Raw genomic sequence first — 57,671 nt, 5'->3', positions numbered from 1 at the left:
GGCTTACCGTACAGCGCCTTCCATTCCGAATTTTAACTTTAATCCGGCTATTGAAATCGTAAGTACAAACGGATACAGATCCGGATACAAATTTCCACTGGGCTTTCCGGATAATACCACCAATGCCATGACTTCCTATACCCATCTGACGAGAACCGTTTCAGGCAGCTACAGAACGGTATTTGTAATGAATGGAACTGCCAGAAGTTCTAATGCATCTTCAGTAGCAGGAATATGGCAGTCGCCGTTTTTCGGATCACAGGGCAACCGGCCTGAGTTTTATAATGAAAAAGAATCCGGAGATGTGTTTTTTGGAACAGATATCATCAATACCATCGGGACTGATGTTCCCAGCATACAGTCTTATTATAACCGACTTTCCGGTGCTAACATGAACTATCTTTTTGGAAATAACGGCAAGGAATACGGTCAGCCATCAAATAATGTATCTTCTAATTTTAATTATCCGGGAATGGTTCTTTTGATGGATAATGACGGAGCCTCCGGCAGTACTTCTCTGGCCGGCGACAGGATTGGAGAATTTATTCTGTATTCTGAAACGCAGACTGAAACGGAAAGACAGAGAGTTAATTCTTATTTAGCAGTCAAATACGGGGTCACACTGGTTCAGCCCCAAGATTATCTGGCTTCCGATGAAACCATCATGACATGGAATTCCGGACTGAATACTTCTTTCAACAACAACATCTTTGGACTGGCAAAGGACGATGCTTCAGCATTGAATCAGTTGGTTACCAACAGCATCAATACCGAGAACAATATTATGCTTACGGTGTCCACGGACAATGATTTCATATCAGCCAATAGCAGTCCCGGCCGGCCAAATTTTCTACAGGATAAAACCTTTCTCATCATAGGAGATAATAATGTTCAGAACATTGCCTTGGTCAATAACGGGAGTGCAACCGGACAGGTGATTCAGAGGATATGGTTGGCGCAGAGAACAAATAATACGGGTTCTACATGGCTGCAGGCGAATCTTTCAGCCTATACAGGGATTGCCGCTACCGATCAGGTATCTATGGTAGTAGCTGATGACAGCGGGCTTTCTCAAAATGTACAGATTATTCCGGCAACTGGTTTTACAGGAGGTAAGGCTGTTTTTAATTATCCGTTTCCGGCGAATAAATATTTCACATTTGGAATCAATATTCAAACCCACTGTACAAAAGACCCGGCCGTGGGAACTCCAAACGAGATGACCAAATTTGGAATTACAGCCCAAAGCAACAAACTGCCGAACTGGCCTACAAATATTCCTAATGGATTTATGTCATTGGAATCCAGGAATAAAGGTTTTGTCATTACCAGAACCACTTCCGCCAGTATTGCTATTCCAGTAGAGGGCATGTTAATATTTGATACAGCAGATCAATGCTTTAAACTCTATAATGGAACGGTATGGAACTGCATCACAAGATCCTGTAATGATTAATAATGAAACTCCAGAAATACTTCATCATGAAAAAAATAGTATTGATAATAGGGTTGCTTAGCCTTGAAATGATTCAGGCACAGGTAGCAATTGGTAAGGAAACAGTGGATGGAGATGGAATTCTCGATTTTAAATCCAATACGACCAATGGTATTCTGCTTCCAATCGTAGAAACGCTTCCCACCAACGCGGTAGAAGGAACTATTCTGATGGATAAAAATGATAAGGTTGTAAAGATGAAAACAGATTCTGAGTGGATTTCGCTCAGCGACCCCGGATCAATTGATAATGTTTCCTTCAATACAAGTACAGAAACACCCGCCCAAACTAATGTGATCATAGGATCTGCCACCACAACTGCCCCCGGCGTATTGGTATTGGAATCTGCAGATAAAGCCTTAATATTACCTAAAGTAGCCGCTCCCGATACCAGTGTTAAAAACCCATTTCCGGGAATGATCTGTTATGATACCGTCAGCAAAACATTAGCTGTATTTGATGGATTGAAATGGAGCTACTGGAAATAGGCTGCAATTAAGATTTCAGACACCAGATATCAGACATCAGACTTTCAACTGCAACTAAAATGGTGAATGGTGAATTTTGCTTCGCAAGTGAATGGTGAATGCTAGATTCAAGAATCAAGAATCAAGAGCCAAGATTTTAAATACAAAATATCAGACATCAGACGATAATTCGTTAGCTTAATTACTATAACTAGCAACCAGCAACTAGCAACCAACAACTCACCAACTAACAACCAAAATTCACCCTAAAACTAATAACTCTCCAAAATCGAAACCCACCTTAATGTAATGAAAGTCTTTTCCGGATTGTTTTATAATCAGTGCTGAGGGACAATAAAAACTATTGATTTCCCGGATGACCTTAATGTAAAAACTGAATAAAAACAATGACCAAGACTTTTGCCCTCTTACTGACTGTTTTCCTTACCATGAGTATTCCGGGACAGCAATTAAACACTTTCTTTTCTACACTTTCTAAAAATAATATGTTCAATGGAAGTGCAGTGGTTTCGCAACCCGGAAAACCAATTTTCTCTGATCAATATGGATTTTCCAATATCGAAAAAAAAGAAAAGTTCAGTGACCAGTCTCAGTTTCCGATCGCATCCGTCACCAAAACATTTACATCAACAGCGATACTTCAGCTTAAAGAAAAAGGAAAACTTAAAATGGATGATTCCGTTCAGAAATATCTTCCGGATTTTCCTTATCCTACGATCAGCATTAAAAACCTGCTTAATAATACCTCGGGGCTGGCAGACTATTACAATCTGTTTGACATACTTCTCAAGGAACAGCCGGAAAAAATAATTTCCAACCAGGATATTATTCCAACCTTTATCCGATTCAAAACACCGCTTACCTTCGAGCCCGGGAGCAAGTGGGAGTATAATAACGTCAATTTTTGCATCGCTGCCCTGATCATTGAAAAAGTATCAGGAATGAGCTATGCCACGTATCTGGAAAAAAATATTTTCAGTCCTGCAAAAATGAAAAATTCATTTGTTCCGAATGACCGGAAGATTAAAAAAATAAACCAGGTAGAATTATATACGTATCCTAATTTGTATTCGACAGGTCTTGTGAATATAAATACCGTAAAAGATCCGTTTCCCATCGCTGCAAAAAGTAATTTTTATGGAAATGGAGGTATTGTTAGCACAGCTTTAGATCTGGAAAAATACCAGAAGACATTATTTAGCCATCAGATTCTTGGAAAGAAGGAATTAGAGGAAGCGTTAACCGCTACGATCCTTAATGACGGAAAGAAAGTGACTTATCCTATTGATGGAAAAGAAGTGAGCTATGGCTTAGGCTGGTTTATGTATACTGATGAAAGTAAAGGGAAAATAGTTTTTCATGACGGATCTATCCACGGACTTACCAGTATTCTGGCGCATAATATCGATAAAAATCAGTCAGTGATTCTCTTATTCAATATGGGAAACAGTCCTGTTTTTTCTATATTGAATGCTGTTTTGCCATTAATTGATCATCGGCCTTATACAATTCCTGCACAGAATCTTTCCAGAATTTATGGGAGTTTACTGGAAAACGGAAATAAGGAGAAAGCCAATCTGCTGATTAAAGAACATCTGAAAAATCCAAATGGCTATGAAGCAACAGAGAGAGATTTTAACAGATTAGGCTATCAATTTCTTAGGAATGGAAAAGGTGAAAATTCTTTGCAGACATTCAGTTCAGCCACATTACTTTTTCCAAAAAGCTGGAATGTTTATGACAGCTATGGTGAAGCATTACTCCAATCCGGTAAAAAGGAAGAGGCCCTTAAAATGTATCAAAAATCTGTGGAACTGAATCCCGAAAATAAGAACGGCAAAGAGATGATCAGTAAAATAGAAGGATAGTCTAAATAGGTCTTTATCTATTCAAAACTTTCAAGTTAAATGATTAAAATTCAATCACCTGATCTCTTTCAGGTGATTTTTTTATTAGAATTGTCATATTCTCAACAAATCCATTAAATTTGGTCTGCCCGATCATTCTGTTCCCGGAATTTCAGAACCTAACCACAGGGTTCACAGGCATTGTAATTTAAATTGACAGACCATTCATGAAAAGAAGAGACTTTTTGAAACAGTGTTCCATTGCGGCGTCCGGCTTGGTTTTGGTAAATGTATTGCCTTCATATGCCCATGCCATGCTTGGAGAGGATCATTTCCCGAAATATAAGTCACTGTTTGAAATCTTCAGCGATCCTGAAAATCATTACCGTCCGTTTGTCCGCTGGTGGTGGAATGGAAACAAAATAGAAAAAGCAGAACTGGCGCGGGAACTCAGGGTTTTAAAAGCTGCCGGAATAGGCGGTGTGGAAATCAATCCGATATCTTTTCCCCTGCGCACGGAAGATACGGGAAAACCGAGTGTAGACTGGTTAAGTGATGAATGGATCGAATTGTTGAGGTTCACTCTTGAAGAGGCGAAATCATTAGGAATGACTTGTGACCTGCTTGTCGGGACCGGATTTCCTATGGGGGGAGATTTTCTGGAAAAAGAAGAATGTTCCCAAATCGTGGTTTTGGCGGTGAAAAAATTCAAGGGTCCTCTTAAAACAGAGTTTTCTCTTTTTGATCTTTACAAAGAGGCGGATCCTGCCATTACCAATCCATACAGCGGAAGAACCATGGAAATGCTGGAAGTGAAGCTTGTTCCCGATCCTTTGAACAGTCTGGATGAGGTCATCAATCTTTCAGACCAGATTAAAAATGGAATGATTAAAGTTTCCATACCCAAAGGAGATTATGCCATTTATGGACTGGTAAAAATAGATCGTTTTATGAGTGTCATCCAAGGTGCCCCGGGTGGAATGGGGCCTGTCCTGAATCATTATGATACAGCAGCTGTAAAGAAATACCTCAACAGAATGAGTGATACCATTCAGCAAAAAATAGGACCATTGGCTCCCAACATCCGGTCTTTCTTCATCGACAGTCTTGAAACGGAAGGAACGAACTGGAACCATGATATGATGAGCGAGTTCCAAAAGAGGAGAGGGTATGACCTGTATCCGTATCTGCCTTTTGTTCTGTTTAAAATCGGAAGTATGGGAAATACGACTGGGGTAAATATCCTTTATCCTGTAAAAATGGGTCCAGAGTTTAAAAAGATGACAGACCGTATGCGGTATGATTTCGAGCTGACGAAAGCTGAACTATTCAGAGAACGTTTTGTACAGACCTTCGCGCAGTGGTGTAAAGACAATAAAATAAAATCAAGGACACAGGCTTACGGACGCGGTTATTTTCCGCTGGAAGGAAGCTTTGAAATAGATATTCCCGAATGTGAAACCTGGCTGAAATATGGAATTGGGGAAGACATCAGTGAAGAGAAATTCACACAGTATCCATGGCATTTGGGTAGGGGAAATACCATGATCAATAAAATGGTGTCTTCAGCCGCTCATTTAAAGGATAAAAAACTCATCAGCTCAGAAGAACTGACCAATACTGATATGGTATTTAACGAAGCTCTGGAAATTCTGAAAATAGCAGGAGACCAGAGCACGATATCCGGAGTTACCCATCCTATTTTTCATGGATTTAACTATTCCCCTCCGGAAGCAGCTTTTCCCGGCTGGATCACCTATGGCGGGTATTTCAATGAGAAAAACACGATCTGGCCTTATTTTAAACATTATACAGATTATCGGGCAAGACTTTCCGCTTTATTGCAACAGGCCACGATGTTTGCGGATATTGCTCTTTTAGCCCCTTTCGCAGATCAATGGACACAGTTTGGAGCACAGAATGAACCTTTTCCAACGGTGGTATCACCTGCTTATCAGGCTTTGATCTGGGAATCTGTCCATCAGAATGGGAATGCCTGTGATTATGTATCGGAACAGGTGATCAGTGATTCAGAGGTGAAGAAAGGTTTTCTTACGTATGGAAAAAGAAAGTACCATACTTTATTTTTAATTGAGGTGCACAGTCTGGATACAGCCACAGCAGAAAAATTGTACGAATTTGTGAGTGATGGTGGAAGAATATTCTGCATTGAAGCTATTCCGGACCGTTCCACAGGCTGGAATCATTACGAAGAAAGAGACCGGAACATACAAAACTGGATCAGCAAAATGCAGACATTTCCGGAACGTTTTATTTTCCTGAATAAGCCTAAATCCGATTTTCTCAATTGGTATAAATCTGTTCAGGAAAAGTATAATATTACCCCTTATGTGAAAATAAAGACACCGAAAACTTTCATCACACAGATACGCTACCAAACCCGGGATGCCGAGATTTTCCTGTTTAATAATTCAAGCAGTAAGAACAGTACACCGCTGGATATCACCTTCGAAAAAAACGTGATCAGAAACAAGCAGGCCTGGATGTGGGATGCGGTAACAGGTAAGCGTTTCAAACTGAATCTTCCGGATGGGCGATTCAATATCGATTTAGGCCCTGCCGATTCAAAGTTAATTGTCTTTGATGGCCATAAAAGAGGCACAACCTGGAAAGAAAGTCCTCTGAGTGGAAAGAATGTGAAAGAAATTGACAACCCATGGAAAGTAGAGTTGATACATTATGATGGGACGGTTAAAAAAGAAGAATTCAACAAGCTAACAGATCTCAAAGAATTGCCGGCCTATAGTCATTTTGCAGGAACAGTCATTTACCGGAATACGTTTCAGATCAAGGACAAAAATGTGGACAGCTACATCAATCTGGGCAAGGTATACGGAATTTGCGAAGTACGCATTAATGGGAAAGAAGCGGGAGTACAGTGGTTCGGAAGGAGAATTTACCCTTTGAACGGTTTAGTCAAAGACGGGGTTAATGAAATTGAGATCAAAGTAGTCACAGTGATGGTCAATTATATGAAAACCCTTAAAGATAATGTGGTAGCACAGTATTGGACCAATCAGAAAAAGAAAGACCAGCCGCTGCAGTCTATGGGATTGGCAGGTCCGGTGACTGTTTATCAGGAGTCTTGAGTGTTTTTTTTTAAACCACAAAAGAGTTTTTATAGTTATTTGCTCTCGCAGATTTCTCTGATATCGCAGATCTAATTCATGCTTTTAAAACATTAAGATCAATGAAGGATGTAAGGTGAGTTAAGAAAAAATCAAATGATTTTTTAAGTTGTGTGTCTTAAAGCGAAGCTAAAACTTAATATTCTTAAAGGCTTAACAGAATCTTAATGGTTTGAAGTTTTTCTCTCGCAGATGATATGGATAAAGCAGATGAGCAAAAGTAAAAATTTGCATCATCTGATTAATCTGCGTGAAATTTTAAAATCACATGATCTGTTCCATTACCTTAATCAGAATCAATGAAATTGATTCCACCTTTGCTTCCCTTTATAAATAGAATAATCAATTTCTTTGCGTTAAAAAAAACTTTATTTGCTCCCAAATTTTGAAATTACCCCCTTATTTATTAGTTTTTTTACAATAAAAGCATAATGAAAAACCGCCTCATAACTAAAATGAGACGGTTTTATTTATTTTAATTTGAAATAATAAATGTGTTAATAAGCTAACGAAGTTCAAGACTGAAGGAAAAAGTCATTAAAAATCAGAAAAAGAAATCCCAATCCCAAAACTAACTTCCAGCCTCCCTCTTCCAGCTTCCAGCCCATTAGTCTACCATCCTAAGTAATAAGTAGGGCTCAGCCAGATTGGGCGATCCATTCCAAAATGTTCCTGCAGCATTTTTTCGGCTTCGCAGAAAGCACCTTCCACCCATCCCTGTTGATCGGAATAAGCTTCCCCGATAATGTGAATAGACTCATCAGCTACCGGTTTTCTCATGTATGGCATTACGTTTTCAACGGAGTATCCGGCTTTCCAGGCATGATATCCTGCTCCGAAAGGTTCATCGGTCCAGTCTTTAAAGTAGGTTACATAAGGATCCGGTATCGTTACATCAGGGCCGTGCAGCTCCCGAAGTTGATTCATCAGTTCATCCACCATCAGCTGGGTCGCCTGAACATCATCCAGTTCGTGCAGTTCCTTCAGTGATGCAGATTTGGCGGCTCTTACTTCGAACAGTAATTTGTCATCGGACAGTGCTTTCCAGAAGGTTTCGGTTTCCATATCTCCGTAGCTTCCCAGTAACATTGAATTATTGGTTTGAGGATCTGTCCCGAAATAATAACACTGTCTCATAGGAAGGTCGGTAATAGAATGCCCGGAATCAATGTCCAGTTGTTTCTCTTTCCACCACGGATATTCAAAGCCCATTAATATTTTAAAAGCAGGTTCCATAATCACCGAACGGATATTGGTATTAAGGACTGAATTTTCATTAGTGTTAAAGAAGAAATTGTTCTGATCCAGAAGCTCCAGAGATTTTCTCGGCATGGCAAGAACCAGTTTATTGGCATATACATTCCATGTCGTGTTGGTTTTCAGATTCAGAAAAGTCAGCTGATATTTATGGGTATGGATTAAAGGATGCGCTTTGGTGAAAGTAAGCAGTTTATTTTCAGACCAGATGCAGGCACCGTCATGTTCCATATAAGAATTGGCTACGGCGTAAGCGATGCTGTCATAGCCTTCCTCAATGGTTTTGTAAATGGTTCCGGCAGAGAAATCTCCCACCATATAAGGAAAAGCTTCCGCAGAATTCCAGTTGATCGTATTGGAGTAGTATCCGCCGGCATTTGCCACAAATTCATAGCCTTCCTGTGAAATCTGATCCTTGATCAGGTTCCAGAATCCCAGATCATTCACCTTACGTCGGTCATAAGGAGAATTAGGGAAATTATAAACCAGCTTAGGTTTGATATCATCCCAGTCTTCACTGGTCAGTTTAAAACTATAATCGTAGATGCTGTCACCTTTGATAATCTTATCACTGTATTTCTCAGCTACCCATGGATCTGCCATCAGCACATCGTAAATAATCTTATTGAATAACTGATCCGAGCTGAAACCGTAATCATCATCATTCAGATAATAACGGGTGGCAAGCTTTTTCCCCTCTTTCTGAGCCACGTCCCACGCATCCTGTTTGAAACGTTCTTTTCTCAGATACATCAATAGTTTGGTAGGATCACCCATCGGGAAAGGAACAGGTGTCATTTTATCTTTCAGGACAGGAGTTCGTTTTGCAGGATCTTCCTCCGAAAGCGGATATCCTTCAATTAAGGTCGTTACAATTTCCTGAGAAGTCAGGTAGCGCATACCACCCAGTTCTCCCCAGAAATTCATTCCCGGCATCACGACAGACTCCAGTCTTCCGCCCAGTTTATTGTTCATATCGAAGATCTGTACTTCACTGGCTTTGAATTTCTTATCAGTGACTAAACGGTAAGCGGTATACAAACCGGAAGTTCCGGCACCAATGATGGCGACTTCTATTTTTAAATCAGGATGTTTTCCTGTGTTTAATGGTGTATTTTTATTCATGGTTGATTGTTTTTAAATGGCTTTAAAGTATTTGCGTCCTAACTGGAAATGAGAAATATCAAAATCCGTATGCCCGTCCAGGGCAAGATCAGACATGATTTTCCCGAGGAATGGAGTGAATTTGGCAGCCCATCCGGTGGCATAGACCACAATGTTTTTATAATTCGGGACATATTTGGGCGCGAAATCAATCAGCAGTTCCTTATTCGGTATTTTGCTTAAAGCGATAAGGCAGGTTGAAGTGTATTCAGGCTCTGTAGCCAATCCTGTCATATGTTGTTGTACCCAATCGGAAGTATAGGCCAGTTCCTGAGGATTGGGAATTAATGTTCTGTCGTTTGGTTCTTCCAAAGGTGTAATGACAAAATCCGGTGCAACACGGATGTATTCCGGGTGATCCCAGTCTACAGAAGGAAAACCATAGAACTGATTGCCATTTTCCTCAATTGCATTCTGGAATACAAACCAGGTTGGATACTGTATGTTGGGATCTGTTTTCTTAAAATAAGCCGAAGACATATTCCAGTACGTAGCTTCTATTTTAAAATCCAGTAAATTGATGACACTGTTAATGTAAGGTCCCGGAATAATCGCCAGTTTTTTAGCAATATAAATTCCGTTAGGAGTCGTAAGTTCAAAGAGATCACCTATCTGTTTGATGTCAAGTACAGGCGAATTTTCTTCTAACTGAACGGTTTCTTCCTGTTTGCAAAGTCCTAAAAGCGTTTCAATTGTTAATTTAAAATTGATGCTTGCACCATCCGGCTGAAACAGTCCGGTGTAATTGTCCGGTAAGTTTTTAAAATGGTACTTTTCTTCGATTTCTTTTGCGGTTAGGGTAGTGTAGGGAACACCCAGTTCTTTCAGGGCCTGCTCAGCCAAAGCAATATTTCCTTCCGTGGAGTGCACTTCAGGGTCTCCAAACCAAAGCGTACCCACTTTATCCAGCAGCGAAGTATTGGTCTTCTTTTCCAGCTCGTCCCAGTAGGGTTGTGCTTCAAGAGCCATTTTCACCATATATTCATCCGGGTAAGGAATACGGAACTGGCGGGAAACTCCGGCAGAACTTCCAAGCTGATTCACAAAAGTGAACTGTTCCAGGACTAATGTTTTAGCCTTTCGTTGGCCAAGATGGTAGGCCGTAGCCAGGCCTATGGCTCCGCCACCAATAACAATGACGTCGTAGTTTTCTGTTTTCATAGGTATTAGTTTTATCTGTTAAATCCATGTATTCATCAAGAATTAAATGATGATCATACAAGCATTTTAAACACTTTTATTTTTATTCTCGCAGATTATGCAGACAGCGCAGATTCACGAACATGAAAATCTGCATCATCTGATTAATCTGCGTGAAATTTTAAAACATGCGATCTGTTCTCATTTGCTTTATCTGAGTCAATGAAGTTGATTCCAACTTTGCTTCCCTAAGTTTTGTACATGATGCACAATTACCGGCCGTGTTTTTCGAAAGGTTTAAACACACGAGTTTTAAATCATGTACAATAACTCGAAAAAAACGGCCGGCAATTGAAGGATATAGACTGGTTATGATTAAGACTTTTTTATGCTTTTATTGAGCTTTGCACATAGCATCCCATGTAGTCCAGAAATGGGCATTAACTGCACCTGGAGGAGGGGTAGTACTGTCTGCAACGATACCTACCATTGAGGCACAGTTGGAATTACAGCCTATTTCATTATAGCTTCCCTGCTGAGGAGGGATCTGGCGCCATGTACCGGTAGATCCGCTTAGTAATTCTACTTTAATATCAAAGATTCCCGAAAGATTAGGCGTCTGAATTTGTTTAGTTGGTGCCTCACTTGAAATAGAATCACTCCAGTTACCCTGTGAGAATGTGACACGCCACGTTGAAATCATTTTGGCTGTATTGTTCTGAGGAGACAGATAAACCCAGAATTGAGCTCCGTTCCCTAATTGAAGCTGACCGGATGAATTGGCGGTTCCGCTTACGTTTGATGTTTCCATGTTGGTTGTATTTTGGTTGGTTAGTTTTTACCACTGCTTTTTTTCAGCGTCTCAGTTGAGGAATTACCCTTTATTGATACCGCTTGATTGGTAGTTCAAAGTAACAAAGAAGGGCGCATTTTTTTTAGAGTAGAAATGACCAATTGCGGTTTTGAGTAGAAATACTTAATCCTTTCAGATCAGATTTAGCGCCTGTATATTTCAGGACATTTGCTAGTGAAGGATGAAATACTTTATCTTTGTTTTTCGGGGTTGATGATAAGATGTTAGCCGAAAATGCCTTTATGAACAACAATAGTTTCTTAGTTTCTGCAAAAGGAATCTGTATTGCAGCTTTTCTTTCCTTCAATACGGTGATATATGCTCAGAAAGCAGCAGATATTTCAACCATTTCAGAGAAAACATTAAGCAGTATTCTGGAAAAAAACAGAACCTATTATACAAAGGGTAAAGTAGCAGATTATATTCCCGAGCTGGGAAAAATGGATGCTAAAGCAATTGCTTTTTCAGTGGTGGAAAAAAACGGAAAGGTATTCAATGTGGGAGATGTACAGAAGAAATTCACCATGCAGAGTATCTCGAAAATCATTGCACTGATGATTGCTGTCAGTGAAAAAGGGGAAGCCAATGTCTTTGATAAAATGGGCTATTTTGGAACCGATCAGCCTTTCAATCATTTTTCCAACCTTGAAACTACGGGCAAGCCATTGAACCCGATGATGAATGCTGGTGCCATTCTCACTACTTCATTAATTTCCGGCGATGGCGAAAAACCATTTCTTAAAATTCTGGATATGGTGCGCTACATCACCAAAAATCAAACCCTTGATTACAGTACATCTGTCTACGAATCCGAAAAATCTACCGGACACCGAAACCGCGGCATGTTTTACCTGATGAAAAACAACGGACTCATTTTAGGAAATGAAGATCAGCTAGATAATTATTTCAGACAGTGTTCTATAGAGCTTACTGCCGAAGATTTGGCTAAAATAGGCTATTTCTTTGCCAATGAATGTGTTCGTTTTGACGGAGACAGCAAGTATAAAAATGCAGAAATGTCAAGACTGATTCAATCCCAGATGCTTATCGCCGGGATGTACGAATTCAGTGGAGAATATGCCAGAACCGTAGGTCTTCCGAGCAAATCCGGCGTTGGAGGCGGAATTACCGTAAGTGTTCCCGGAAAAATGGGAATTGGTGTTTTCAGTCCGGCATTGGATCAACATGGGAATTCTGCAGCGGGCTATCATATGATTTTAGACCTGGTGAAGCAGTATGATCTGAGTTTATTTTAAAGAACTGCATCTTCGTTGTTAAATTCAGGCATCAAACCATTTTATTTTTCAAATCTTTATACTTGGAACGTCCTACCGGAAGCACTTCCCCGGTTTTAATCAATACTCCATAGCGTGTCCCGGGGTTGATGATGATCTTTTCAATCTGTTGAAAATTTACAAGATAAGACTTATGAATACGCTCAAATCTATCGGGAAGAAGCTGCTGCAAATGTTCAAGTGACTTATCGTGGAGCTCATTCTGTCCGTTGCTGAGATGCAGCTCAGTATAAATTCCGGCTCCTTTGATGTAGATCACCTCAGAAATGTTGATCAGACGAACCTGTCCTGCTCTTTTTACAGCGAGGTATTTAATACCTTCATCCGTTTTTAAGGCTGGACTGACAAACCTGGTCAAAGCCTTAAAAAGTCTTTCCTGATCAAAAGGTTTGGGAACAAAATCCAGAACGCCATACGCAAAAGCCGTGATCGCTTTATCGATATTGGCAGAAACAATGATCGTGTGAAAAGAAGCAGCCACCATCTGCTCCAACAACTCAAAACCATTATCGCCATTGAGATTAAGATCGAGTAGAAGTAGGTCGGGAATTTGTGTCGAAACCTGATCAAGTCCCTTTTGCAGCGAATCACAGATGATGATTTCATTCGGCCTGTCTGCAAAAAATTCAGAGGTCATACGCTGTAAACGGCGGGCAATTCTGGCTTCGTCCTCTATAATAACTATATTCATTACTTTAAAATTTGAATGGTAGACCTCCAGCCGTTTTCCGTAGCACCCGATTCGAATGCCCAGTTTGAGCCATAACTTTCAGTCAGTCTTGCTTTGATATACTTAAAACCGTTTCCACCCGTGCGGTCTGTCATGATTTGTCTGTTCTTCGCTACAGTTTCAAAAATATACTGATGCGCCTCTTTTGACACAGAATAATGGAGTATAAATTGAATCGTATTTCCAGACAAAGGCTCACTGTGGGTAATACCATTCTCGAGCAACGTATGAATAACCGCCGGCGGGATCAGCTGAGTTTCATCGATTCCCTTTTCCTCCCAGGTATAATTCATTTCTTTCCGGAAGCCCATCACCGATATATGTTGACGACAGAGCTCCAGTTCTTTGGTGACAGGGATCAGAGTCTGTTCAGAGATCTCGTTCATAATGTCAAATTCTGTGGCCAATGCCTGTATAAAACGGGCACCATCTTTGGGGGATTCTTCCACCCAATCCATCATTGAAGTCAGGGTGTTCCTTAAAAAATGAGGTTGAATATTCTTTTTAAGCAGCTCCATTTGAAGTCTTGATGAAAGCAAAATGGCATTCTGGTGTTCCGCCTCAATAACACTGGTACGGATAGAATGAAGATAAAGCATCGACAGCACAATAATGGTAAAACTAATGAACAAACCGAAATCATAAACCACAATCCTGTTGACCAATGCACTCGCCAAAAGAGCTGCCAGAGCAATAAAACCTCCTTTTTCCTTTTGAATAATACCATTTAGAACCACAATAAAAGCAGCGATCAGCATAGCCAGACTGTAGAGCCGGGCAGTCAGGTCATAATGGCCATAATTGAACCAATAGAGTCCCAACAATGTAAGCAGAAGAGCGAGCATCAGCCATTTTCCATGTCTGAAATTAAACTGAATCATAAAATACCACGGAACCAGCAATGCATTGGCAAATGTCAGCCATCCGATGATCTCAAGACGAATGAAAAATTCAGAATAAGGAATCACCACATGGAATTTCAGATATTCCATGATCAGTAAAGTGAAAAAAAGAAGACAGATGGTTGCAAAAATCAGGATGTCCTTCTGTCTCCGTTTGCTGTTCAGATAAAGGAAAAAATAATAAACTGCCGCGATCAGAAAAGCTCCGGCCATCAGGTTCATATAAGCCATTGTGATCAATGGTCTTGTGATTAATTTTGTGTAATTATTGATGTCAAATCCAATGCTCCGCTGCATATCCGGATGCAGTGACTGAGAACTGCGCATGGCAATGGTATGAAGACCAGGCGAAATCAGATGATCCGGAATCCTGTAATAGCTGCACTCAGTTCCCGGGATTTCAGGATTTCCGTTTTTTGGAAGCTGTCCGTTTTTACCAATCAGGATACCATCCCAATACACTTCAAAAGCCCCGAAAGAATCAATCTGAAGTCCCAGAGGAGTCAGTTCGTTCTCCACCGGACGCAGGTCGAGCTGCGTACGTGACCAGAATATCTTGTCTGATGTGTTGCCTCTCGTTTCCGACCAGTCTTTATCGTTATAGTTTTTATCAGCCCATGTCATATGGTCTCCGGTTTTATAGACCGGTATCGGGTCCTCATTACGGATAACAGGCGTGGCCAGCAGGCTGAGCAGCGTTAATAAAAATATTAAATTATGCATCATGTAAATATACAAGCTAATTTGAAAAACCGGATGTTGTTTGAAAGCCCGTAGAGTTGTTCAGATGTTTCTGCAGTGAATGGCTGTTTCTGCGATTTAAATTTACATCATGAAACAAGTAGTCATCATTATTTTTACCCTCTTTTCTGTTCAGTATTCATTAGCACAGAAAGCTCAGGTCACCGGAATCATTCAGGAAAAATCTGCCGTACCTATATCTTATGTAACGGTAACATTAAAGGAAAGTGGAGATAAAGCCATTGCAGCCGGTATTTCGGACAGTAAAGGCATATTCAGACTGGAAAGCATTCCGGCCGGAAAGTATACCATCAGTTACAGCCTTGCAGGTTTTCAAACGATGAGCAGGCCTGTAGAAGTTAAATCTGATGAGGTAATGAATTTAGGGACGGTCGTTTTAGAATCTGATACAAAACTTTTGCAGGAAGTCTCCGTAACTGGGCAGCGTTCATCCATAAGTTTAAAACTGGACAAAAAAGTTTTTGAAGTAGGTAAGGATGTCCTCTCGCAATCGGGAGCAGTAACGGATCTTCTCAACGTTGTTCCCTCGGTGAGTGTAAGCCCCGGTGGAGAAATCAGTCTGCGGGGGAATAATAATGTATTGGTATTGATTGACGGTCGCCGGACCGGACTGACTCAGGGTAATGCTTTGGAACAGGTGCCTGCCGATCAGGTAGAGCGTGTGGAAGTGATCACGAATCCTTCTTCCAGATTTGATGCGGCTGGTTCTGCAGGGATTATCAATATCATCCTTAAAAAGAATAAAAAAGGAGGATTCAGTGGGCAGCTACGTCTGGTAGGCGGTATTCCCAATGAAACGCGGATCAGTCCGAGTCTGAATTATAAATCGGACAGGCTCAATCTGTTTGCGACTTATGGCATTCGGTTATCTGATTATGTAGGTTTATACACAATGAAACAGTCCACCGGACTTTCAGGAGAAAGAGTTGATTTGAACAGAAGACAGGATGAGGACAGACATGATGATGCCAAATTGCTCTACTTTGGAGCAGACTTTAAGATCAATGATCATAATACCATTACCGCGGCTTTCATGCGAAACTCAACGCATGATCACGACAAGACCCAACTGAACTATGTCTATTCAAATAAAAACGGGGCTATAGACAGCAGCCTCACCAGAAAGGGCGAATCATGGGAAAAACGGAGCTATAATCAGCTCGAATTGAATTACACCAAAAACTTCGCTAAGGCAGGTAAGAAACTGACAGTAGATATGCAGTATGATTTCTGGGACAGCGACAAAGACTGGAATTTATCAACCAGCAAAGTATTTCCAACTGCCATTGACTTACCTATGATCAGAACAGGTTCAATGGGAGCCAGTAAAGACTTTATGATTAAAACAGATATGATACAGCCGCTTGACAGTACGTCTACCCTTGAATTCGGTTTAAAATTAGAGGACCGCAGAGTGAACAGCGACTTTATCGCAGAACAACAAAATTCTGCAGGTTGGGAAATCATTGAACAGATTGATAATCATTTGTTATATAAAGAATTGATTGGAAGCGCTTATGTACAGTTTTCCGGAAAGACTGGAGCTTTGAGTTATCAGACTGGTTTGCGTGGCGAACTCACCCATATCGGGATCGAAGACCGCGCGGGAAGCTATAGCAATAAAAAAGATTATAACCGACTGTTTCCGACATTCAATGTAAGTTACCGTTTCAATGAACGGTCAACTTTACAAGGAAGTTACAGCAAGCGAATCAACAGGCCAAGACTGGGCATGATTTATCCTTTTAATGAACTGACTGATCTGACCAGTCGTTATGTAGGAAATCCGGATCTTAATCCATCATACGCCAATGTCTTTGAAATCGCTTTCCTTAAAAACTGGAAGACGCTTACGTTGAATCCATCCTTCTATTATCAGCGAAATACCGGAGTGATGGAGGATTATACGTTCCGGAATGCAGAAGGGCTGTTTATCACAATGCCGGTTAATATCAATAGGGAAACCCGTTATGGTTTTGAACTGTCAGTACTCTATAATCCGGTAAAATGGCTGCAGGTGAATACAGAATTTAATCTGTTCCATTATGCCGAACAGGGAAGTTATAAAGATCAGAGTTTCGACTATTCCGGGAATACCTTAACCGCCCGTGTAAGTGCTCAGCTGAAGCTGAAAAACAAACTTGCTTTTCAGACGCTATATAATTTCAGAGGAGCCAATGCTACTGCACAAACCCGCACAGATGCTCTTCACAGCATTGATTTTGGACTCAGCAAGACTTTTTTAAAAGACAAAGCGACCCTGATGTTCGATGTCAGTAACCTCTTTGGATTACGAAAGTCAAACAGCAGAACCGTAGGAACAGATTATGAAATCAGCCAGATCAATATTCCTAATGCCGCACGCTATCGGTTAACGCTGGTTTATAGATTTAATCAAAAAGACAATCAGACGGTACGACAAGCCAAAAGCGGAAACAGGGATTAATTTATAGGTATTTTAATTAAAAAAACAACATCTGCTTGATCTGTGAAATCTGCGAGCTTAAAATAGGTCTTGCCAATTTTGCAGATCACGCGAATTCTTTTACCATTCTGGTGTGATTTTTTTGACTTAAATTTGGTCTTCCGTCTTCTATGACGGGAAAAAAATACTGACAGATGGCAGATGAAATACAGATTTTAAAAGATTTCGTGGAGGGGAAACTTTCCGATAAAGACTTTGAACAGCAGCTTTACACCAATCAGGATTTAGAAAAACAGCTTTCAAATCCGGCAATAGATTGGCAGGGAACTTATTTACAAAACACCACTGCTTACTTTTATCTGATTGAGCAGGATTATAAAAATGCTGAAGGAAGACTCAATGCTCACGGAGCGGTACAACTGTTTTTAAGCAAAATTGGAGTAGAGATCATAGCTTCTCCACAAAAGTCTGATGAGTATGAATTCATTTTAAGTACCAGTCCCAAATATATTGACACTGATGCCGGATTTATCGAACAGTATATTCTGCCGAAAGACAAAACACTTTCAAAATCTGAACAGAAACAATACATAAAGCAACGCTACACGGAACTTTTTAAATTCCAGACCAAACCACCCAAGTGGATACAGAATCCGGAATGGCCTGTTAAGAACAATCTGCCTCTTTTCTTTTTAGGACAGATTGAAATAAAAAAAGGAGAATTTTTCCATGATGAGGGAAGTATGTACCTCTTTATGGATCCCGCGACAGGCATTATGGAGACTGTGAAACAATTTTACTGATTTTAATCAATAAAGCGGCTACAATGATTGCAGGTTTATTTTTTTCATTAAAACTTCTATTAATAGATGATACTATTTTGTTAACCGAATAATAAGGCGGTTTTTATAATCTTCTTATTCTCATAACGTTGCTTCCCGGTAACGTTATTTTTTTTGCGAAAATCCTATGAAATTTTGTCATTGTTTTTTCAAAATTCTGAATTTTATGATTTTTTTTAACGGATTATCAAACTCAGTTTTTCCAGAATTCATACGCTTTTGTAGGCGTGTTATATTTTTGTAATATTGGAAAAATAATTCTCTTATTTTTGAAATATTATAGTTTTTATTTCTATATTTGTCTTACATTAATCAATTATAAACAATTATAATTGAATCTGATAGACTGTACCGTCTTATTTTCTGAGAATAAAAATATAAATTGCTTTTTTTAATATTATTTAAATTGATAATAATTTATTGTTAAAAAATTATTATCAATTTTCATTTATGGTTAGAAATGTAATATAAATTTATTATTTTTATTCCCTCATAACTAGCAAACGCTCATGATGCCGAAAGGTCCAGCGTTTTGTTATGGAGTTTCTAGTTATCACCTCAATACCATAAATGCAATGAAAAACTTAACCATTCTTGGATTAACGCCTTTTGAAAAGCCGGATGTCAGTCTTATGCCTAAATTGCACCAGGCGGGTGCATTTCCCATCTTAAGCTTAGGACACCATGCAACAGCCGCTCAGGAAGCACTGAACCAACTTGATCAGACAGATGTACCTTCTTATGGTATCTATCTACCGAACGACAAATTTATATCCCTGCAGATCCCGAAAAAAGTAAGTTTCGCGATCCTTCCGTCCGGAGTTTCAATGAATATTGTACCGGATCTGCCTGTTATATATCAGGTAACCAGTTTAGATGAAGCCAGGCTGGCCCAACAGTCGGGTGCAGAAGGGATTATTATAAAAGGAAATGAGGCAGGAGGCCTGGTAGGCTATGAATCAACTTTTGTACTGTTTCAGCGTGTCATTAAGGAAATCCAGAACATCCCTGTTTGGGTACAGGGCGGAATAGGACTGCACACAGCTGCCGCAGTAAAATCATTGGGAGCAGCCGGAATTGTACTCGATAGCCAACTGGCGTTATTCCCGGAGAGTTCCGTTCCTCAGGAAATCAAAGACCTGTCCTCAAAACTCAACGGTACCGAAACTAAAATTATAGCCAACCATCGGGTATTGGTGAGACCTAACTCACCTGCATTACCTGAAAATGTCACGGCCGAAGAGCTGAGACAATATTTCACTGATCTTGATCCAAGTAAGAGTTATATTCCTATGGGTCAGGATATTTCATTGGCTGTAGATCTGTATGAAGATTTCAAAACCCTGAAAAAAATGGTTTTTGGGTTCAAAGAAGCCATGTATGGTCACCTGAAGCAGGCTAAAGCACTTGAGGTCATCAGTGAAAATAATATAATGGCCCAAAAGCTGGGATTACGTTATCCTATCGCACAGGGTCCAATGACCCGTGTCAGTGATGTTCCGTTGTTCGCCAACGCGGTAGCAGACGCAGGAGCTTTGCCTTTTGTTGCTTTGTCTTTACTGAAAGGTGAGCAGGCGAAAGCTTTGGTGATGGAAACTAAAAAACTGGCTGGTGAAAAAACATGGGGTGTAGGTATTCTTGGATTTGCTCCTCAGGAATTAAGAGAAGAGCAGACGGCTTACATATTGGAAGCCAAACCTCCGGTAGTTCTTATTGCAGGAGGAAGACCTGCACAGGCTAAGGTATTCGAAAAGGCGGGTATCACAACCTTTCTTCATGTTCCTTCTCCTGCATTGCTGGATATTTTCCTGAAAGAAGGCGCTACCAATTTCATCTTTGAAGGCCGTGAGTGCGGTGGTCACGTAGGTCCGCTTTCAAGCATGGTGCTTTGGGAAAAACAGATTGAACGTATTTTAAAAGAAGAACATCCGGAAAATATCAGCGTCTTTTTTGCAGGCGGAATTCACAATGCATTTTCAACGGCATTTGTTTCTATCATGGCAGCACCTTTGGCAGCCAGAGGCGTAAAAGTTGGCGTATTGATCGGAACTGCTTATTTATATACAGAAGAAGCCGTTCGTACCGGAGCTATTCAGGAAGAATTCCAGGTACAGGCGATGCAGGCAAAAGACACGGTCTTACTGGAAACGGCACCGGGACACGAGACGCGTTGCTTAAATACAGCTTTTGCTAAACATTTCAGCACCGAAAAAATTAAACTTCTGGCAGCCGGAATGGATAAAAAAGAAGTTTGGGAGCAGCTTGAAAAACTCAATGTGGGCCGACTTAGAATTGCTGCAAAAGGAATCGATCGTCAGGGCGACAAATTGGTTAATGTTCCTAAAAACGAACAGTTGGATTTGGGAATGTACATGATCGGTCAGGTGGCTACGATGCAAAACCGCGTGATTTCCCTTGCATCCCTTCATCAGAACGTAAGTATTGATAACTATAAATATATTGAAGAGGCGGCTTTACCGGAACAGCCGGTATCCACAGAAAAACCTCTGGATGTAGCGATTGTCGGGATGGAATGTATTTTCCCGGGCGCTAAAAACCTTGAAGAATACTGGCGAAATATCATCCTGGGAAGAGACAGTGTCACAGAAGTCCCTGATGAGCGTTGGAATAAAGAACTTTACTACCATCCGGATTCAGACGGACCGGATGTATCTCACTCAAAATGGGGGGGATTTATTCCAAAAATTGATTTCGATCCTTTGGCATTCGGGATTCCTCCTCAATCTCTTGCTGCCATTGAGCCAACACAACTGTTAACTTTATTGGTTGCCAAGCGCGCGATGGAAGATGCAGGCTATGGAGAAAAACACATCAACAGAGAAAATATTTCTGTTATTATAGGTGCTGAAGGCGGTAATGATCTGGCCAACAGCTATAGTTTCAGAGGATACTATAAACAGGTTTTCGGAGAGCTTCATGAAGAAGTGAAACAGGCATTTCCACATACGACGGAAGATTCATTCCCGGGTATTTTGGCGAATGTGATCGCAGGTAGGATTACGAACCGTCTGGATCTTGGCGGAAGAAATTTCACTGTAGATGCGGCTTGTGCTTCTTCTTTAGCAGCTATTGATCTGGCTTGTCAGGAACTGATATTAGGAAAATCCGATATGGTTCTTGCCGGCGGAGCAGATTTACATAACGGAATCAATGATTATCTGATGTTTTCCAGTACCCACGCCCTTTCCAGAAAAGGAAGATGTGCTACATTTGACGGAGATGCTGACGGAATTGCCCTTGGAGAAGGCGTTGCAATCCTTGTCTTAAAAAGATATGAAGATGCCGTTCGTGATGGTGACCGTATTTATTCTGTGATCAAAGGAGTGGGAGGATCAAGTGACGGAAAAGCACTGGGTCTTACGGCCCCGAGAAAAATAGGACAAGTACGTGCTTTAGAGCGTGCTTATTCCCAAGCAGGGATTAGTCCAGCGGCAGTTGGTTTAGTGGAAGCTCATGGAACCGGAACTGTAGTAGGAGATAAAACCGAACTGAGTGCACTGACGAATTTATTCAGCCGTTCAGGAGCGATACCGGGACAGACTCACTTAGGTTCTGTAAAGACACAGATCGGGCATACCAAATGTGCCGCAGGATTAGCCGGACTGATCAAAGCTTCACTGGCAGTATATCATGGTGTAAAACCACCGACACTTCACTTACAGCAGCCTAATGCTTATTATAATGCCCAAACCAGTCCTTTTGCTTTTTATGCAGAAAGTGGACTGTGGGGTGAGAAAAACCGTTATGCCGGAATCAGTGCTTTCGGATTCGGAGGAACCAATTTCCATACGGTTATTGCTAATCATCCCAAGGAAGACGATTCTGCTGTATTGCAGTCGTGGCCGTCAGAATTATTTGTATTCCGTGGAGATACGTATGAGGATGCGAAAATTCCATTGTCACAGATTAAATCTCTATTGGAGGTTAATGGTGATATTCCATTAAAAGATATGGCATACAGCTTAGCGGTAGGCTCAGAAAAACCAATTCAGTTAACCATCGTTGCTGACACTGCCGAACATTTGATGATGAACATCGAACTGGCATTATCAGGAATTGAAAGTAAAGACACGTTCACAGTGAATAAACGCGATGGTAAGGTAGTTTTCCTGTTCCCTGGACAAGGTAGTCAAAGAATCAATATGGCCCGCGATCTGTTCGTAGCTTTTCCGGCTATGCGTAACCTGATCGAAGCATATCCTGAACTGGAGAAAGTAGTTTTCCCTTCAACAACGTTTGATGAAGCTGCTTTAAAACAACAGAAAGAAACCATTAAAGATACCCGCCTGGCGCAACCTATCTTAGGAATTGTTGACCTGGCTTTAGCTAAATTCCTGAAATCACTGGACATCGTTCCGGATATGGTGGCAGGTCACAGCTATGGTGAATTGCCAGCTTTATGTTTTGCCGGGGTTTTTGAAGAAGAAAAACTGGTTGATCTAAGTATTCAAAGGGCTCACGCCATTTTGGATTCAGTAGAAGGAGGTGATCCGGGAACTATGATTGCGGTAAGCGCAACCAGAGAACAGTTGCAGCCGGTTTTAAACAAGACAGAAGGCTGTTATCCGGTTAATTATAACGCTCCGACCCAATGTGTAGTGGCAGGAAGTACGCCGGCTATCAATAAATTAATGGAGATCCTTAAACAGGAACGTATCTCTGCAAAGAAATTAGAAGTTGCATGTGCATTCCACAGCCCGTTATTGGCCAAGTCCAAAGGCTTATATAATGAGGTTTTAAAAGATATTCCTTTCCAGGAAATGCAGATTCCGGTTTGGTCGAATACAACGGCTGAAACCTATCCTGCAGCGTCTTCAGCAATCAAGGAAAGACTGACGGATCATCTGGTACAGCCCGTGAGATTTGTAGAAGAACTTCAGGCGATGTATGCAGACGGAGCCAGAATATTCATCGAAGTAGGCCCTGGAAAAGTTCTTTCCGGACTGACTAAATCCTGCTTAGAGAAAGATCAGCTGACCCTTTACGTAGAAGACAGCAACCGAAATAAACTAAGCCATCTTCTTTCCATGCTGGCGCAATATCTGGGAACTGGCAGAAGCTTCAGCATTGAAAAACTTTTCGATGGCCGTAATGCCAGACTGATTCATATAGACCAGCCTGAACTGTATAAGAAAAATCCAGCCATCTGGCGTGTGAACGGACAAATGGCGCATCCAACCACAGGTAATCTGCCGGCTAACGGTGCATTACCGATATTAAATCCTATTCCCATGAACAATTTTACGAATAACCAACCAGCTCCTGTAGCCGAATCTCAGCCTGCCGCTGAACGTATGCTTCAGGAATATTTAAATACCATGAAACAGCTGATTCAGGCACAGCGTGATGTGATGCTTTCCTTCCTGGGACAGAATCCACAAGTCAGCCCTGCACCTGTTTATGCTGCGCCGGTACAAACACCAGTGAACGATCGTTTGGTGACGATTCCTGCACAGCCTGTCCATGTAGAAAAGCCTGCTGCTGTTGCGGTAAAACAGGCTCCGGTAAAAGATATTAAAACCCTGTTGCTACAGGTGGTCAGCGATAAAACAGGATATCCTCACGAAATGCTCGGCATGGAAATGGACCTGGAGGCTGATTTGAGTATTGACTCTATCAAAAGGGTAGAAATCATCGGAACGCTTCGTAGTGAACTGGGAGCGCTTACATCAGGTAATGCCGATGAAGATACGGTCATGGAAAAATTAGCATCGATCAAAACGTTAAGCGGTCTGGTTTCCTGGTTAACAGAATTGACAGGAACTTCAACAGCAACTCCCGAAAAAAACGGAACTGCAGTAACACAGGCAGCAGAAGCAGAAAGCAAATCTGCATTCTCTCTTGAAGAGCTTCAAAATGTCATTTTGGATATCGTCAGTGAAAAAACAGGTTATCCGAAAGAAATGTTGGGATTAGATCTTGACCTTGAAGCAGACCTGAGCATTGACTCTATTAAAAGAATGGAAATTATCGGAGACCTTAAAACCAAAATAGGTTTTGGTCAGGATATGGATCAGGCGGATGACCTGATGGAAAAACTGGCGGCCATTAAAACATTAAAAGGACTGGCCTCATGGATCAGCGAAATGAGTGGAAACACCGATGCTGATGCTGAACCTGTTCAGAATTTATTGTCACGTCTTCGTTTTGACCTCACTCCAACCGATGTTTCTACAGAACAGAATACAGAAATCATAAAGGGAAAACGTTTTGCCATCACTCAGGACAACAGTCCCCAAACGATGGCGATCAAAAATACCCTTGAAAAATATGGAGCTATCGCAGAATTGGTAGATACTGAAAGAGATCTTAAAGATTTTGACGGATTAATCATTCTGGATCTGTTCTCCTCAACCGTAAAACACAGCATTATTGATCACGTGGATCAGATCAAGAAACTGGATCTTGATAAAGCCAAATGGGTGTATCTGATTTCAGACATTCCGGCTCATATTCAGGAACTGACTGATACCCGTCTTTTACGTCATTACAAAGGCTATCCGGGACTTTTCAAAAGTTTAGCGAGAGAGTTTGAACAAACCTCGTGCAGGCTGATCAGTCTGAGTACGCCACAGGAGGTTGATCAGATTACAGAAATTGCTTTAAAAGAAATATTAACCACAGATAAGCCTTCCGAAGTCGTTTACAAACACGACCAAAGGCATAAAATAGAGATCATCCCTTCTCCATTGTCAACAAGCCTTGAAGAAGCGCATATCCAGCTGGATCAGGAATCTGTAGTCCTGGTACTCGGAGGCGGACAGGGAATCACTTCCGAATTGGTGAAGCATATGGCCGGAGCGTATCCTTGTACTTATATTCTTGTAGGAAGATCAGCAGATCCTAGAGATGTCATAGCGGACCTTAAAGAAGTGGAAGCCATGAAAACCAAGGAAGAAATAAGAAGCTATCTTATTAAAACCGGAAAATTCACTTCTCCTTCCGAAATAGAAAAAGAGACCGTAAGAATTTTCAAAAACAATCAGATCCTTCGCACGATCCGTGATATGGAACAACTGGGAAGTACAGTGGTGTATCAATCCTTAGATCTTTGTGACGAAGAAGGATTATCAGATTTGATCAAAAACATTTACGACAAATATGCACGTTTAGACGGAGTTATTCATGGAGCAGGTCTTTTGGAAGACAAACTGTTCAGACAGAAAACCTCCAGTTCATTTGAGCGTGTATTCGATACAAAAGTAAAACCGCTTCGTGTATTGGCAGAACAACTTCGAGCTGACTGTCAGTTTGTAGTGCTCTTCTCAAGTATCGCTTCTGTATACGGGAACAAAGGGCAGACAGATTATGCTGCGGCCAACTCTGTACTGGATGATTATGCGAAAGCTTTAAACAAAAAATTAAAAGGAAAAGTAATCTCCATCAACTGGGGCCCATGGAAAGGAGCCGGAATGGTTTCATCGACTCTGGAAACAGAATATGAACGTCGCGGTATTTCTTTAATTCCATTGGACCAGGGGAAAGAAATCTTCCTTAACGAGATCAAATACGGAACCGAAAGTCAGGTATTGATCATGTCCGGAAACAACTGGTAAACCTCTGTATACGATAACTATGAAAAAAACAGATGTTGCTGTTATTGGCTTATCCTGTGTCTTTCCTGGGGCACAGGATGCCCATACTTTTTGGCAGAATATTGTTAATAAGGTAGATTCCACCCAATCGGCTCCGGCTGATAGGATTGATCCTGTACACTTTAGTGATACTACCAGTCCTGTCGACAGATTTTACTGTCAGCGCGGTGGATTTATTTCAGATTATGAATTTGATCCGACAGCTTTTGGAATTCTGCCGTTAGCAGTAGAAGGCACCGAGCCGGATCATTTATTAACCCTTGATCTGGTACAGAAAGCCCTGGAAGATGCCGGCGTATTTCAAAAGGGAATATCTCTTGAGAAAACCGGAATCATTATCGGTAAAGGAAACTATACCGGTCCCGGCGCGACGCGTGCCATTGAAATCGTGCGCACCGGGGAACAGATTTCTTCGCTGCTGCAGGAATTACTGCCTCAGGTATCTTCAGCAGATATTGAAAAGGTGAAGCATGCTTTCCAGGAGCGAAAAGGCCGTTTCGCTGCAGATACAGCCATGGGATTAATTCCCAATCTGGTTGCCTCTTTAGTAGCGAATCGTTTCAATCTGGGAGGCGCTGCCTTTACAGTAGATGCGGCCTGTGCCAGTGCTTTGATTGCAGTAGATCACGCCATTCAGGAACTCAACCGTGGCCGTTGTGATATGGTCATCGCGGGAGGTGTACATACCGGACAGAACGCTGCTTTCTGGAGTATTTTTGCCCAGTTGGGAGCTTTGTCTCATCAACAGCAGATCAAGCCGTTCAGTAGGGATGCAGACGGATTATTAATTGGTGAAGGCTGTGGTTTCGTCGTGTTAAAACGATTGGAAGACGCAGTCCGCGATCAGGATAAAATCTACGCTGTGATCAAAGGTGTTGGAGTAAGCAGCGATGGGAATGGAACCAGCGTGATGAGCCCGTCCGTTAAAGGTCAGCTTAAAGCTTTACAACAGGCCTGGATCAATGCAGGTCTGGACGAAAAGCAGATCGGTTATCTGGAAGCCCATGGGACAGGAACACCGCTTGGAGACAAAACAGAACTCCAGACCTTGGCTCAGTTTTTCACTAAAGAAGAAACAACTCAGGCTGCAGGAATCGGATCTGTTAAATCCAATATTGGACATGCCATGCCGGCTGCAGGAATCGCAGGTTTAATCAAGACCTGTCTGGCGCTTCATCATGATACGTTACCACCTACATTATATTGTGAAAATCCAATCGCAGATATGGAGCAGACCCGTTTTGCTCCGGTACAGGACCCGAAAAGCTGGTCAAAAACGGGCTTGCCGAAAGTAGCAGCAGTCAATGCCTTCGGATTTGGAGGGATCAATGCGCACGTTGTTTTGGAAGGCTATGATATGCCGAAAAAAGACCGCGTTTTAGTATTGGCAAGAACCACAAACGAAGAATTGCTTTCAGCTTTAAAAAACAACGAAAACAGAGTAGGAGAAGGGGATTACAGGATTGCTTTATTCGACCCGACCCCTGAAAGAATAGAAAAAGCGACTAAAATTGTAGCTAAAAATAATCCATGGCGCAATAAACAGGATATCTGGTACACCAACACGCCTTTACTGAAAGATGGAGGTAAAATCGCCTTTGTATTTCCGGGGCTGGATGGCCTTGCGAAAGGGGAAGTGGACAGTGTGAGCCGTTATTTTGGATTAACCGAGCCTATCGAAACAGAAGGGGAAGGTTTATTAAGCGATGCATTGGGAATTTTCAACAAATGCAGCATCCTTGATAACGCCCTGAAAAAACTGGGAATTGTTCCGGATATGAATGCGGGACACAGCCTGGGAGAATGGCTGGCAGGATATTCCTCAGAACTGGCAGAAGTGAATTCTGTTAAAGCCTTGATTGATGTTCTGAATCCGGAAACCTTTGAATTAAAAGATTCCAGATTCATTGCGATCGGAGCGGGGATTGATGCAGTCAAGCCTTTTATCGATACCATTCCCAATCTTTATATTTCCAATGACAACTGTCCCAATCAGGTGATCCTTTGTGGCAGTAATGCTGCTCTGGATGAACTGGTTCCATTATTAAAATCAAAACAGATCTTTCATCAGATCCTGCCTTTCCAGTCCGGTTTTCACTCACCGTTTATCGCTGATAAACTGGATGTGATCTTAGCAGGAATGGAAAAAGCGCAGTTTCAACAGACGAAAATCCCGTTGTGGTCTGCAACGACTTTAGAGCCGTATCCTGCCGATCAGGATGCGATCAGAAAACTAAGTGCTGAGCATTTGGTGCAGCCGGTCCGTTTCCGTGAACTGACGGATAAACTGTATGAAGAAGGCGCAAAATTCTTTATTCAGATGGGTACCGGAGGATTGATCGGGTTTATTGATGATACTTTGAAAGGAAAAGCATTCAGTACGATTGCTTCCAGTGTTGCTACAAGATCTGCACTGGCTCAGCTGCAACGTGTGGTAGCCGCATTATTTGTGGAAGGTAAAACCGCAGCATTGGACTTTTTAGAAGTACAAAGCCAATCTAAAAAGTCATCAGGAAAAGGAATCAAGTTACAGCTGGGTTCACCGATCATCCGTGATTTTAAAGAAATTCAAAATCTGGCTCAGTCTTTTGAGGTGCCAAAACAAAATACGGTTTCAGCGACGGTCGCTAAAACAGGTCATCCTCTTGTTCAGGCGTTCCAGGAAAATATCACCGATATGATCCGGATGCAGGAAGAAGTACTGACCCTGTTTCAAAACCGTCCGGAAATTACAGTTCCAAGACCTGTGGTTTCTAAAGCACCTGTCAGCAAAAATTTCTCGAAACTTCTGTATGTTACTTTAGATACGCATCCTTACCTCATCGATCACAGTTTATTGAGACAGCCGAAAGGATGGACCAATGTCTCTGATATGGAACCGGTGATCCCGATGACCATGATTTTTGAGCAGTTAGCAGAAATAGCACAGGCCGAAATACCGGGAACCCGCGTTCATAAAATCATGAATGTAAGTGTGTTTCAATGGATGAATGTGGCCAAACCTTTTGAAAAAACAGTCAAAGGAGAATGGCGTTCCAATAACCATGCTTACCTTGATATTGAGAACTTTGCGAATGCAGAAGTCTTACTCGCTTCATCTGCACCTGCTGTTCCTGCCTTTAACCTGGCAATCGGGGATCTTCTGCCTATTGAAAGAACACCTGAAGAGATCTATGACAAACATATGTTCCATGGAGAATTGTACCAGGGAATTACAGAGATTTCGGCAGTAGGAACGAAGGGGATTGTAGGGAAAATCAAAGGAAACGGTGGAAAAGGTTCTTTGCTTGATAATGCCGGACAGTTATTCGGATTGTGGCTACAGCTTACCCTGACAAAAGACCGTATTGCTTTCCCTGTGAAAATCAGAGATATTGAATTCTTTGGAGATATGGAAGATCAGGAAGGCCTTTTTGAATGTACCTGTATCCTTACCGAGCTCAATGAAGAATTTGCCATCGCCGATATCATCCTGAAAAGAGACGGAAAAGTATGGTGCGCGATTACAGGCTGGCAAAACCGCCGACTGGAAATCGATGAACCGCTGTGGAATGTTTCCATGTCGCCTTTGCACAACCGTCTTTCGGAGGAAATAGCTCCTGAAGTATTTTTCTTTCATCAGGCGTATACCAGAGTTGCTTCGTGGGATTTTATCCTCAAAAGATATTTCAACCAGACGGAAAAGCAATATCATCAGCAGTTGTTTCCCAACAAGAGGAAAGAATGGATGGTAAGCCGTGTAGCTGTGAAAGATGCTGTACGAAATCTTCTCCGTGAAAAGAAAAATCACCCTTGTTTCCCCATCACTTTTGAAATCGGAAAGGATGAAGTCGGAAAACCTTATCTGATAGGCGATGTCACAGAAGATATCCACATTTCTTTAGCCCATAAAGAAAAAGATGCGGTAGGTATTGCACGACAGAGCGGCCCTGTGGGAATCGACATGGAGATTATGGAAGAACGCAGCTCCGGATTTTATGACCTGGTATTTACCGATCACGAATTAACCTTATTAAAAGACAGAGATCAGGCGGAATGGACCACCAGATTCTGGGTAGCCAAAGAAGCGTACGGAAAGTTTCTGGGAACCGGACTGAAAGGAAACCCAAAAGCCTTTGAAATCACCCATATTGAGGGAGATCACTTATGGATCAACCAAACTGAAATAAAAACTATTAAACATAAAAAATATATTATCGGATGGACACTATAAACAACACATTAAAATTGAATCACGAAGAATTGTTCACTCTTTTAAAAGGTTTTATTACGGAAGTGATAGGCGCTGAATTTGTAGAGGAAATGGATATCACTCCGGACAGTTCATTCACTAAAGACCTGGAAATGGACAGCATAGAAATCGTTTCTTTTTCCGAGAAGATCAAAGCGCATTTCGGGGATCAGATTGACTTCACGGGGTGGCTGTCTTCTATGGACTTAGACGAACTGATCAACCTTGACCTCCGTATGATCATCAATTATATCTACGAATGCCAATAATCAATATAAACCATAAACAGGTTCATATTCAGGAACTCAACAAAGGGGCTGAACAGACGGTGGTGCTTATCCACGGGATGTTCAGCAACCTCTCCATTTATTATTTTAATATTGCCCCGATTCTGGCCAAGCATTTCCACGTGGTGATGTATGATCTGAAAAGCCACGGCATGAGCGAGCGTTTTACAGACGGCTACGATCTGGAAAGTATGTCATCTGATGTATTGGCTCTGATGGATGTTTTAAATCTTAAGAAAGCACATCTGGCCGGATACAGTTTCGGAGGATTGATTGCTTTGAAAACAGCATTGAAAGCACCGGACCGTGTCAGTCAGCTGGTCGTTATAGAAGCCCCGGATCCTCAGGACGAAAAGGCCCGTAACATCATCGATGAATACAGCAAAGAATTCCTCGAGCATTATGTGGCCAATTTTACAGACACCACCAAAGTGCAGATGGGCAAAAGGCAGATGGAGAAAAACCACCGGATGTATGAATTCCTGTTTGAAAAGACCAGCATCAAAGCAGATATGATCAGGGAAAAACATTTTCTGGGAGAAGCGAATTTCTCAGAACTGGATACGCCCACACTTTTGCTTTACGGATCCGAATCGAACTGTAAACCTACAGGAGAATGGCTGAAAACGCAGATCATTTCATCTGAACTGGAACTGATTCCGGGAGATCATAATGTCCCGATACAGGAACCTGTTGAGATCGCAGAATCGATGGTTCATTTTTTATCTCAATCATTATCTAACGCATTAACACAAAATCATGGCTAAATTTGTATTTGTTGTTCCACCATTGACAGGCCATGTCAATCCAACCTTAAGCATCGGCGCAGAATTACTGCAAAGAGGACATGAAGTGGCCTGGATCAGTCTTGACAAAAATTTAAGTGCAAAACTTCCTGTCGGGGGAGAACTTTTGCTTATTCAATATGACCAGACCGACGAGGAGAAAAGAGAAAGTGAAAGCTATCTCGATATTATCTCTAAAAAAGTAGTATACGGTATCGACAGTATTAAGTTTCTTTACGATGACGTATTGATTCCTTTAAACAGACATTGCTACAATGGAACCGTTACCCTGCTGAAACAGTATCAACCTGATTTGGTGATTGGAGATCATCAGTTATTTGCTGCCGCTATTGCTGCTAAAAAACTGAATCTTCCCTACAGTACATCCGTTACCGCTCCGGCTGCCATTAAAATGATGGACGAGCTGCCTAAAGTACACGAATGGGAAGTCAATAAAATCATTGAATTGCAGAAAGAACTGGGCGTAACGGAAAACCGTTCATTGGCTTCTTCCGATCTGTTGACCCTTGTTTTAACTTCAAAATATTTCTTTGGCGAAATGGATCTTCCGGAAAATTATCAGTTCACGGGACCTGTTCTTATGGAACGCCGTATCTCCTGTGAATTTGATTGGGACAGATTGAAAAGCAGCACCCACAAAAAGATCCTGGTAAGCATCGGAACGACTTTCGATCATGATCATAAAAAAGCGTTCTTCCAAAAAGTGGTAGATGCCTTTAAAGATGAAGATCTGACCGTTGTACTGGTCTCTGATCCGCAGCTTTTTGACAGCTGGCCGGAGAACTTTATGGTCTACAATCAGGTTCCTCAACTGGATCTGCTGCCTTATCTGGATGGAGTCGTTTGCCACGGCGGTCACAATACCGTTTCTGAAGCCCTTTCCAATGGTCTTCCGCTGGTTGTGATCCCGATTGCGTATGATCAGTCTCATGTAGCAGGACGCGTCGTGCGTACCGGAGCAGGAGAGCGTCTTAATTTTAACAGATTTAAATCCCATCACTTAAACGAAGCCGTGAAAAACATATTAAATAATTCAGAATACAAAGAAGCTGCTGAAACGGTTCGTGAATCTTTCACCGAAGCCGGAGGTACAGCTACTGCAGCCAATTTGCTTGAAAAAGCAATAATCCCTGCTGAGGAAACCATAAAGCCAGGGTCTAAATTTTTATTTGTGATCCCACCGTTTTTTGGCCATATCAGTCCGACCTTAAGTGTAGGAGCTAGTCTGATCGCCCGTGGACACGAGGTGAAGTGGTTTGGAATTACTCCATTGGATAGCAAACATATTCCGGAAGGAGGAAGTTATTTTTATCCTGAAGAAGATCTTATTCCGTTTCAGGAAGATATCAAACGTATTTTGAAGAGACAGGATGACGGGCCGGCGTGTTCAGGACCAGAAGTGATGAAGCTCGCATTGGAAGAAACGTATGTTCCGTTTGCCAAGATGATGATGCCTGGATTGGAGCGTCTGATGGAAAGCTGGAAACCGGATGTTCTGGTGAATGATTGCATCACTTTCGGGGGAGCTCTTTTTGCCCACAAACACAACATTCCGTGTGTAACAACTACCCCTGTTCCTCCCGATGTAATGGGCGATACCGCAAATAATGCCCCAAAAATATTCGAATGGCAGCAAAACCTGATCAAGGATCTTCAAAAAGAAGTGGGGATCAATGATGAGGGTATTTTTATCCATTCCAATAAATTGAATCTGGTCTTCACGTCACAGACGTTTGCGGATTTTGAAACCGTCCCGTCTCATATGAGATTTGTAGGTCCGGTAAAAGGACGTCCAAATCCGGCTCCATTTGACTGGGAGAAACTGGAAGCATCTACGACCCCAAAAATATTTGTATCACTCGGGACTTTGTTGGTAGACATCCGGAAAGCCTTTTTTGAAAAAGTGATTGCCGCTTTTGCAGATCAGCCTGTAACGGTCATCGCGGCAACTCCGCCGGACATATTTGATGAATGGCCTTCTAATTTCATCGTGAATGGTTTTGTGCCGCAATCTGCATTGATGCCTCATATGGATGCCGTGATCTGCCACGGAGGTTTTAATACCGTTAATGATACATTCACCAACGGATTACCGATGTTGATTACCCCTATCGCCTACGACCATTTTCATATTGCTAAATTAATTGAAAAGGCCGGCTGCGGAATCAGCATCCGATACAAGAGATTGCGTGTTGAGGCTCTTCGTGAAACTGTTTTTGAATTGCTGGAAAATCCTGCCTACAGAAACGCTGCGAAAGAGGTTCAGGCCAATTTGCTGAATGCCGGCGGCAATGACCGTGCGGTAGAGCTTCTGGAAGATTTTGTACAGCAACATCGTTCAACATTAGTTACGGTATAAGCCTATGCGACGAAAATTGTTATTTGGTGAGCGCATGCTGCTGGGTGACGGAACAGAGCCCTTCAATGCGGTGATTCCGTTCCGGTTGCGCGGAACCTTTAAAGAGGAAAATATTCAACATGCGCTGAATCAGATTCAGCGCAAGCATCCGTGGCTGAGGGCACTCATCAGCCATGATGAAAACAATATTCCATGGTTTGAAGTTCAGGAAAGGCGTCTGCCCATCCCGATACGGATGGTTGTCCGAAAAGGAGAGGACGATTGGAAAGAAGAATCCGCAAGAGAATGGAAAACCTTGTTTAATTACGGAGAATTGCCATTGATCAGGTTTGTATGGATCAAAGGGGAAGAGGTTTCAGATATGCTTTTTTCTTTTCATCACTGTTTGTGTGACGGTGGTTCTGCGATGGCTTTCCTATATGAATTTTTGCAGCTGCTGGATCGTCCTACTGCAGAAATTGGGGTGGAAAATCCCATACTCGGAATTCATGATGTAGTTCCCTCTGAGATTTTAGCGAACCGCAAACAAAAACTGAAAGCGAAAGTGATCGGAAGATTGGCAGCAACAGCTATCAAATGCATTCCTGTCAACAAAAAGGCCATCGACCGGCAAAATGATTATCTGATCCACTGGAAATTTGACAAAGAAATGAGCCAGGAACTGATTGCTTACTGTAAATCACAGGAAGTTACGGTTAACACGTTCCTGAGTGCAGCCGTGCTTCAGGCATTTAAAAAAGTGAGAGGGGCAGCGGCTTTCAATAAGGTGTCGTGTCCGGTAGATATCAGACGTTTTGCAAAGCAGATCAAAGAGGATCATATTTTTGCTTTCGGGCTGATGATCGTGGTTTCAGCGAATCAAAAAATAAGTTTTTCGGAAAATTTAAGGCTGATGCAGGAATCTGTAGAACGAAAAACCTCCAAACTGAATCCTTACATTACCATGATGGTGATGGAATCCGCGCATGATGCTTTGAAAAATTTCACGAAGCTATTGAAGCATGGCAAGTCTTCCAACGATTGTATGTTTTCCAATCTGGGACGTATTCAGATTCCTCATCAATACAAAGAATTTACACTGGATACGATTTTCAGTCCTTCGGTGATCGGACCTTTGGGTAATACCACAACGATGGTGACATCAACATTCAACGGGGAAATGGATTTTTCATTTGTAGGAAGTGAAGGATATTTACCGTATGCTGAAGCCCTGGCGATTCGTGATGGGGTGATTCAGACGGTAAAATTACAATTAGACCATATAGCAGTATTATGATCAGGCGAAATTTAATGATGGTGGAACGGATCATGTATGTGGATCCCGAAACCCCTGTCAATTGTGTATTTACGGCAAAAATCAAAGGAAATATCCCTGAGGAAAACTTTAAGGCTGCTTTAGAAAAAATCCAGCAGAAACATCCTTTGCTAAGAACCAGGATCGATAACAGCAGTGAAAAGTATCCGTTTTTTATAGAAGTAAAGGACATAGAACCTATTCCGCTGCGTATTGTTGAGCGAAAAACTGATGAGGACTGGTTGAAGGAATCCGAAAAAGAGTGGTTCCGGCTGTTTAAAGATGATAAAAAGCCACTGGCCCAATTGGTATGGATCAAAGGAAATGAAGTATCTGAAATTCTTTGGGTACTGCCTCACTGTATCTGCGACGGAACGTCACTGGTCACCATGATGAAGGAACTTTTGGGACTCCTGGATGATCCTTCTTTTGAAATGAATCCTTATGATGTATTCAATTCAGTTAATGATTTTCTGCCTGTAGATTTTAATACGAAAAAGCAGAAACGCAAGGCCCGTTTTTTCCTGATGATGGGCAGACTTTTTTTTCTCATGCAGCGTAAAAGTAAGATAAGAAATCTTGGCAGCAATTACGTTGTTCATTGGAAACTGAACTCAGCTACAACAGCACAAATCACTGAAAAGTCCAAAGCTCACGGTGTTTCTGTACACGCTTTGCTTTGTTCTTCGTTTATGCAGGCTTTTCAGGATGTCCAGGGAAAGCAGGCAAAAGGCAAGGTGATCAGTCCTGTGGATGTGCGTCATTTTATTCCGGAGATCAGGCAGGATCAGGTTTTTGCTTTTGCACCAACCGTTGAATTGTCATTAAAAAAAGGAAATACAGATTTACTGAGTAATGCCAGACAGATCAAAAAAGATCTTGTAGAAAAAATAGAAAAAATGGAAGCCCGAGAGCTTCTTTGGATGGGGGAGCAGATGCATCCGGTCGTTGAACGTATGGTTTCCATGATGAAATCGAGTAAAGGAGGGCATGATGTAACGCTTTCCAATATGGGAAAAATCAATATCCCAAGCGATTATAAAAATTTTAAAGTGGAAACGATCATCAGCCCGACGGTTGCCTTTCCATGGCTGAATTCGAATACTCTGGTCACAACAACGTATAACCAGCAAATGGATTTTACGTTGATGTCCAACGAGCATTTTCTGCCCAAAGAAGAAGCCGTTAAAATTAAAGATAAAGCCATTGAACTTCTGACCTCGTCGCTATGAAATTTAAACTGAAGCCGCCACCCCCTAAAAAACTCAAAAAAACCACGTTAAAACGCTTTTTAATCAAGCGTACAATTTACTATGTTCTTCCGAATGTATTCTTCAATTTCATTATCGCTTACGCCAGTTTTCAGGAATTAGGATACACCCATTTCTTTTCCGGAACCCAAAATCTGGCCCGATTGACGCTACCCATGGCGATATTTTTACCGGTAGTTCTGACCATCGATATCATCAACAGAGTCATTATTGCTGCCGAGCAGGGCGCCATTGAATTTACCGTAGATGAGCAGCTCAATAAAAAGAAACTGATGACCAAGCTGAGTATTCTGCACGGACTCACCACCGGATTACTGGTGCTGTCTGTCTTGCTTTTTGCGCAATATGGTCTTTCAAAATATTATAAGCTGGATGCTACGGCAATGGCGGTACTTGTGGGCGTGCTGGCGGGAATTCTTTCTGTCATTTTTGTGTATCTTCCGGTGAGGAGATTGAGGAGGTGGATGTACAGGAAGGTGGAAATAGTGATGTAACTCAGCTCTATTATTTCCCTATTTTAAGCTTATTAATTTAAATCTTCAGTTTCTCACTATACTGAAGATTATATTTTATGCAAAAGGAACCCCGTTAATTATTTAGCTGCTTGCATTGGTGGGGGTGGAAGCTGTTTTTGAGGTAGGGAATCCTAAAAGACTCCAGATAGCAAAATAAAAATTATAAGTAAATTAGCTTAATTAAACTAAAATCATGAAAAGTACAGAAAGTATACTGTTAAATGAATTCGAAGAATATTATTTAAATGAAAATGACCGGATAACTCCTTTAGTATACCTTCCTTATACAAACAGAATTAATATTTTCATAGGAGCCAATAATAGTGGGAAGAGTAAATTTATGAGAAAATTAATGTCTGCTAAAAATTTTAAAATTTTAAATGAGGGTGTCTTAAATACTTATAATTTAGTAATTACAAAATATAATGGAGGGCGTAGTAAGCTTAGAGTAAGTGAGTTAACAAAAAGGAATGACTTAGAAAATCAAATTCGTATTCTTAATAATTCAGGGGTGGATTTTGATTTAGCTAGACACGGAAAATTAATTACCGTCAGAGAAAATATAAAACCATGTTATATACCTGTTTTAAGAACAGCTCATTCTTTGTTTCAGCAATTTGAAGCTAGGAATTTTAAAAAAATTGAGGATGATATTTTACAACACACTCTAAGGAAAAATTATAATCTTTCCTCAGATATAGATGTGTTTACAGGAGTTCATTTGTACAATGAGATTCTGGATGCAAGAAATTCAAAAAAAGAAACCCGAAGCCGATTTGAAACTTTTGAAAAATTTATTAGTCAATATTTTTTTGATGGAAAGGCAATTGAAATTATTGCCGAATTTAATAAAGGAGCGAATAGAAAAGGCGACAATACAAATGAAATTATCAGCATCCATATTGAGGGCGAAAAGCACTCAAGGGATTTATATCATTTAGGTGATGGTATTCAAGCCTTAATTCTTTTGATGTATAAAATTTTTATGGCAGATGAAAATACCTATATTTTTATTGATGAGCCGGAAATAAACTTACATCCTGGGATGCAAAGACTATTTTTAGAACAAATTACTTCCAATTCTTATCTGACAGATAAAAATCTCACCTATTTTATCTCTACTCATTCCAACCATTTTCTGGATTTAACTTTAGAAGAAGATAATATTTCTATCTACTCATTTTATGCTAATGTAGATAGAGATGGAGATAAAATGTTAATTATTAAAAATGCTAATACAGGCGATAATAGTATTTTAAAAAATATTGGAGTCAACAATTCTTCCGTATTTATGGCAAATTGTAGTGTATGGGTTGAGGGAATTTCGGACAGGCTTTATATAAGAGCCTTTTTGAAAGCCTATTGTGATTTCATAAATGAAAGTTTTCCTAAGGAGGACATTGATTTTGCTTTTTTTGAATATGCCGGAAGTAATTTAGATCATTATTTTTTTGATAATGACATTGAAGAAGGAGAAGAAGATGAAATAATAGCTGACATCAAAGCTATGTCCTTATCTAATAGAATTTTTTTATTAGCTGATAGTGATAATGTGGAAGAAGACAGCGCGAAAGGGCGGAGATTAGCTAAGATAGAATCCGTAAGGTCCGAAAATTTTATTCCTAAAATCATTAGAGCTTATAGAGAAGTAGAGAATCTATTACCAAATGAAGTTTGGGATGAGATACTCATTGAATTATGTAATAAAAAACTTGTTGCTGGTAATAAAGATGATATAGAGGAGAAAATAAAAGAAGCACTACAAGAAATAAACAGTGACAATTATAAGGATAAATATATTGGAGAATTCCTAAATGATATGCGTGAGAAAATGGGTGTGATTTCGGAGAAGCATATTTTAAATAAATCTGAATATAAAACTAAAGAAGATGGTACTTGGGGAACTTTAGTAAATAAAAGAGCGTTAAGTGAAGCATTTGCTAAAAAAGAATTTTCCTGGGATATTTTAAAGAAAAGTCAGATGATTGAAGAATTAACTGTTGAGATTTATAGTTTTATTAAGCGAAAAAAAGCGATTTGAAAAAGTGAGGTCCGCAGATAAGAAAATAGTTTTGCAGAATATTTTAAAACATCAATACATGATGAAGCATTATTATTTAAAATTTGCATTAATAATAGGTTGTCTACTACTTTGGGACTGCAATAAAACAACAACGGCCAAAAATTTTTATGATTATGAATTTAATAATGCAATTGCCGGAGATAGACGTTTTAATATTGGACATCGTTTTACGATAAACAAAGAACACAAAAACAAACTTAATAAACATAATCAATGGGTTCTTGGAATACCTTACATCATTTTGACGACAAAAAGTTCTATTCGACAATTGTTCCTGACCTTCAAAGCGAAGGGCATTTGCTGAGGAATTATTTCAATTCAGAATTTGGGAAATATATAGTCTATAATAATGACCAAAATGAAGGACGGATTACAGATATTATTAAATTTAGCCAATTTTTAGATGATGAATTTAAGATACATGAAACCTTACTCAGCATTCAAACAAGAAAAAAAAGTGTAAATGAAGAGTACAATCATTTTATTAAAAAATTATATAAAGACGAAGATGACTTTTATAAAGAAAATGGACAGATCATCGAAGATATTAACCTCATTTTGACTTTAATCATTTTCTCTGAATGCGCATCGTTTAATCCTCATTTGATTTTGGGACGAATTTTATTTACAGGATGTGTGAGTGCAAAACCAGGATCTGTTGCTGAAGACATTGTTTCTAACTTTACAAATAATGAATCAGGTAGTATATTTTATTCTTCTCACTCAAATTGTAATGGAATTATAAATTGGGTAACAAGTGAAGATTTACAGCTTTTATGGCTTGATAAAGAAAATCTACATTCTGCAGGGAAAGACGCAGATAAATATTTTTCCGATTTCTATAAATTCATTGAAATTGCGATTGAAAATGATTTAGGCGTAATTTCCGGGACGAATATGAATGAGGAAGTTTTGAAATTGATACAACCGCCTTTGTCAGTTGAAATAGACGTAAAAGAACTTGGATTGGAAAATGTAATAAATTATGAATGAAAGTGATTGTAATCAAAAAGGATCGTGAGGATAAAGTGTAAATCTCACAAAACGATTGAATAGTCTTAAAGCCGAAAAATATTAACAAAACTGCATATATTTTATAACCAACTAAGAACTGATGCCAGAGAAATTTCCTACCATAAACAGTACACTTTCACCCAATGAACTCGGTCAACTTATTCAACGAAAATATGGACTAACCGATAAAACGGAATGCAGCATATTCCGACTTGCCATGAATCATTTATATAAGGTTCATGATGACGAAAACAAATACGTTTTCAGAGTGTATACCCATAATTGGCGGACTCAATTGGAAATTGAAGAAGAGCTGAGACTTTTAATTCTTCTAAAAGAAGCAGGCCGGCAAGTTGCTTTTCCGATAGCTGATCAGTCGAACCAATTCATTCAGGAAATTGAAGCTCCGGAAGGGACAAGACTTGGCGTTTTGTTTTCGTATGCTAAAGGCATAAAGACCGCGAAATTTTCACCCCAAACAAGCTTTTTAATTGGACAGGCATTAGCAAAAGTTCATCAATCCACAGAAAATGTCGAACTGATGAGAATGTCTTACAATGCTCACAACCTGCTTAAGAACCCTGTTTTAAGAACAAAAGAATTTTACAGTAAAAATAGTGGCGAAATTGAATTTTTAGAAATCCTTTCTGCTTTTTTAACGCTAAAAATGGAAAATATTGACAAACAGAAAATGAGGTATGGAGCTGTTCATCTTGACGTTTGGTTTGACAATTTGCACATTGACGAAGAAAAAGAAATAACATTTTTCGACTTTGATTTTTGTGGTAACGGGTATTTATGCTTTGACATTTCTTATTTTCTGTTTCAGTTATTGACAACCCATCTGAACGAAGATGAATATCGGGAAAAGGCAGACAGTTTCATAAAAGGTTATGAGACTGTAACTACAATCAGTAACGAAGAAAAAAAGTTTTTACCCTACGCATGTTTAGCCATTATGACCTATTACATAAGTGTTCAGTGCGACAGATTTGAATACTGGACAAATATTTTCCTGAATGAAGATCATTTAAAAAGAATGGTTGGCAATTTAAAACGATGGATGGCTTATCACAAAATTGAGATGGATAACAAATATTTTTAAAATCTTATCTTCGCATCTTATAAACTTGATGATATGAAAAAAATAATAATCCTTGCCTCAGTTGCCCTCATCCTCAACTCATGCGTTGTTTCCACCGCTGCCAAAGTGGTAAAAGGTGCCGTTAACGTAAGCTATAAAGCTGTAAAAGGAACCGTCAACGGGATCAGCTGGGCCGTAAGCAAAGCCAAAGGAAAAATAGATGAAGACCGTGTCGATGGGACCTGGAAAGTAGTAGGGGCCTACAAAGGTTCTTTTGAAGACTTTACGAATGATCAGAATCCGGAAAGTTCTTTTACTTCAGACTGTGCGGAAGGTTTCGATCAGATTATTTTCAAAGCCAAAAAGTCTAAATTTAAACAGGTACACTGCAGTGCTGAAAAAGAAGACTGGGTAAAATATTCAATGGAATTCGGGAAAAATCCTGTCACCAAAGAAAAGGAAAACTATATCGAATACAATTCCAATAATTATATTTCAGTGATTGATGTCAACAACAAAACCATGGTGCTGGAAGGAAATCTGATGCCTAAACTTGCATTTTCCGGGGCTAAATTATATCTGTTGGAAAAAGTGAAATAGGAAAACTGAATATCAGCTTTCTTTAATTCATGGTAAAAAGGAAACCTTCACCCTAAACTTAAACGTAAATCATAATACTTTAACAAACATTGTCACCTATCCTCGATAAATTTTTGTTCTTTTGCAAAATAGTTTTAATTTTTAAATAATTGCATGTCGAAGTTCGATGAAATCAGGCCTTTCTATGATAGTGAAGTAAATGAAGCATTACGGGGAATAGCCCGTGATCCGATGATGAAAGCGCTGATGGGTTTCACCTTTCCTGATGTTGATAAACAGGTTTGGCGTGAGCAGTTTAAAAATATTCATTCTACAAGTGATTTTCAGCACAACTTTATTGCCTACACCATTCGTCAGATCTTGGCGAAGAGCTCAGAGGGCTTAACGACTTCCGGATTTGAACAGCTGGATAAAAATACACCTTATCTTTTCGTTTCCAATCACCGGGATATTGTTTTGGATACTTCGCTGCTGAATCTGGTATTGCTGGAGAAGGAGTTTATCATGACATCTTCCGCAATCGGGGATAATCTTGTTCAAAAGACATTTTTACACGTACTGGCCAAACTGAACCGTAACTTTTTAGTTCAGAGAGGTCTGCCGATCCGTGAGCAGCTGAAGAGTTCTCAGATCATGTCCGAGTATATTGAGCAGCTTTTACACGTTGAAAAACGTTCCGTATGGATCGCCCAACGTGAAGGCCGTACCAAAGATGGAAATGATGCTACTCAGCAGGGTGTCCTGAAAATGCTGGCGATGGCAGCCGGAGATCTTTCCCTGACCGATTATTTTAAAACACTGAAAATCGTTCCCATATCCATCTCTTATGAATACGATCCTACCGATTCCTTAAAAATGCCTCAGCTTCTGGCTAAACACAGAGATGAAGAGTATGTTAAAGGGAAAGATGAAGATTTTATGACCATGCTGAGTGGCGTATTGGGCCAAAAGAAAAGAATTCATCTGCATGCCGGGACTGTACTGGATAAAGAACTGGATGATATTGCAGTGAATTTTGAAAACAAAAACAAACAGCTGCAGGCGATTGCCCAGATTATTGACGATTCCATCATACAGAACTATAAGCTTTGGCCGACTAAGTTTATTGCTTATGACCTGCTTCACCAGACTGATACTTATGCCTCAGAATATACAGAACAGGAAAAACAATTGTTTGTCCGCAGACTTGATATGCGCATCGATCCTTCTGATGCCGTTTCAAAAGAATTTTTCTTAGCGATGTATGCCAATCCTCTGATCAATAAGATGAAGTATGAGGAAAATTCTTCTATCGATTAGACTTTACCGGATTATTAATTCAAAAACTTTTACATCTTTGTGGGATAAGAAAATCTCCCGCAGATTTCCCGGATTACACAGATTTTATTCTTTATGAACAGAAAGATCTCTGATTTTTTCAAAACTTACGTGAACTTTTGCGCATTAAACTTTCAACTTAAAAAATGACTGAAGTGTAAAAAACTTTTGCATCTTTTGTGGGGGGTATTTTTTAACCACTGATTGCACGGATTTTCACAGATGTTTGAGGATATCTTCTACTTGTCATTATAAAAATCAATGATTTTTGAAAGAACTTATGTGATCTTCCTGTTCACAAAACTTTTACTTAAAAAATAACTTAAGTGTAAAAAACTTTTGCATCTTTTGTGGTTGAAAAAAAAAATTAATAAGTGTTTACCATTTAAAATACATCTTTCACACTTAAATAATTCACTTTTTAAAAACAAGCAAAATGATTTATATCAATTATTTTAAATTATTCTAAATAAAATTAGTAAAGCTGTTTTGAGGCTCCTAACTTTGCCGGAAGAATAATGCTTGATGTTAAATAATGTTTCAAAATTTACTTTTAAATTTCAATTTTTCAGTTTTCTTTTCTTCTTTCTTACTGTTTCGACGTTCAAATCACAGGACAGAAGTGTAACCATTACTTTTGAGGTCAAAGACCACAATTTCGGATCTGCTGAGAGTTCGGAAATACAAATGAAGTCGGATGAAAACCAATATACAGTTTTTACTAATGATAAAGGGATAGCTGTATTGCAGGCAGTTCCCGGAAGTTATAAGGTGGAAATCCGGAAGAATAATAATCTTGGCTACTCCAATAAAATAACAGTCACTAAAGCTGAAACTTTTACAGTTTATCTCACTGAAAAGATCAACAGTATCGAAGAAGTGGTGATTACCGCCAAAGAAGGGAAGGGCCTGACCTCATCATCTGTTATCGGTCAGCGGGCGATGCAGCACCTTCAGCCTTCGAGTTTTACCGACCTTTTGGAACTGCTTCCCGGTGGAAGATCCGGCGATCCGGTTTTGAACCAGGTCAATAAAATCCATCTTCGGGAAACGGGAAATCCGGGAAATGATTACAACACTTCATCCATGGGAACGACTTTTCTGGTGGATGGGGCTCCATTGAACTCAGGGGCAAACCTTCAGTACACCTACGATTTTTTGGATAAAAGCAATAACGGTCTGAAAAGAAGACTGAATATAACAAGTGGTGTGGATATGCGGAGTATATCTACAGATCAGATCGAAAGTGTGGAAATACTGCGCGGAATTCCTTCTGTGGTCTATGGAAACCTGACTTCAGGAATTGTGAAGATCACCAATAAATCAGGATATTCTAAGTGGAAAGCCAGATTTAAAGCGGATGGTTACAGCAAACTTTTCGCAGTAAGCAAAGGTTTTGAGAACAAAGAAGGTGACCTGAAAATCAACACCGGTCTGGATTATCTGGATGCGAAATCAGACCCCAGAGACAGACTCGAAAACTATAAAAGAATCACCACAAATCTGGCGGTTTCCAAAGATAAAAAATACGACAAAGGAACTTTCAGGTGGCAGTCTCATCTGAGCTACACCGGTTCTCTCGACGGTTCAAAATCTGATCCTGATGTAGATTTGTCTGAGCTGAATTCTTATGAGGTGAATAATCATATGTTCAGTCTATCCAATATATTGAATTATACGAAAACGGAACCTTCATTTTATCGGTCTACAGAAATTCAGGCGACGGTGAATCAAAGGTTTGATAAAATAAAACAGACCAAATTTATCCAGCTTGAAAATGCAACAGCTTTTCCCTTATCAAGAACCGAAGGAGAGTATGATGGTTATTATCCGCAGGCTCAATATATTTCGGATTATCAGGTAGACGGGAAGCCTTTTGACATATTCCTGAAGATGGTAAACAATTTCCAACTTGACTATAAGTGGCTTAAAAATGAATTCAATGCAGGTTTCGACTGGCAGCTAAGTAAAAACTGGGGCGGAGGACAGCAGTTCGACGTTTACAGACCTATTGATCCAAAAGCTACATTCAGACCGCGTGCTTACCGCGATGTTCCGGCTTACAGTACGACAGCCTTATTCCTTGAATCCATCAGTACGGTGAATCTGGGTAAAAATAAGCTGACGGTGGCATTGGGAATAAGAGGAAACTCGATGCAGAATCTTCCTTCCAATTTTACAATGAACGGAAAAGTATATGCCGATCCAAGAGCCAACCTTCAGTGGGAATTTCCTTCCTTTCAGATGGCGAATAAAAAAGCACAGATCGCTTTAACATTGGGTTATGGAAAGCAAAGTCTCTTTCCTGACCTGAACCTTTTGTACCCGGAACTGGTTTACAAAGATGTCCAACAGCTGAATTATTTTCACAACAATCCAAATTACAGAAGGGTGAATTATAAAACCATGATCTATAATCCCCAGAACCCTGAAATAGAGCCTGCTGTCAATGAAAAGTTTGAAGCAAGGATGGATTTCAGTTTGGGACTGCACCAGTTATCGGTGACGGTTTTTAAAGAAAATATGGATAATGCTTTCCGTTCTATGAACCAGTATGCGGGATATCAGTACAAAAAATACGACACCTCAGGTCTTAATCATGATGGAATAACTGCGCCGCCGGATGTGAATACGCTTCCTTATCAGACGGTCAATGAAAACTTCCTCTACACAACCCAACGAAACGGAAGCAGAATCGATAAAGAAGGAATAGAGTTTCAATATTCTACCAACCGTATTCCGGTGATCAATACCCGTTTTACGCTGAATGGAGCTTGGTTTCGCACAAAATACGGCAACGGTATGCCGGTATACAGAAGTAGAGATTTAACCATCAACGGAAGACCTTATCCTTACCTCGGATTGTACGAAGGCATGGAACCGAATTCCGCCAATGAAGTCCTGAATACCAATCTTATGCTGGATACGTATATTCCCAAACTGGATCTTGTATTTTCATCCTCTTTTCAGTTTTCATGGTATTCGATGAGGAAACTATCTCCTATGAATGGCGTTCCCAGCCATTATGTAGATCAGAACGGGAATATATTTCCATTCAATCCAGAAGCGGTTCAGGGAACTATTCTTGAAAGTTTAATTATCGCTCAGAATAACGATCTCTACAATGCCACCAGAAGACCGATGGAAATGAATCTTAATCTGAAAGTCACCAAAAGCTTCAGAAATAAAGCCATTGTGGTTTCCATGTTTGCGAGCAGGCTGTTCAGTTATTACGCACCTTATTCGGTGAATGGAGTAACCATCAACAGGAAAGGAGCTCAGGATCCCTACTTCGGAATGGAGATCAACTTCAATTTATAAACAAATTCAATTCAATACACTATGTTAAAACAATTATTACGAACACTGATCGTATTATGTGCTTTGGTCAGCTTTACGGCCTGTTCTTCAGATTCAGATTCGCCGGAAGCACAGACTTCATTAAAATTGGAACTTAAAGTAGTTCCCACAGATATTCAGGTAAAGGAATACAAACATCTTACAGTAACTTTCAAAGAACTGAACACCGGATTTACCACGACTCAGGAACTTAAAAACACGAATACTTTACAGGTGGTTCTTCCTTCCGGAACCTATCATATGACGGCAGAAGGAACTGTCGTTTACACCAATAATGCCGAACTTACGGAAGCTAAAGTAAGCGGAGTACAGACAGGTGTGGTCATCAATGGCAGCGAGGTAAGCAAAACTATTGATTTGGCTTTAAAATCAGGAAGCAGTGATCTTATTCTGGAGGAAGTATTTTTCACAGGAACCAAAACCCCGCAAGGCGCGATGTACTTCGGGGACCAATATTTTAAAATCACTAACAATACAGACCAGACTTTATATGCGGATGGAATGCTGTTGATCCAGTCCGCTTTTATGACGAACGAAAAGCAGGATTACACCCCAAATATCATGGCAAGTACTTTATCTGCCGGAGCGATCATTAGAATTCCGGGAACAGGAAATACGAATCCGGTAAAGGCTGGTGAATCGATTATCATTGCTGAGGATGCCATCAATCACAAGGAATTTAATAGTTTATCCATTAATCTTTCTAATGCCAACTTTCAGATTTTTAAAGAAGATTCTGATGACATCGACAATCCGGCCGTTCCGAAAATGGTGAACGTCTTTGAAAAAATGGTGATTCATACGCAGGGATATTATGCTTATGCTTTAGCCCGTATGCCTCAGGGAATGACCAGTGATGCTCTGATCGCACAGAATTCATACACCTACCAATATACGCTTACGTTTGGAGGAGAAACATACCCGATGGATGGAACTGCCGTTAAAATTCCGAATGAATGGATCACAGATGCAGTAAATTTAAGTGTACAGGATTCTTTCCAGTGGCTGGTGACTTCGCCGTCATTGGACATGGGATGGACTTCGGTAAGTGCATTTGATGGAGATAAAAACCGTTTCGGAAAATCGGTCCGCAGAAAGGTGATCGGAAAGAATGTGGAAGGTAAAAATCTTTTTAAGGATACGAACAATTCCACAGCAGATTTTGAACATGGAGTAAAACCTTCATTATTTAACTAAAATGAAAAATTTTCGTTCCATACTTTTGGTGTTTACCGTTTTGTCTTGTGCAAAATTCCAAGCTCAGGTGAATGATTCCATCATGAAAAAAGTTCATGAGGAGTACAGTTATGAAAGGCTATTTAAAGAAAATCTCAATACCAATCCTGCCAATAAGTTGGGCGCAAGGAAGTACAATATCACAACGTTTAAGCTGATGACAGAAAACACAGATACACCCAATGAAATTCAGCAGAAAGGCAAAGGAAAAAATCTGTGGGGCGCTGAAGCCTATTCCTTACAAAATCTGGATCCGAAAACAACCGTTTGGGGCAGTGCTTCGTATACCAAAGGAAAAACCAAACAGATGGTATGGAACGAAAATGCTGATTATGACCTGATTTATCCTTATGTAGCCGCCGACAGTGTGGGAGGAGATATGAAGTTTGAAAACTACAGCTTTTCAGGAGGTTATTCAAAGGCAATTAATTCTTATACAATCGGGATTACAGGAAGCTACAGAGCCAATTTAAGCTACAGGGATATAGATCCAAGGCCGAAAAATACATCGGCCAACTTTTCTTTAGCACTGGGAGCCAATAAACTGGTTTCTGATAAATTTAAAGTTGGAGCCTATCTGGAAGGAGAGAAATACACCCAGAAACATTATTTGAGCTTTGTCAGCAACCAGGGGTTTCCTATGATTTACAATATGAATGGATTGGGTAATTACAACGAACTGCTTTCCGGGAAACTTCGTCAGGCCTATTACGAAGGCTGGTCGTATGGAGGAGGTTTACAGATTTTCGAAGCCAGCAATAGAAACTGGTATCTTAATCTGGAATTTAAAAAATTCAATATGGATAAATTCCTGACCGAATATACAGATCTCAATGCCTCAAAAATTGATGAACAGCTGTTGAATGCCTCAATCGGGAAATTTTTTAATACCGGAAAAATCGTCTGGGGAATTTCAGCCGACGGAAACAGCACGGAAAGAAAAGGAACGGAAAACCTCTTCCTGAACGAAAATTCCAGAAATTATATCCGGATCGGAACTGTGGAAAGATACAATCATAAGATCAATAATATCCTCTTTAAAGGGCTTTTGCAGATTGAAAATACGAATGTAAAATCTTCACTGGTACCTTTCTTCGGCTGGGTTCAGGAAAAGGAAAAATACAGCAATCCGCTGTCTGTGGTTGAGCTGAACAGGATGATATACGGTGCCGATTATCAGTGGCTGAAAACTTTTAGCAGCGATTTAGCGCTTTCCGTTTCTCTGGGAATTTCCGTGACGGATGTGTATAAGAAAAGCGGGCTTTTCAATAATTCAGGAAAACCATCCATTAACCAGATGTTGCAGGAGAATTATGCTTTCCAGTCATCGGATTTTTGGCAAGCGAAGGTTGATGTTAATTTTCATTTTACGCTACCCGTTGTTAAGAATGCATTCGCAGGAGGAAAAGTCATATACAGCCATTTTCAGAACGGGAGCAATACCTATTTTGCGGCCACGATAGGAACTATTTTTTAAAAACAGAAAGATCATGAAGTTGTCAGGATTTAAAGTCATTTTGCTGATAGGAGCCATTGTTTTCCTTTTTATGCAGAACACCATGCAGCAATACAGAGTAGATTATGGAGAAGTCATAGAACAGTACAAAAAGCCGGTGAAAAACTGGCCTGCGCCTTCTATAGATGCAGGCGTCAACTGGAAGGAATTTGAAGCAATAGAGTGGGATTCAAATTATTACGATACGCAGGAACTTCCTGAAGTCGTGCTTGGAAAGAAACTGTTTTTCGATCCTAAATTGTCGGCATCCAGCCAGATTTCATGCAGTAGCTGTCACAATCCCGAAATGGGTTGGGCAGACCGCCAGGAGGTCGCATTGGGGCATGATCATTTACAGGGAAAACGAAATACGCAATCGCTGTTTAATATTGCAGACAGAACCTCCTATTTCTGGGACGGAAGAGCCAAAACACTGGAAGAACAGCTGGTAGGGCCTATTTCTGCCCACAATGAAATGAATATGAAGCCGGAAAAACTAGCCGGAAAATTGTCTAAACTCACGGAATACAGACAGCTTTTTAAAGACGTTTATCAGACCGATAAAATTACTTTCGATAAAATAGCCAAAGCTTTAGCCGTATTTCAGAAAACCATCAGAAGCCAGCCGAGCAGACTGGATAAATTTATAAAAGGTGACCATAAAGCATTAAGCGACAAGGAAATTTACGGGATGCACTTATTCCGAACCAAAGCAAGATGTATGAACTGTCACAACGGGAAAAATCTTACGGATGAGTCATTCCATAATATCGGTCTTACCTATTACAAAAGAGAATATGAAGATCTGGGACTGTACCATATTACCAAAAAAGCAGAGGATGTAGGAAAATTCAAGACGCCTTCCTTAAGAGATCTGGATTATACCGCTCCATGGATGCACAATGGCCTCATGGACGATCTGTACGGCGTAGTAAGCCTCTACAACAGCGGAATGCAGATGATCAATCCAAGTCCTGAAGAAAAGAAAGCAGACCCCAATTTTCCGGTCACAGACCATCTGATGAAACCGTTAAAACTCAATGAACAGGAAGTGGATGCCGTCGTAGCCTTTCTGAAAAGCATGTCAGGAAGTTATTATAAAATGCCGCGTCCTGAGATTCCAAGGAAATAGAATTTCAGAGAGTGATAAGTTTTCGATGATGAGTTATTAATTCAATTTAATTCGGGATAAGATATTTCAGTTTTTATCATGATGGAAGGAAGCCTGAAGCTCGAAGAGAGAAGTTATTAAAATCCAGGTATTAATTTCGAAACTTGGTAAAAAGCTCATCTCTTCCCCAAGTTAAACAGATTAGCCACAATCCTTATAGGTTTTGAAAACCTATAAGGATTTTTTTATGATTGCCATCAATTATCAATAATAAAAATGATGCGTAAAGAAATAGACAAAAGAAGTTGAGGTCTCAATACCATAGCTTATCTCGCTGCCATAGCCCTTTTTACTGGGGTCGGTATCCATTTCATAGATATGTTGAATGTCACCTTTGATATACGTTTCAATGGCCAGATCGATTTTCCAATAGGTTTGAAAATCAGTGATTGTTTGTTGCATTGATGCTTGATCGCTTGAAATAATACTTGCGCTTTGCATATCACACTCATCTGATCCTGAAACACCCATCGCTGAAATGATAAACGAAGTGAAATCCGGTATTTCGCTTTTTTCTACCCGGATGACCTTAAGAATAATCTCATCTCCGTTGAAAATAATTTCGGAAATATTTTCATTAAAGATAAAAAAATCATAGTCCCGGTGATGCAGCTTTTCGGTTAACAAGGAAGGATTGAATGGCATTTATCTTTTGATATTAAAATTAATGGTATTTTTAGTGAATTGTAATCCATAGAGTTCATGGGAGTAACTTTATGAATGATCATGTTCATTTTCAAAACTAATACAATTTACACCATGAAACAATTTCAGTTGAACGATTTTCCAAATGTGAAAGGCAGCAGAGTATCATTACGTCAGATTATGGATGCTGATATTCCGGACCTAATTGAAATTTCGTTTTATGATGCTGTTCAGGCAGAAACTGTTGAACAGGCAGCCGAAATGCAGGCCAGAATCGATCGGGATTATCTGGACGGGAATTCCATTCACTGGGGAATTGTAGATAATGAAACCCATCAAATCGTTGGAACCTGTGGCTATTATCGCGGACTGAATAAGGGAGAGGGTGAGTTAGGCTGTGTTTTATTACCCAAATATTACGGCCAGGGTTATATGACCGATGGAATGTCACTCGCTATTGATTTTGGATTAAATACGATGAGGCTGAAACGCATCTGGGCAGCTACAAGCCAGGAAAACGATCCTGCAATGAAACTTCTGGAGCGCCTTCATTTTGTGAAAACTGCCGATTTAAGTGATGGCGAAATTGAATATGAACTGACACAGACAAAGTAATTTTTGGTTGCTGGTTGCTAGTTTATTGGTTGCTAGTTTATTAGTTGCTGGTTGGTAGTAATTAAGCTAATAAATTATCGCCTGACGTCTAAAATTTTGATTCTAGTATTCACTATTCACTTGCGAAGCAAAATTCACCATTGACATCAATACCACTTAAAATCAAAACCAAAAGCTGCCTGGTTTTAACCTTCGGCACAGTCTCTAATTCCTACAGCCTGCTACCTAATATCTGCTACCTGTCACCTAAAATTCACCATTCACCTTCTTAATCCAGTTGAAAATCCGACATCACCAATCAATCATCATTCATGAGCAAAAAGTACCACATCTTCTAAAAACATTCTAAAACCTATACACCAACAATTAAAATTATTTATATTAGATAGAGAAAATGCTGAGCGAATTCAGTGTTGAGACGGCAAGATAGTTGTAGTTAACTAAAAACCAAACAAATTAAAACATATGAATTTACAGTTAAAACCACATTCGAAGGTGGAAGATATTCATGTTGATCATTTTCGCGAGGATGTTTTGGAAGGTTTAAAAAGCAGTCCCAAAAGGTTATCCTCCAAATATTTTTATGATGAAACAGGTGACCGTCTTTTCCAGGAGATCATGGCCATGCCGGAATATTATCTTACCCAATGTGAACTCGATATTTTCCAAAATAAAACAGCAGATCTTGCCCGCCTGATCATTCCGGAAAACGAACCTTTCGATTTGATAGAGCTGGGTGCAGGAGATGCGATGAAATCTACATTTTTACTCCAATATCTTGTAGAAAAAGGAACAGATTTTACCTATATGCCTATCGATATTTCCGGTCATATTCTGACGGAATTAAATGAAAAATTAAATGAAAAACTTCCCGGGTTGGAAATAGTTTCCCTGGAAGGCGAGTATTTTGACATGCTTCAGAAAGCAGCCTCGTTATCGTCAAGAAGGAAGGTGATCCTGTTTTTGGGGAGCAATATCGGAAATATGAAAATCGATGAAGCGGATCAGTTCTGTTCTGATTTAAACCGGAATCTGGCATCCGGTGACCGAGTTCTGATTGGTTTCGACCTGAAGAAAAACCCTCACACGATTTTAAATGCCTATAACGATAGTACAGGAATTACTGCTGCATTTAATCTCAATCTTCTGACCCGTATCAACACGGAACTGGATGGTAATTTTAATCTGGATCTGTTTCAGCATTATCAAAACTATGATCCCATCAGCGGAGCCTGCAGAAGTTTTCTGGTAAGCCTGAAAAATCAAACTGTAACAATAGGAAGCGATCCTATTTCATTTGAAGAAAATGAATTGATTGATATGGAAATTTCACAAAAGTTTTCAACCGAAAATATTGAGGAATTAAGAGAAAAATCGGGATTTAAAAAAGCAGGAGAAATCAAAGATTCCAAAAAGTGGTTTGTAGACGCAGTATGGCAGGTGCAATAACGAATAGAATATGTAGAGTTTTATTTTTTAAATCTGCTCCATCCGCCCAATCTGCGTGAGAAAAAAAAATCCCCGAACCAAATAAACTCCCCAAAACTAAAGAACATGACACAGAATATAGTAACATCAGATTTAGTAAAAAAATATACAGACATCAGAAAACATTCTGAAAAAATATGTGCTCCTCTGGAAATAGAAGATTATGTGGTGCAGCCCATCGTTGATGTGAGTCCTCCGAAGTGGCATCTGGGTCATACCACCTGGTTTTTTGAAACTTTTATTCTGGTTCCGAACTTCCCTGACTATAAAGTTTTTGATCCGCAGTATAATTTTGTTTTTAACAGCTATTATGAGACGATAGGAGCGAGAGTGATCCGTACCGACCGTGGAAATTTAAGCCGTCCTTCCGTTTCAGATATTTACAAATACAGAAAATATGTAGACGAACATATGAGCATCTTTCTTCAGAGCCAGTTCATGACTGAAGCTGTTGAACCGCTGATGGAATTAGGTTTAAATCATGAACAGCAGCATCAGGAGTTATTGATTACCGATATCAAATATATTTTAGGGCACAATCCACTTTTTCCGGCTTATACAAAAGAAAGTGTTTCCAGAAAAGAAAAACCAAAGCATACAGAAATGATCATGTTTTCAGAAGGTGTGTATGAAATAGGTTTTGACGGAGAAGGTTTCTGTTTCGATAATGAAATGGGAAGACATAAGGTTTTTCTGAATGATTTTGAAATAGCCAACCAGTTAGTCACCAATAGAGAATACCTTGAATTTATGGAATCCGGCGGTTATTCGGATTTTAAACACTGGCACGCCGAAGGATGGGATTGGGTCAGACAAAACAACGCAAAATCTCCGCTGTATTGGCATCAGATTGAAGGAAAATGGATGAATTATACCCTAAACGGTTTACAGGAATTAGACCTCGATGACGCCGTTTGTCACATCAATTTTTATGAAGCGTCTGCTTTTGCTTCCTGGAAAGGAATGCGCCTGCCAACAGAAGCTGAATGGGAGGTCGCTTCCGATCATTTCGATTGGGGAAGCCGCTGGGAATGGACCAATTCCGCTTATCTGCCTTATCCCGGCTTCAAAAAGGAAGCGGGGGCAGTAGGAGAGTACAACGGAAAATTCATGGTCAATCAGATGGTTTTACGCGGTGCCTCCGATGCTACACCTCCCGGACACAGCAGAAATACCTATCGTAATTTCTTCCAGACCAACCTGAAATGGCAGTTCACAGGAATCAGACTTGCCCGATAATTGTTGACGATGATTACAGTTGAATCAGTTTCAAAGAACTTTAACGGGAAACCAGCCGTTGACCATATTTCTTTTCAGGCCCATGATCAGGAAATTCTGGTGCTTTTGGGAACCAGCGGGTGTGGAAAAACAACCACGCTTAAAATGATCAATCGACTTATAGAAGCAGACTCCGGACAAATTTTGATCGACGGTAAGAATATCCGTGATCAGAAACCGGAAGAACTACGCATGGGCATTGGTTTTGTGATGCAGCATTCCGGCCTGTTTCCTCATTATACCATTAGGCAGAATATTGCTGTAGTTCCGGAATTACTCAAATGGGACAGGAAAAAAACAGAAAACAGAACCGAAGAGTTGCTGGATAAGCTTCATCTTTCTGAAGAAGTCCTTTCAAGGTTTCCGGATGAACTGAGCGGCGGACAGCAGCAGAGAGTGGGAATTGCAAGAGCTTTGATCGCCAATACACCTGTTTTACTGATGGATGAGCCTTTCGGAGCGCTGGACAATATTACGAAGGCAGATATTCATTCAGAATTTAAATCATTGGAAGAACTTAAAAATAAAACCATTATCCTCGTTACTCATGATGTTCAGGAAGCTTTTGAACTGGGGCACCGGATATGTTTAATGGACGAAGGGAAAATTATTCAGACAGGAACGCCTAAAGAAATGCTTTATCATCCTGAAAACGATTTTGTGACTGATTTTTTTGCTGAAAACCGGCTTTTACTGGAATATAAGATCGCCACATTGAAAGAGGTCAGTGGTTTTGTTAATTCGGATCATTTACTGAGTGAATTTAAATTGACAGAAAGAACCAATGTTTGGGAGGCTTTACAGAAATTAAGTTCAGATCATAAAAATACAGACCATTACGAAAACCTGATCAGGGCTTTTAATGAGTACAGAAAATTACAGATCGTATGACACAGCAAAGTCTTTGGCAGTTCATCATCGAACAGCAGGAAAAATTACTGACCCAGGTTGTACAGCATCTGGGACTTACCTTTCTGTCATTAATTCTGGCGATCATCATTGGTGTACCGTTGGGAATAATGATCGCACGAAAAAGAAAGCTGTCCAGCCCTGTGTTGGGTGTGGCGGGTATTTTACAGACCATTCCGAGTATTGCATTGCTAGGATTTATGATCCCTGCATTCGGAATCGGGGCCAAACCGGCCATCGTTGCCTTGCTGATCTACGCTTTATTACCCATCATCCGGAATACCTACACGGGAATTACAGAAGTGAATTCAACCGTTATCGAAGCGGCCAAAGCGATGGGGATGAATAAAAGTCAGCTTCTCTTTAAAGTAGAACTTCCTCTGGCGATGCCTGTTATCATTGCGGGAATAAGAACAGCAGCGGTGATCAATGTTGGAGTGGCGACTTTAGCATCATTTGTCGCAGCAGGTGGTTTGGGTGAATTTATCTTCGGCGGAATTTCTCTCAACAATACGAATATGATCCTTGCCGGAGCCATTCCTGCCGCATTATTGGCTGTTTTGCTGGATCAGACGATTGCACTGGTACAGAAATCAGGGTATCGGCTGTTCCAAAAGCTGAAGTATATTGTTCCGGCCATTCTGATCATTGTAGGAGCAGCTTATCTGTTCACCGCTGTTTCTAAGAACAGCATTAAAGCAGGTTTTACCCCTGAATTTATGGGAAGACAGGATGGAGATCTCGGCTTACGTTCTGTGTATCATCTGAATGTGAATCCGGTGATTGTCAACGATGCCATTATGTACAAAGCGGCCTATGAAAAGGAACTGGATCTGATCAGCGGATATTCTACAGACGGCAGGATCAAAGCTTTTGACCTCTATGTTCTGAATGATGATAAAAAAATATTCCCCCCGTATTTCGCAGCACCAATTATTAAAACAAAAACATTAAAGAAATTTCCTGAACTTGAAGAAACCCTGAATCTGCTGGCCAATCAATTTAACGATTCAATCATGACGGATCTGAATTACAAATCTGATCAGCTCCATCAGACCCCGGAAAGAATTGCAAAGGATTTCTTGGTTAAAAATAAATTATATAAAACCTCCAGGAAAGGGAATTCAGGAACAGTACGCATTGGCTCGAAGATCTTTGGCGAGCAGTACATTCTCACCGAAATGTATAAAATGCTGATCGAAGGCTACACCGATTATAAAGTGGAAACAAAAACAGGACTGGGCGGGACCAAAATCTGTTTTGATGCTTTGGTCAATGATGGCATCGATTTTTATCCTGAATATACAGGAACCGGACTTCTGGTCCTTTTAAAACCGTCAGAACAAACCCTGAAAGAGGTAACCCAAAGCGCTGACAACACCTATCAGTATGTCAATTCTGAATTTCAGAAGCAGTATGGAATTCAATGGTTGAAACCGCTTGGATTTAATAATTCCTATGCACTGATGATGCGCAGAAAACAGGCTGAGGAGTTGAAGATCAAAAGTATTTCGGACCTTAAGAAGTATTTTGATGAGAAGTAAATATTGGATGTATAATGCCTGCTGTATTTTTTTAAAATAATGTAAATAGTTGATTTACAATTACTATAAAACCTAACGATTGTTAGTAGTAGTACTACTACACTTTCTGATGTTTATGATTAAACGGGCTTATTGCGAATTTAATATTCTATATTTGGTGAAATAGATTACATCAAATCACAGAATATTAATTATTAAAATTTACCAATCATGGCAGACAAAAATTCAAGAGGAATTCTTAAATTCAACGGTGGCGAAGGGCAGAAATTACTAAAACTTAATTACAGCGTGTCCCGTTCCACAGACGTATCAGGAAGAGTAGCATCAGATCCGTCTAATGCACTGATCAAAATCACAGTAGAAGCTACTGAGAAATCAGATATTCTTGAAAGTCTTCTTAACGGAAAATACAAGCCTACCACCGGAGAGATCACCTTCAACAAATCTCACGAAGAAGGAACGTTAACTACTTTGCAATGGACAAACGGATACGTGATCCAGCACGAGGTTGATTTCGACGCAGTAGATGAAAACAGCATGTACATCAGCTTTATCATAAGTGCGGAGCAAATCGATTTAGGGAATTCTTCTTACAAGGCAGAATGGCCTACTTCTTAGCATTTAGCTTTTAAAAACTTTAGAAATATCAGACAGAATGGTCCATCCGGCATTAAGGATGCTGTTCTGTCTTTTTGTCTGTAACAGTCTCTATTTGTATTCGTGTTTGAATGAATGATGGGTTTGGTTGCTAGTTGCTGGTTTATCAGTTGCTGATTGTAGTCATAAAGCTAATAAATTATCGTCTGATGTCTGATATTTCGTATTTAAAATCTTGATTCTTGAATCTAGCATTCACTATTCACTTGCGAAGCAAAATTCACAATCGACGTTCTTTATCCCAGTTGAAAGTCTGATGTCTGAAACCTTAACCAGATGTCCTGTCCCGAACTCATGTAGTATTAATAAGAAAATGGTCCATTTGATGGTTCAGCGTTTAAAAATAAGCCGAAGAATGTCATTTTATACTGTGAAAGTTTTTTAACTTTATAGAACATCTATTTATTTTTTAATTTTTTTAAGTAAAAACAAAAAAACACATCAAAT

Annotated in this window: 36 protein-coding genes (1 of these 36 cut by a window edge); 30 read left to right on the top strand and 6 right to left on the bottom strand. The window is 40.1% G+C overall.

The features are described 5' to 3' along the window. From IW22_RS15765 to IW22_RS15750, 4 genes are all read left to right on the top strand, one after another. Positions 1-1,456, top strand: the 3' portion of a protein-coding gene (locus IW22_RS15765) for a hypothetical protein (protein ID WP_034728191.1). It extends 257 nt beyond the left edge of the window; the window shows 1,456 of its 1,713 coding nt (coding positions 258-1,713); its start codon lies off the left edge, out of view; its stop codon occupies positions 1,454-1,456. A gap of 26 nt (positions 1,457-1,482) precedes the next feature. Beyond that, positions 1,483-1,983: a hypothetical protein gene (locus tag IW22_RS15760; protein WP_034728306.1), complete on the top strand. Its 501-nt coding sequence runs from the start codon at positions 1,483-1,485 to the stop codon at positions 1,981-1,983. 386 nt (positions 1,984-2,369) lie between these two features. Further along, positions 2,370-3,851 (top strand): serine hydrolase domain-containing protein, encoded by a 1,482-nt coding sequence (locus IW22_RS15755; RefSeq protein ID WP_081873963.1) that lies wholly within the window; start codon positions 2,370-2,372, stop codon positions 3,849-3,851. Between the two features lie 206 nt (positions 3,852-4,057). After that, positions 4,058-6,940: a glycosyl hydrolase gene (locus IW22_RS15750; protein WP_034728189.1), complete on the top strand. Its 2,883-nt coding sequence runs from the start codon at positions 4,058-4,060 to the stop codon at positions 6,938-6,940. Between the two features lie 651 nt (positions 6,941-7,591). Here the strand turns inward: IW22_RS15750 and IW22_RS15745 are convergent. The 3 genes from IW22_RS15745 to IW22_RS15735 all read right to left on the bottom strand — a co-directional run bounded on the left by IW22_RS15745 (position 7,592) and on the right by IW22_RS15735 (position 11,351). Next, entirely contained in the window at positions 7,592-9,361 is a 1,770-nt protein-coding gene (locus IW22_RS15745) for a flavin monoamine oxidase family protein (RefSeq protein ID WP_034728188.1), read from the bottom strand. 12 nt (positions 9,362-9,373) lie between these two features. Continuing rightward, on the bottom strand, positions 9,374-10,561 hold the full coding sequence (locus tag IW22_RS15740) for an FAD-dependent oxidoreductase (protein ID WP_034728187.1): 1,188 nt from the start codon (positions 10,559-10,561) through the stop codon (positions 9,374-9,376). A gap of 373 nt (positions 10,562-10,934) precedes the next feature. After that, positions 10,935-11,351, bottom strand: a complete 417-nt coding sequence (locus IW22_RS15735; RefSeq protein WP_034728185.1) for a hypothetical protein — start codon at positions 11,349-11,351, stop codon at positions 10,935-10,937. Between the two features lie 284 nt (positions 11,352-11,635). On the opposite strand from IW22_RS15735, the gene glsA reads away from it, so the two are divergent. After that, positions 11,636-12,649, top strand: a complete 1,014-nt coding sequence (glsA, locus tag IW22_RS15730; RefSeq protein WP_034728304.1) for a glutaminase A — start codon at positions 11,636-11,638, stop codon at positions 12,647-12,649. 31 nt (positions 12,650-12,680) lie between these two features. Here the strand turns inward: glsA and IW22_RS15725 are convergent, their stop codons facing one another. Continuing rightward, on the bottom strand, positions 12,681-13,379 hold the full coding sequence (locus IW22_RS15725) for a LytR/AlgR family response regulator transcription factor (protein ID WP_034728183.1): 699 nt from the start codon (positions 13,377-13,379) through the stop codon (positions 12,681-12,683). Further along, a complete protein-coding gene (locus IW22_RS15720; protein ID WP_034728180.1) occupies positions 13,379-15,046 on the bottom strand; it encodes a histidine kinase in 1,668 nt (555 codons plus the stop codon). The genes IW22_RS15725 and IW22_RS15720 overlap by 1 nt, the downstream gene beginning before the upstream one ends. 106 nt (positions 15,047-15,152) lie before the next feature. On the opposite strand from IW22_RS15720, the gene IW22_RS15715 reads away from it, so the two are divergent. The 19 genes from IW22_RS15715 to IW22_RS15620 all read left to right on the top strand — a co-directional run bounded on the left by IW22_RS15715 (position 15,153) and on the right by IW22_RS15620 (position 50,049). Beyond that, the gene (locus IW22_RS15715) at positions 15,153-17,528 is read left to right on the top strand and encodes a TonB-dependent receptor domain-containing protein (protein WP_034728178.1); all 2,376 of its coding nucleotides are present in this window, start codon (positions 15,153-15,155) and stop codon (positions 17,526-17,528) included. Positions 17,529-17,701: 173 nt separating this feature from the next. Beyond that, a complete protein-coding gene (locus IW22_RS15710) occupies positions 17,702-18,310 on the top strand; it encodes a hypothetical protein (protein ID WP_034728176.1) in 609 nt (202 codons plus the stop codon). A gap of 614 nt (positions 18,311-18,924) precedes the next feature. Further along, a complete protein-coding gene (locus tag IW22_RS15705; protein WP_034728301.1) occupies positions 18,925-25,926 on the top strand; it encodes a type I polyketide synthase in 7,002 nt (2,333 codons plus the stop codon). A gap of 19 nt (positions 25,927-25,945) precedes the next feature. Then, positions 25,946-30,178 carry a type I polyketide synthase gene (locus IW22_RS15700; protein ID WP_034728173.1) on the top strand — a complete coding sequence of 1,411 codons (4,233 nt, stop codon included), beginning with the start codon at positions 25,946-25,948 and terminating at the stop codon, positions 30,176-30,178. After that, the gene (locus tag IW22_RS15695) at positions 30,166-30,465 is read left to right on the top strand and encodes an acyl carrier protein (RefSeq protein ID WP_034728171.1); all 300 of its coding nucleotides are present in this window, start codon (positions 30,166-30,168) and stop codon (positions 30,463-30,465) included. The genes IW22_RS15700 and IW22_RS15695 overlap by 13 nt, the downstream gene beginning before the upstream one ends. Further along, the gene (locus IW22_RS15690) at positions 30,456-31,250 is read left to right on the top strand and encodes an alpha/beta fold hydrolase (RefSeq protein WP_034728168.1); all 795 of its coding nucleotides are present in this window, start codon (positions 30,456-30,458) and stop codon (positions 31,248-31,250) included. The genes IW22_RS15695 and IW22_RS15690 overlap by 10 nt, the downstream gene beginning before the upstream one ends. Continuing rightward, positions 31,243-33,648, top strand: coding sequence for a glycosyltransferase (locus IW22_RS15685; RefSeq protein WP_034728166.1), 2,406 nt, complete (start codon positions 31,243-31,245; stop codon positions 33,646-33,648). The genes IW22_RS15690 and IW22_RS15685 overlap by 8 nt, the downstream gene beginning before the upstream one ends. Before the next feature lie 4 nt (positions 33,649-33,652). Beyond that, complete coding sequence (locus IW22_RS15680; protein WP_034728163.1) at positions 33,653-34,924, top strand: condensation domain-containing protein; 1,272 nt, start codon at positions 33,653-33,655, stop codon at positions 34,922-34,924. Continuing rightward, positions 34,921-36,174, top strand: a complete 1,254-nt coding sequence (locus IW22_RS15675) for a condensation domain-containing protein (protein WP_034728160.1) — start codon at positions 34,921-34,923, stop codon at positions 36,172-36,174. The genes IW22_RS15680 and IW22_RS15675 overlap by 4 nt, the downstream gene beginning before the upstream one ends. Then, positions 36,171-36,707, top strand: coding sequence for a hypothetical protein (locus tag IW22_RS15670; protein WP_034728158.1), 537 nt, complete (start codon positions 36,171-36,173; stop codon positions 36,705-36,707). Before IW22_RS15675 ends, IW22_RS15670 begins: the two co-directional genes overlap by 4 nt. 214 nt (positions 36,708-36,921) lie before the next feature. Beyond that, positions 36,922-38,769: an AAA family ATPase gene (locus tag IW22_RS15665; RefSeq protein ID WP_034728157.1), complete on the top strand. Its 1,848-nt coding sequence runs from the start codon at positions 36,922-36,924 to the stop codon at positions 38,767-38,769. Positions 38,770-39,024: 255 nt separating this feature from the next. Next, positions 39,025-39,804 carry a hypothetical protein gene (locus IW22_RS15655; RefSeq protein WP_131401745.1) on the top strand — a complete coding sequence of 260 codons (780 nt, stop codon included), beginning with the start codon at positions 39,025-39,027 and terminating at the stop codon, positions 39,802-39,804. A gap of 121 nt (positions 39,805-39,925) precedes the next feature. Continuing rightward, positions 39,926-40,930, top strand: a complete 1,005-nt coding sequence (locus tag IW22_RS15650; protein ID WP_034728151.1) for a phosphotransferase — start codon at positions 39,926-39,928, stop codon at positions 40,928-40,930. 33 nt (positions 40,931-40,963) lie between these two features. Continuing rightward, positions 40,964-41,509 (top strand): hypothetical protein, encoded by a 546-nt coding sequence (locus IW22_RS15645; protein WP_034728149.1) that lies wholly within the window; start codon positions 40,964-40,966, stop codon positions 41,507-41,509. A gap of 153 nt (positions 41,510-41,662) precedes the next feature. Further along, positions 41,663-42,808 (top strand): 1-acyl-sn-glycerol-3-phosphate acyltransferase, encoded by a 1,146-nt coding sequence (locus IW22_RS15640; protein WP_034728147.1) that lies wholly within the window; start codon positions 41,663-41,665, stop codon positions 42,806-42,808. Positions 42,809-43,351: 543 nt separating this feature from the next. After that, on the top strand, positions 43,352-46,147 hold the full coding sequence (locus IW22_RS15635; protein ID WP_034728146.1) for a TonB-dependent receptor plug domain-containing protein: 2,796 nt from the start codon (positions 43,352-43,354) through the stop codon (positions 46,145-46,147). 21 nt (positions 46,148-46,168) lie between these two features. Then, positions 46,169-47,383: a DUF4876 domain-containing protein gene (locus tag IW22_RS15630; protein WP_034728143.1), complete on the top strand. Its 1,215-nt coding sequence runs from the start codon at positions 46,169-46,171 to the stop codon at positions 47,381-47,383. Between the two features lies 1 nt (position 47,384). Further along, complete coding sequence (locus IW22_RS15625; RefSeq protein WP_034728141.1) at positions 47,385-48,899, top strand: DUF6850 family outer membrane beta-barrel protein; 1,515 nt, start codon at positions 47,385-47,387, stop codon at positions 48,897-48,899. Positions 48,900-48,912: 13 nt separating this feature from the next. Next, complete coding sequence (locus IW22_RS15620; protein WP_034728138.1) at positions 48,913-50,049, top strand: cytochrome-c peroxidase; 1,137 nt, start codon at positions 48,913-48,915, stop codon at positions 50,047-50,049. Positions 50,050-50,292: 243 nt separating this feature from the next. On the opposite strand, the gene IW22_RS15615 is transcribed toward IW22_RS15620, so the two are convergent. Beyond that, positions 50,293-50,733: a hypothetical protein gene (locus IW22_RS15615; protein ID WP_034728133.1), complete on the bottom strand. Its 441-nt coding sequence runs from the start codon at positions 50,731-50,733 to the stop codon at positions 50,293-50,295. Positions 50,734-50,847: 114 nt separating this feature from the next. On the opposite strand from IW22_RS15615, the gene IW22_RS15610 reads away from it, so the two are divergent. The 6 genes from IW22_RS15610 (at position 50,848) to tssD (ending at position 57,185) form a co-directional block, all read left to right on the top strand. Continuing rightward, entirely contained in the window at positions 50,848-51,348 is a 501-nt protein-coding gene (locus IW22_RS15610; RefSeq protein WP_034728297.1) for a GNAT family N-acetyltransferase, read from the top strand. Positions 51,349-51,813: 465 nt separating this feature from the next. Beyond that, entirely contained in the window at positions 51,814-52,797 is a 984-nt protein-coding gene (gene egtD / locus IW22_RS15605) for an L-histidine N(alpha)-methyltransferase (protein ID WP_034728130.1), read from the top strand. 105 nt (positions 52,798-52,902) lie between these two features. Then, the gene (egtB, locus tag IW22_RS15600; RefSeq protein ID WP_034728127.1) at positions 52,903-54,075 is read left to right on the top strand and encodes an ergothioneine biosynthesis protein EgtB; all 1,173 of its coding nucleotides are present in this window, start codon (positions 52,903-52,905) and stop codon (positions 54,073-54,075) included. A gap of 9 nt (positions 54,076-54,084) precedes the next feature. Continuing rightward, positions 54,085-55,005 (top strand): ABC transporter ATP-binding protein, encoded by a 921-nt coding sequence (locus IW22_RS15595; protein ID WP_034728124.1) that lies wholly within the window; start codon positions 54,085-54,087, stop codon positions 55,003-55,005. After that, a complete protein-coding gene (locus IW22_RS15590; protein WP_034728121.1) occupies positions 55,002-56,567 on the top strand; it encodes an ABC transporter permease/substrate-binding protein in 1,566 nt (521 codons plus the stop codon). Before IW22_RS15595 ends, IW22_RS15590 begins: the two co-directional genes overlap by 4 nt. 210 nt (positions 56,568-56,777) lie before the next feature. After that, the gene (gene tssD / locus IW22_RS15585; RefSeq protein WP_034728120.1) at positions 56,778-57,185 is read left to right on the top strand and encodes a type VI secretion system tube protein TssD; all 408 of its coding nucleotides are present in this window, start codon (positions 56,778-56,780) and stop codon (positions 57,183-57,185) included. Positions 57,186-57,671 lie beyond the last annotated feature (486 nt).

This window comes from Chryseobacterium sp. JM1 (assembly GCF_000737715.1).
Taxonomy (GTDB): Bacteria; Bacteroidota; Bacteroidia; order Flavobacteriales; family Weeksellaceae; genus Chryseobacterium.
Note: the sequence above shows the minus strand (reverse complement) of the source record. Positions and strands in the feature narration are given on the sequence as shown.

Coding starts and splice junctions, on each gene's coding strand:
- IW22_RS15590 (WP_034728121.1), top strand. CDS start 55,002: ATGACACAGCAAAGTCTTTGGCAGTTCATCATCGAACAGCAGGAAAAA.
- IW22_RS15700 (WP_034728173.1), top strand. CDS start 25,946: ATGAAAAAAACAGATGTTGCTGTTATTGGCTTATCCTGTGTCTTTCCT.
- IW22_RS15675 (WP_034728160.1), top strand. CDS start 34,921: ATGATCAGGCGAAATTTAATGATGGTGGAACGGATCATGTATGTGGAT.
- IW22_RS15740 (WP_034728187.1), bottom strand. CDS start 10,561: ATGAAAACAGAAAACTACGACGTCATTGTTATTGGTGGCGGAGCCATA.
- IW22_RS15690 (WP_034728168.1), top strand. CDS start 30,456: ATGCCAATAATCAATATAAACCATAAACAGGTTCATATTCAGGAACTC.
- IW22_RS15745 (WP_034728188.1), bottom strand. CDS start 9,361: ATGAATAAAAATACACCATTAAACACAGGAAAACATCCTGATTTAAAA.
- IW22_RS15595 (WP_034728124.1), top strand. CDS start 54,085: ATGATTACAGTTGAATCAGTTTCAAAGAACTTTAACGGGAAACCAGCC.
- IW22_RS15725 (WP_034728183.1), bottom strand. CDS start 13,379: ATGAATATAGTTATTATAGAGGACGAAGCCAGAATTGCCCGCCGTTTA.
- IW22_RS15650 (WP_034728151.1), top strand. CDS start 39,926: ATGCCAGAGAAATTTCCTACCATAAACAGTACACTTTCACCCAATGAA.
- IW22_RS15625 (WP_034728141.1), top strand. CDS start 47,385: ATGAAAAATTTTCGTTCCATACTTTTGGTGTTTACCGTTTTGTCTTGT.
- IW22_RS15710 (WP_034728176.1), top strand. CDS start 17,702: ATGGCAGATGAAATACAGATTTTAAAAGATTTCGTGGAGGGGAAACTT.
- IW22_RS15630 (WP_034728143.1), top strand. CDS start 46,169: ATGTTAAAACAATTATTACGAACACTGATCGTATTATGTGCTTTGGTC.
- IW22_RS15670 (WP_034728158.1), top strand. CDS start 36,171: ATGAAATTTAAACTGAAGCCGCCACCCCCTAAAAAACTCAAAAAAACC.
- egtD (WP_034728130.1), top strand. CDS start 51,814: ATGAATTTACAGTTAAAACCACATTCGAAGGTGGAAGATATTCATGTT.
- IW22_RS15620 (WP_034728138.1), top strand. CDS start 48,913: ATGAAGTTGTCAGGATTTAAAGTCATTTTGCTGATAGGAGCCATTGTT.
- IW22_RS15750 (WP_034728189.1), top strand. CDS start 4,058: ATGAAAAGAAGAGACTTTTTGAAACAGTGTTCCATTGCGGCGTCCGGC.
- IW22_RS15685 (WP_034728166.1), top strand. CDS start 31,243: ATGGCTAAATTTGTATTTGTTGTTCCACCATTGACAGGCCATGTCAAT.
- IW22_RS15645 (WP_034728149.1), top strand. CDS start 40,964: ATGAAAAAAATAATAATCCTTGCCTCAGTTGCCCTCATCCTCAACTCA.
- IW22_RS15760 (WP_034728306.1), top strand. CDS start 1,483: ATGAAAAAAATAGTATTGATAATAGGGTTGCTTAGCCTTGAAATGATT.
- tssD (WP_034728120.1), top strand. CDS start 56,778: ATGGCAGACAAAAATTCAAGAGGAATTCTTAAATTCAACGGTGGCGAA.
- egtB (WP_034728127.1), top strand. CDS start 52,903: ATGACACAGAATATAGTAACATCAGATTTAGTAAAAAAATATACAGAC.
- IW22_RS15705 (WP_034728301.1), top strand. CDS start 18,925: ATGAAAAACTTAACCATTCTTGGATTAACGCCTTTTGAAAAGCCGGAT.
- IW22_RS15755 (WP_081873963.1), top strand. CDS start 2,370: ATGACCAAGACTTTTGCCCTCTTACTGACTGTTTTCCTTACCATGAGT.
- IW22_RS15720 (WP_034728180.1), bottom strand. CDS start 15,046: ATGATGCATAATTTAATATTTTTATTAACGCTGCTCAGCCTGCTGGCC.
- IW22_RS15655 (WP_131401745.1), top strand. CDS start 39,025: ATGGGTTCTTGGAATACCTTACATCATTTTGACGACAAAAAGTTCTAT.
- IW22_RS15640 (WP_034728147.1), top strand. CDS start 41,663: ATGTCGAAGTTCGATGAAATCAGGCCTTTCTATGATAGTGAAGTAAAT.
- glsA (WP_034728304.1), top strand. CDS start 11,636: ATGAACAACAATAGTTTCTTAGTTTCTGCAAAAGGAATCTGTATTGCA.
- IW22_RS15665 (WP_034728157.1), top strand. CDS start 36,922: ATGAAAAGTACAGAAAGTATACTGTTAAATGAATTCGAAGAATATTAT.
- IW22_RS15610 (WP_034728297.1), top strand. CDS start 50,848: ATGAAACAATTTCAGTTGAACGATTTTCCAAATGTGAAAGGCAGCAGA.
- IW22_RS15735 (WP_034728185.1), bottom strand. CDS start 11,351: ATGGAAACATCAAACGTAAGCGGAACCGCCAATTCATCCGGTCAGCTT.
- IW22_RS15695 (WP_034728171.1), top strand. CDS start 30,166: ATGGACACTATAAACAACACATTAAAATTGAATCACGAAGAATTGTTC.
- IW22_RS15680 (WP_034728163.1), top strand. CDS start 33,653: ATGCGACGAAAATTGTTATTTGGTGAGCGCATGCTGCTGGGTGACGGA.
- IW22_RS15615 (WP_034728133.1), bottom strand. CDS start 50,733: ATGCCATTCAATCCTTCCTTGTTAACCGAAAAGCTGCATCACCGGGAC.
- IW22_RS15715 (WP_034728178.1), top strand. CDS start 15,153: ATGAAACAAGTAGTCATCATTATTTTTACCCTCTTTTCTGTTCAGTAT.
- IW22_RS15635 (WP_034728146.1), top strand. CDS start 43,352: ATGTTAAATAATGTTTCAAAATTTACTTTTAAATTTCAATTTTTCAGT.